General features: G+C 70.1%; 50 protein-coding genes and 8 tRNA genes (2 of these 58 running past the window's edge). 31 read left to right on the forward strand and 27 right to left on the reverse strand.

Annotated features, from left to right (window positions below; genetic code table 11):
* Positions 1-85, forward strand: partial view of a phosphoribosylaminoimidazolesuccinocarboxamide synthase gene (locus KVT45_RS09860; RefSeq protein ID WP_217546110.1) — the 3' portion only. 815 nt of this gene lie to the left of the window's left edge; the window shows 85 of its 900 coding nt (coding positions 816-900); the start codon falls outside the window, past its left edge; its stop codon occupies positions 83-85.
* A gap of 97 nt (positions 86-182) precedes the next feature.
* On the opposite strand, the gene KVT45_RS09865 is transcribed toward KVT45_RS09860, so the two are convergent.
* From KVT45_RS09865 to KVT45_RS09900, 8 genes are all read right to left on the reverse strand, one after another.
* A tRNA-Gly gene (locus KVT45_RS09865) sits at positions 183-255 on the reverse strand.
* Positions 256-277: 22 nt separating this feature from the next.
* Positions 278-892, reverse strand: a complete 615-nt coding sequence (locus KVT45_RS09870) for a response regulator transcription factor (protein ID WP_189262722.1) — start codon at positions 890-892, stop codon at positions 278-280.
* Complete coding sequence (locus KVT45_RS09875; RefSeq protein WP_217546111.1) at positions 889-2145, reverse strand: sensor histidine kinase; 1257 nt, start codon at positions 2143-2145, stop codon at positions 889-891. Before KVT45_RS09875 ends, KVT45_RS09870 begins: the two co-directional genes overlap by 4 nt.
* A 16-nt stretch (positions 2146-2161) precedes the next feature.
* A complete protein-coding gene (locus tag KVT45_RS09880; RefSeq protein ID WP_217546112.1) occupies positions 2162-2962 on the reverse strand; it encodes an ABC transporter permease in 801 nt (266 codons plus the stop codon).
* Positions 2959-3882, reverse strand: a complete 924-nt coding sequence (locus KVT45_RS09885) for an ABC transporter ATP-binding protein (protein ID WP_217546113.1) — start codon at positions 3880-3882, stop codon at positions 2959-2961. The genes KVT45_RS09880 and KVT45_RS09885 overlap by 4 nt, the downstream gene beginning before the upstream one ends.
* A 127-nt stretch (positions 3883-4009) precedes the next feature.
* Positions 4010-4085 (reverse strand) — tRNA-Gly (locus KVT45_RS09890).
* 81 nt (positions 4086-4166) lie between these two features.
* Positions 4167-4238, reverse strand: a tRNA-Gly gene (locus KVT45_RS09895).
* Positions 4239-4374: 136 nt separating this feature from the next.
* On the reverse strand, positions 4375-4692 hold the full coding sequence (locus KVT45_RS09900; protein ID WP_046733685.1) for an Lsr2 family protein: 318 nt from the start codon (positions 4690-4692) through the stop codon (positions 4375-4377).
* Between the two features lie 383 nt (positions 4693-5075).
* On the opposite strand from KVT45_RS09900, the gene purS reads away from it, so the two are divergent.
* From purS to purL, 3 genes are read left to right on the forward strand one after another with little or no spacing between them, the layout of a single operon-like run.
* Positions 5076-5339 (forward strand): phosphoribosylformylglycinamidine synthase subunit PurS, encoded by a 264-nt coding sequence (gene purS / locus KVT45_RS09905; protein WP_015659417.1) that lies wholly within the window; start codon positions 5076-5078, stop codon positions 5337-5339.
* On the forward strand, positions 5336-6016 hold the full coding sequence (gene purQ / locus KVT45_RS09910) for a phosphoribosylformylglycinamidine synthase subunit PurQ (RefSeq protein ID WP_089100646.1): 681 nt from the start codon (positions 5336-5338) through the stop codon (positions 6014-6016). Before purS ends, purQ begins: the two co-directional genes overlap by 4 nt.
* Positions 6013-8271 (forward strand): phosphoribosylformylglycinamidine synthase subunit PurL, encoded by a 2259-nt coding sequence (purL, locus tag KVT45_RS09915; RefSeq protein ID WP_217546114.1) that lies wholly within the window; start codon positions 6013-6015, stop codon positions 8269-8271. Before purQ ends, purL begins: the two co-directional genes overlap by 4 nt.
* Positions 8272-8328: 57 nt before the next feature.
* Here purL and KVT45_RS09920 read toward each other — a convergent pair whose 3' ends face one another.
* The 3 genes from KVT45_RS09920 to KVT45_RS09930 all read right to left on the reverse strand — a co-directional run bounded on the left by KVT45_RS09920 (position 8329) and on the right by KVT45_RS09930 (position 9672).
* On the reverse strand, positions 8329-8913 hold the full coding sequence (locus KVT45_RS09920) for a Uma2 family endonuclease (protein ID WP_217546115.1): 585 nt from the start codon (positions 8911-8913) through the stop codon (positions 8329-8331).
* Positions 8914-8999: 86 nt separating this feature from the next.
* Entirely contained in the window at positions 9000-9461 is a 462-nt protein-coding gene (locus KVT45_RS09925) for a Clp protease N-terminal domain-containing protein (protein WP_217546116.1), read from the reverse strand.
* A gap of 7 nt (positions 9462-9468) precedes the next feature.
* Complete coding sequence (locus tag KVT45_RS09930; protein ID WP_089100649.1) at positions 9469-9672, reverse strand: helix-turn-helix domain-containing protein; 204 nt, start codon at positions 9670-9672, stop codon at positions 9469-9471.
* Between the two features lie 75 nt (positions 9673-9747).
* Here KVT45_RS09930 and KVT45_RS09935 point away from each other — a divergent pair, with 75 nt between their 5' ends.
* The 4 genes from KVT45_RS09935 to purM all read left to right on the forward strand — a co-directional run bounded on the left by KVT45_RS09935 (position 9748) and on the right by purM (position 13898).
* Positions 9748-10545 carry a maleylpyruvate isomerase family mycothiol-dependent enzyme gene (locus KVT45_RS09935; RefSeq protein WP_217546117.1) on the forward strand — a complete coding sequence of 266 codons (798 nt, stop codon included), beginning with the start codon at positions 9748-9750 and terminating at the stop codon, positions 10543-10545.
* Positions 10546-10602: 57 nt separating this feature from the next.
* Positions 10603-11034, forward strand: coding sequence for an META domain-containing protein (locus KVT45_RS09940; protein ID WP_254646502.1), 432 nt, complete (start codon positions 10603-10605; stop codon positions 11032-11034).
* Positions 11035-11266: 232 nt separating this feature from the next.
* On the forward strand, positions 11267-12796 hold the full coding sequence (purF, locus tag KVT45_RS09945; RefSeq protein WP_089100652.1) for an amidophosphoribosyltransferase: 1530 nt from the start codon (positions 11267-11269) through the stop codon (positions 12794-12796).
* 31 nt (positions 12797-12827) lie between these two features.
* Complete coding sequence (purM, locus tag KVT45_RS09950; protein ID WP_217546119.1) at positions 12828-13898, forward strand: phosphoribosylformylglycinamidine cyclo-ligase; 1071 nt, start codon at positions 12828-12830, stop codon at positions 13896-13898.
* A 126-nt stretch (positions 13899-14024) separates the two neighbouring features.
* Here purM and KVT45_RS09955 read toward each other — a convergent pair whose 3' ends face one another.
* Together KVT45_RS09955 and KVT45_RS09960 are read right to left on the reverse strand one after the other, a co-directional pair.
* Positions 14025-14291, reverse strand: coding sequence for a DUF3073 domain-containing protein (locus KVT45_RS09955; RefSeq protein ID WP_089100654.1), 267 nt, complete (start codon positions 14289-14291; stop codon positions 14025-14027).
* Positions 14292-14591: 300 nt separating this feature from the next.
* Positions 14592-15683: a Glu/Leu/Phe/Val dehydrogenase dimerization domain-containing protein gene (locus KVT45_RS09960; protein WP_217546120.1), complete on the reverse strand. Its 1092-nt coding sequence runs from the start codon at positions 15681-15683 to the stop codon at positions 14592-14594.
* Positions 15684-15948: 265 nt separating this feature from the next.
* On the opposite strand from KVT45_RS09960, the gene KVT45_RS09965 reads away from it, so the two are divergent.
* Together KVT45_RS09965 and bldC are read left to right on the forward strand one after the other, a co-directional pair.
* The gene (locus KVT45_RS09965; RefSeq protein ID WP_217546121.1) at positions 15949-16791 is read left to right on the forward strand and encodes a hypothetical protein; all 843 of its coding nucleotides are present in this window, start codon (positions 15949-15951) and stop codon (positions 16789-16791) included.
* A 655-nt stretch (positions 16792-17446) separates the two neighbouring features.
* The gene (gene bldC / locus KVT45_RS09970; RefSeq protein WP_003949541.1) at positions 17447-17653 is read left to right on the forward strand and encodes a developmental transcriptional regulator BldC; all 207 of its coding nucleotides are present in this window, start codon (positions 17447-17449) and stop codon (positions 17651-17653) included.
* A gap of 500 nt (positions 17654-18153) precedes the next feature.
* Here the strand turns inward: bldC and KVT45_RS09975 are convergent, their stop codons facing one another.
* The 4 genes from KVT45_RS09975 to KVT45_RS09990 form a co-directional block, all read right to left on the reverse strand.
* Entirely contained in the window at positions 18154-18345 is a 192-nt protein-coding gene (locus tag KVT45_RS09975; protein ID WP_217546122.1) for a DUF6274 family protein, read from the reverse strand.
* Positions 18346-18781: 436 nt separating this feature from the next.
* Positions 18782-18856, reverse strand: a tRNA-Asp gene (locus KVT45_RS09980).
* 94 nt (positions 18857-18950) lie between these two features.
* Positions 18951-22895, reverse strand: a complete 3945-nt coding sequence (hrpA, locus tag KVT45_RS09985; protein WP_217546123.1) for an ATP-dependent RNA helicase HrpA — start codon at positions 22893-22895, stop codon at positions 18951-18953.
* 163 nt (positions 22896-23058) lie between these two features.
* Positions 23059-23352: a hypothetical protein gene (locus KVT45_RS09990; RefSeq protein WP_217546124.1), complete on the reverse strand. Its 294-nt coding sequence runs from the start codon at positions 23350-23352 to the stop codon at positions 23059-23061.
* A 211-nt stretch (positions 23353-23563) separates the two neighbouring features.
* Here KVT45_RS09990 and KVT45_RS09995 point away from each other — a divergent pair, with 211 nt between their 5' ends.
* Complete coding sequence (locus KVT45_RS09995) at positions 23564-24046, forward strand: PH domain-containing protein (protein ID WP_217546125.1); 483 nt, start codon at positions 23564-23566, stop codon at positions 24044-24046.
* A 52-nt stretch (positions 24047-24098) separates the two neighbouring features.
* Here KVT45_RS09995 and KVT45_RS10000 read toward each other — a convergent pair.
* The 5 genes from KVT45_RS10000 to KVT45_RS10020 all read right to left on the reverse strand — a co-directional run bounded on the left by KVT45_RS10000 (position 24099) and on the right by KVT45_RS10020 (position 26515).
* Positions 24099-24172 (reverse strand) — tRNA-Phe (locus tag KVT45_RS10000).
* A 24-nt stretch (positions 24173-24196) separates the two neighbouring features.
* A tRNA-Asp gene (locus tag KVT45_RS10005) sits at positions 24197-24271 on the reverse strand.
* A gap of 37 nt (positions 24272-24308) precedes the next feature.
* Positions 24309-24381 (reverse strand) — tRNA-Glu (locus KVT45_RS10010).
* Positions 24382-24462: 81 nt separating this feature from the next.
* Positions 24463-26079 carry a metallophosphoesterase gene (locus tag KVT45_RS10015; protein ID WP_217546126.1) on the reverse strand — a complete coding sequence of 539 codons (1617 nt, stop codon included), beginning with the start codon at positions 26077-26079 and terminating at the stop codon, positions 24463-24465.
* Between the two features lie 85 nt (positions 26080-26164).
* Positions 26165-26515 (reverse strand): metallopeptidase family protein, encoded by a 351-nt coding sequence (locus KVT45_RS10020; protein ID WP_217546127.1) that lies wholly within the window; start codon positions 26513-26515, stop codon positions 26165-26167.
* A gap of 257 nt (positions 26516-26772) precedes the next feature.
* On the opposite strand from KVT45_RS10020, the gene KVT45_RS10025 reads away from it, so the two are divergent.
* The gene (locus KVT45_RS10025) at positions 26773-27702 is read left to right on the forward strand and encodes a hypothetical protein (RefSeq protein WP_217546128.1); all 930 of its coding nucleotides are present in this window, start codon (positions 26773-26775) and stop codon (positions 27700-27702) included.
* Here the strand turns inward: KVT45_RS10025 and KVT45_RS10030 are convergent.
* The gene (locus tag KVT45_RS10030) at positions 27690-28277 is read right to left on the reverse strand and encodes a hypothetical protein (protein ID WP_217546129.1); all 588 of its coding nucleotides are present in this window, start codon (positions 28275-28277) and stop codon (positions 27690-27692) included. The genes KVT45_RS10025 and KVT45_RS10030 overlap by 13 nt on opposite strands.
* Positions 28278-28461: 184 nt before the next feature.
* Between KVT45_RS10030 and KVT45_RS10035 the strand changes: the two genes are divergently transcribed.
* From KVT45_RS10035 to KVT45_RS10095, 14 genes are all read left to right on the forward strand, one after another.
* The gene (locus tag KVT45_RS10035) at positions 28462-28986 is read left to right on the forward strand and encodes a hypothetical protein (protein ID WP_217546130.1); all 525 of its coding nucleotides are present in this window, start codon (positions 28462-28464) and stop codon (positions 28984-28986) included.
* A 573-nt stretch (positions 28987-29559) separates the two neighbouring features.
* Positions 29560-31752: a DEAD/DEAH box helicase gene (locus tag KVT45_RS10040; RefSeq protein ID WP_217546131.1), complete on the forward strand. Its 2193-nt coding sequence runs from the start codon at positions 29560-29562 to the stop codon at positions 31750-31752.
* A 178-nt stretch (positions 31753-31930) separates the two neighbouring features.
* On the forward strand, positions 31931-34054 hold the full coding sequence (locus KVT45_RS10045) for a VCBS repeat-containing protein (RefSeq protein WP_217546132.1): 2124 nt from the start codon (positions 31931-31933) through the stop codon (positions 34052-34054).
* An 81-nt stretch (positions 34055-34135) separates the two neighbouring features.
* Positions 34136-35665, forward strand: coding sequence for an amino acid permease (locus KVT45_RS10050; protein ID WP_217546133.1), 1530 nt, complete (start codon positions 34136-34138; stop codon positions 35663-35665).
* Between the two features lie 109 nt (positions 35666-35774).
* Positions 35775-35847 (forward strand) — tRNA-Lys (locus KVT45_RS10055).
* Between the two features lie 404 nt (positions 35848-36251).
* Positions 36252-36563, forward strand: coding sequence for a hypothetical protein (locus tag KVT45_RS10060; RefSeq protein WP_217546134.1), 312 nt, complete (start codon positions 36252-36254; stop codon positions 36561-36563).
* Between the two features lie 7 nt (positions 36564-36570).
* The gene (locus tag KVT45_RS10065; protein WP_308310691.1) at positions 36571-41061 is read left to right on the forward strand and encodes a DUF6531 domain-containing protein; all 4491 of its coding nucleotides are present in this window, start codon (positions 36571-36573) and stop codon (positions 41059-41061) included.
* Positions 41062-41089: 28 nt separating this feature from the next.
* Positions 41090-41629, forward strand: coding sequence for an SMI1/KNR4 family protein (locus KVT45_RS10070; RefSeq protein ID WP_217546136.1), 540 nt, complete (start codon positions 41090-41092; stop codon positions 41627-41629).
* Positions 41630-42333: 704 nt separating this feature from the next.
* The gene (locus KVT45_RS57645) at positions 42334-42468 is read left to right on the forward strand and encodes a hypothetical protein (RefSeq protein ID WP_302832487.1); all 135 of its coding nucleotides are present in this window, start codon (positions 42334-42336) and stop codon (positions 42466-42468) included.
* Between the two features lie 135 nt (positions 42469-42603).
* The gene (locus KVT45_RS10075) at positions 42604-43170 is read left to right on the forward strand and encodes an NADPH-dependent FMN reductase (protein ID WP_217546137.1); all 567 of its coding nucleotides are present in this window, start codon (positions 42604-42606) and stop codon (positions 43168-43170) included.
* A 115-nt stretch (positions 43171-43285) separates the two neighbouring features.
* Entirely contained in the window at positions 43286-44005 is a 720-nt protein-coding gene (locus KVT45_RS10080; RefSeq protein WP_217546138.1) for a leucine-rich repeat domain-containing protein, read from the forward strand.
* Positions 44006-44396: 391 nt separating this feature from the next.
* Positions 44397-46001 carry a histidine kinase gene (locus tag KVT45_RS10085; RefSeq protein WP_308310692.1) on the forward strand — a complete coding sequence of 535 codons (1605 nt, stop codon included), beginning with the start codon at positions 44397-44399 and terminating at the stop codon, positions 45999-46001.
* Positions 45992-46675: a response regulator transcription factor gene (locus tag KVT45_RS10090; RefSeq protein ID WP_217546139.1), complete on the forward strand. Its 684-nt coding sequence runs from the start codon at positions 45992-45994 to the stop codon at positions 46673-46675. The genes KVT45_RS10085 and KVT45_RS10090 overlap by 10 nt, the downstream gene beginning before the upstream one ends.
* A gap of 241 nt (positions 46676-46916) precedes the next feature.
* Positions 46917-47963, forward strand: coding sequence for an acetylhydrolase (locus KVT45_RS10095; RefSeq protein ID WP_308310693.1), 1047 nt, complete (start codon positions 46917-46919; stop codon positions 47961-47963).
* Positions 47964-48093: 130 nt separating this feature from the next.
* Here KVT45_RS10095 and KVT45_RS10100 read toward each other — a convergent pair whose 3' ends face one another.
* From KVT45_RS10100 to nac, 4 genes are all read right to left on the reverse strand, one after another.
* Positions 48094-49152 (reverse strand): L-idonate 5-dehydrogenase, encoded by a 1059-nt coding sequence (locus KVT45_RS10100; RefSeq protein WP_217546141.1) that lies wholly within the window; start codon positions 49150-49152, stop codon positions 48094-48096.
* 67 nt (positions 49153-49219) lie between these two features.
* On the reverse strand, positions 49220-49993 hold the full coding sequence (locus tag KVT45_RS10105) for an SDR family oxidoreductase (protein ID WP_217546142.1): 774 nt from the start codon (positions 49991-49993) through the stop codon (positions 49220-49222).
* Positions 49990-50979, reverse strand: coding sequence for a D-glycerate dehydrogenase (locus tag KVT45_RS10110; protein WP_217546143.1), 990 nt, complete (start codon positions 50977-50979; stop codon positions 49990-49992). The genes KVT45_RS10105 and KVT45_RS10110 overlap by 4 nt, the downstream gene beginning before the upstream one ends.
* A gap of 141 nt (positions 50980-51120) precedes the next feature.
* Positions 51121-52050 (reverse strand): nitrogen assimilation transcriptional regulator NAC, encoded by a 930-nt coding sequence (nac, locus tag KVT45_RS10115; protein ID WP_217546144.1) that lies wholly within the window; start codon positions 52048-52050, stop codon positions 51121-51123.
* A 369-nt stretch (positions 52051-52419) separates the two neighbouring features.
* On the opposite strand from nac, the gene KVT45_RS10120 reads away from it, so the two are divergent.
* The 5 genes from KVT45_RS10120 to KVT45_RS10140 all read left to right on the forward strand — a co-directional run.
* Positions 52420-53193, forward strand: coding sequence for a LamB/YcsF family protein (locus KVT45_RS10120; protein WP_217546207.1), 774 nt, complete (start codon positions 52420-52422; stop codon positions 53191-53193).
* Between the two features lies 1 nt (position 53194).
* The gene (locus KVT45_RS10125; RefSeq protein WP_217546145.1) at positions 53195-53908 is read left to right on the forward strand and encodes an allophanate hydrolase subunit 1; all 714 of its coding nucleotides are present in this window, start codon (positions 53195-53197) and stop codon (positions 53906-53908) included.
* Positions 53901-54887, forward strand: a complete 987-nt coding sequence (locus KVT45_RS10130) for a biotin-dependent carboxyltransferase family protein (RefSeq protein ID WP_217546146.1) — start codon at positions 53901-53903, stop codon at positions 54885-54887. Before KVT45_RS10125 ends, KVT45_RS10130 begins: the two co-directional genes overlap by 8 nt.
* A gap of 128 nt (positions 54888-55015) precedes the next feature.
* Positions 55016-56326, forward strand: coding sequence for an MFS transporter (locus KVT45_RS10135; RefSeq protein ID WP_217546147.1), 1311 nt, complete (start codon positions 55016-55018; stop codon positions 56324-56326).
* Positions 56327-56363: 37 nt separating this feature from the next.
* On the forward strand, positions 56364-56889 hold the 5' portion of the coding sequence (locus tag KVT45_RS10140) for an SDR family oxidoreductase (RefSeq protein ID WP_217546148.1). 218 nt of this gene lie beyond the right edge of the window; only the first 526 of its 744 coding nucleotides appear in the window; it begins with the start codon at positions 56364-56366; the stop codon falls past the right edge of the window.

The following is a 56889-nucleotide window of genomic DNA, read 5'->3' on the forward strand; positions in this document are numbered from 1 at the left end:
GCCGCTGCCGGAGCAGGTGGTCGAGGCGACCCGCGCGAAGTACATCGAGGCGTACGAGCGGCTGACGGGCAACACCTGGTCGTGACGGAGGAGTCCCCCGGGCCCTCGGGCCCGGGAACACCGAAGGCTCCGAGCATCGAACGCAGAAGGCCCCCGGCGGAAACCGGGGGCCTTCTCTTCTGAGCGGACGACGAGGCTCGAACTCGCGACCTCAACCTTGGCAAGGTTGCGCTCTACCAACTGAGCTACGTCCGCATGCGCCGTGGCGCGAGAGCAACTATACCCAACCTCGCTCCCGTGCGAGACGCACTGCCGCATGACGGTTCTCCGCACCGAGTTTGGTGACGGCCGAGGAGAGGTAGTTCCGCACGGTCCCCGGCGACAGCGCGGCCCGCTCGGCGATCTCCGCGACCGGCGCTCCGTCGGCCGCCAGCTCCAGCACCTCGGCCTCCCGCGCGGTCAGCGGCGAGTCCCCGGCGGAGATCGCGTCGGCGGCCAACTCCGGGTCGATGTAGCGGTTTCCGGCGTGCACGGTCCGGATGATCTCCGCGAGCCGCTGCGCACTCACCGTCTTCGGGACGAACCCCCGCACACCGGCCGCCAGCGCCCGCTTCAGATGGCCGGGCCGCCCGTGACCGGTGACGATCAGCACCTGGCAGCCGGGCAGTTCGGCGCGCAGCGATGTGGCGACCCTCACACCGTCCGCGCCGGGCATCTGGAGGTCGAGCACCGCCACATCGGGGCGATGGGCCCGCGCCATGGCGAGTGCCTCCGGGCCGGTGGCCGCCTCGGCGACGACGACCAGGTCGTCCTCCAGGCCGAGCAGCGCGGCCAGCGCGCCCCGGATCAGATGCTCGTCGTCCGCGAGCAACAGCCGCACCGGAGACGTCATGAAGTGACTCCACTCACACTCGCATCAGCCGTGCGACCGGACAGCGGCACCGACGCCACCACCCGGAACCCGTCCGCTCCCACCGGCCCGGCCGCCAGCGTCCCGTCGACCACCGCGAGTCGCTCCCGCAGCCCGGCCAGCCCGGAGCCCCCACTCCCACCACGGTCCTGGCCCGGGCCACTCCCACGCGCCTCGACCCCGTCGTTCTCCACCGTCAGCACCACACACCCCTCCCGCACCTTCAGTCCCACCGAGCACCGCCCCGCGTCGCCATGCCGCAGCACATTGGTGGTCGCCTCCCGTACCACCCACCCGAGCGCCGACTGGACCTCGGCGGGCAGCCCGGCGGTGTCGCCGGTCACCTCGCAGGAGATCCCCGCCGCCGTCAACACCCCCCGTGCCCCGGCGAGTTCGGCCCCCAGGTCGGCGTCCCGGTACCCCCGTACGACATCGCGGACCTCCCGCTGCGACTCCTGCGCGATCCGCTGCACCTCGATCATCTGTTCCACGGCCTCGGGCCGTTCGCGCCGGGCCAGCTGCACGGCCAGCTCGCTCTTGAGGGCGATGACGGCGAGGTTCCGGCCGAGCACGTCGTGCAGATCGCGCCCGAACCGCAGCCGTTCCTCCGCGACGGCGAGCCGGGTGCGGGTCTCGCGGGCCTCGTCGAGTTCGTAGACGGCGTTCAGCAGCCAGAGGGAGAAGATCGCGGTGAAGGCGAGGAACGCGCTGCCGAGGAACACCACGCACGCGGTGACCAGCGCGGTCGGCGCGGGATAGCCCAGCGGGAAGGAGACGGCCCCCGCCCCGCACGCGAAGCCCACGACGATCGACAGCACGCGCCTGCGGTCGCGCACCCCCAGCGTCATGGTCCCGGCGCCGAAGGCCAGCACCCCGGTGAAGACGGTGCCGGCGGCGGCGTCCAGGTCCGGGCCGGAGCCGTGCTTGCGCAGGACGAGCACGACGACGGCGATGGCATAGGTCGCCGTGCCGAGCGCCCAGAGCAGCCGCACCGGCTGATCGCGGCGGCCCCGCGTCCAGTCCAGCGCCCGGGAGGCGGTCACCGCGCAGAGCAGCGCGTGGCCGACGACCATCGCCATCATCCAGCCAGCGAGGTCCGCTCCCGCCTGCGCGAAGACCGGCAGCCCGATCGCCGCGACCTCGGCCACCGCGAAGAAGTGGAACGACCACCGCGTGTACGTCTCGACCTTGGCGGGCGTGGTCTTCCCCCGCCACCAGGCGCCTGCCCCGCTCATCCCGGTCCCGTTCCCCTCAGCGCCGAGGTTCCCAGCGGAACCACCGCCGTACAGCAAACACCGCGACCACGGTCCAGGCCAGCGCGGTGAGGACGCTGACCAGGGTCTGGTCCGGGCTCAGCTCGCCGGTCCAGCCGGCCCGGACCAGCCGGACGGCCGGGGAGAGCGGGAGGAGTTCGCCGACCTCGGCGACCCGGTCGGGCAGGGCGTCCGCCGGGACGGCGATGCCCGAGCCCAGCATGGAGACGAAGACCAGGGGCAGCGCGGTGACCTGGGCGCTCTCGGCGGTCCGGGTGAAGGCCGCGGTGAGCGCGGCGAGCGCGGCACTGGTCAGCAGGCCGAGGACGAGTCCGAGCAGGGTGAGGTACGGCGCCTCGGGCGCGCCCGCGTGGAGCAGCACCGTGCAGCCGGCGGTCAGTACCAGCGCCTGCGCCAGGCCGAGGCAGACGGCGGGCAGGGCGGTCCCGGCGAGGATCTCCGGGTCGGACAGCTCGCCGGTGCGCAGCCGCTTGAGGACCAGTTCCTCGCGGCGGGCCACGTAGGCACTCACCAGGGAGGTGTACACGGCGAAGAGGAAGGAGAAGCCGATCGCGGCGGTCAGCATCAGGATGCCGATGTTCAGCCCTTTGCCCTTGAGGTCGAACTGGGCGATCGCGGGCCGTACGGTGATCGGCAGGGAGAGCGGCACGAGCAGCGCGATGAGCACCGCACCGCGGTTGCGGCCGAGGAGCAGCAGTTCGGCACGGGCGAGGGCGCCCAGCCGGCGACGGACCACGGCGCCCGTCGTCCGGAGCCCCCCGAGAGCAGGCGCGTTCATGCGGCCGCCTCCTTCGCGATCCCCAGGAACGCCTCCTCCAGCGAGGCCGACCGTACCTCCAGCCGTCCCAGCTCGACCCCGGTCCGCTCGGCCCAGGTCAGCACTCCGGTGGCGGTCCGCTGCACCTCGCGCGTCCGCAGCCGTACGGCCCGGCCCTCGGCCTCGTGCCCGCACACGCCGAGTGCGGCGAGCGGCGGGAGGTCTCCGAGGAAGTACCCGGTGGGCAGTTCGAAGGAGATCCGCGCGGGCCGGCCCGCGGTCACCTCGGCCGGTGTCCCGGCGGCCGCGATGCGCCCCTCGTGCAGGATCGCGAGCCGGTCGGCGAGGTCCTCGGCCTCCTCCAGGTAGTGCGTGGTGAGCAGGACGGCGGTCCCGGCGTCGCGCAGCGCGCGCACCAACTCCCAGGTGTCCCGGCGCCCTTCGGCGTCGAGTCCGGTCGTCGGCTCGTCCAGGAAGAGCACCTCGGGCCGTCCGAGCAGCGCGAGTGCCAGGTCGAGGCGGCGCCGCTCCCCGCCGGAGAGCTGCTTGACCCGGACCTCCGCCCTGCCGCCGAGCCCGACCAGGCCGAGCGCCTCGGCCGCGGGCCGGGCTCCGGTCGTACAGCCGGCCCACATCCGTACCGTCTCGCCGACGGTCAGTTCGGAGGGGAAGCCGCCCTCCTGGAGCATCACGCCGGTGCGCGGGCGTACGGCGGCCCGTTCCCGGTGCGGATCGTGGCCCAGCACCCGCACCCGGCCCCCGTCCGGCGGCGCGAGTCCTTCCAGCAGTTCGACCGTCGATGTCTTTCCGGCGCCGTTGGTGCCGAGCAGCGCGAAGATCTCCCCGCGGGCCACGGAGAAGGTGATTCCGCGGACCGCCTGGAACCCGCCCCCGTAGACACGCCGGAGATCTGTGACCTCAATCACGTGTTCGTAGTCCATGGCCCCAGCGTCTCCGCTGCCGGTGCCCGGGAGCAGTGCGTGGTGTCATCACTCGCCATGACAAATGTCAGTGCGGGTGGGCACATGAAAAAACCCCAGTCATATGACTGGGGTTTCCTCCATGAGCTGGAGCGGACGACGAGGCTCGAACTCGCGACCTCAACCTTGGCAAGGTTGCGCTCTACCAACTGAGCTACGTCCGCACTGCTCCCGACCGGCTCCCACCGATCGGTGCGAGCACCAGCCTACCTGATCCACAAGCATGCTCAGGACCGGCGGTGCAGAGCGGGTGACAGGAATTGCACACTGCGCCTTCCCCCTGGAAGGGGGATGTTCTGCTACTGAACTACACCCGCATGTACTCCGTGGGCTCCGGCTTTCCGGCCGTGTCCCTCGGCGTGCTCCAGACATTAGCTGATCAGCAGGGGGGTAGCGCAAGTCGGCTGCCCCCAGGGGCGGCTGACGCACCCTGAGGGCAGCCGCGCCGCCCACTCACTGGGCGGCGCTGAACGCCTCGTACACCTTCTTCGGGATGCGGCCGCGGGCCGGGACATCCATCTTGTTCGCCTGCGCCCAGGCGCGGACGGCCGCCGGGTCGGGGGCGACCTCCGTCTGCTTGTACGCCTTGCCCGACTTCGACCGCTTGCGGCCGGCCACCACGTACGGCTCCAGGGCCGTGCGCAGTTTCTTGGCGTTCGCTTGATTCAGATCGATCTCGTACGACTTGCCGTCGAGTCCGAAGGCGATCGTTTCCGCCGCTTCCGAGCCGTCGATGTCGTCAAAGAGAGTGACCACGACCTTCTGCGCCACGAATATTCGGTCCCTTCGTGTGGCACGTCTATACAGCTCATCGTCAGCACATCGGTGATGACCGCGATGGCGGGAGATGACGTGCCGAGTATCGGCTATTGCCAATTCATTTGTACAGTGCCTGGCAATACAAAGTGAAGCCCGACTAAATCCGTCCGGCGTGTCCCGGCGCAATAGATGTCACGGGCGAACCCGGGGAACTTTCCCAGAACTTTTCGTGTGGATCCGCCACCGTCACCCGATCGTGATGCGGCTCACGTAGTTTCCTACAACTCTACCCGCGTAGAAATTTTGTGCGGGTAGTCTGAAGACACCGGTCGGGGACACCGACGGGTATCACGGGTATCTGCTCAGCAGTCAGCACCACAACACCGGGAGTGCCAGTGGCACGCGTCGTAGTCGACGTCATGCTCAAGCCGGAGATCCTCGACCCCCAGGGCCAGGCGGTCCAGCGTGCGCTGCCGCGCCTGGGTTTCGAGGGCATCTCCGATGTACGTCAGGGAAAGCGATTCGAACTGGAAGTTGACGGCCCGGTCGACGAGGCCGCGCTCGCCCGCATCCATGATCTTGCGGAATCCTTCCTCGCCAACACCGTGATCGAGGACTTCACCGTCAAGGTGGAGGAAGTCGCGGAGGCGGCGAAGTGACCGCTCGTATTGGCGTCGTCACTTTCCCGGGAAGCCTCGACGACCGTGACACCCAGCGCGCGATCCGTCTCGCGGGTGCGGAACCGGTCGCCCTCTGGCACAAGGACAAGGACCTCCACCAGGTCGACGCGGTGGTTCTTCCCGGTGGTTTCTCCTACGGCGACTATCTGCGGGCCGGCGCCATCTCCCGCTTCTCGCCGGTGATGGAGACCGTCATCGAGCAGGCGAAGGCCGGCCTGCCGGTCCTCGGTATCTGCAACGGCTTCCAGGTCCTCACCGAGGCGCACCTGCTCCCCGGCGCGATGCTCGGAAACAACCACCTCCACTTCATCTGCCGCGACCAGAAGCTGCGGGTGGAGAACGCGGACACCGCCTGGACGGCCGACTACCGCGCGGGCCAGGAGATCCACATCCCGCTGAAGAACATGGACGGCCGGTACGTCGCCGACGAGTACACGCTCGACAAGCTGGAGGCGGAGGGCCGGGTCGTCTTCCGTTACGTCGACTTCAACCCGAACGGTTCGCTCCGCGACATCGCCGGCATCACCAACGAGGCCGGGAACGTCGTCGGCCTCATGCCGCACCCCGAGCACGCCGTCGAGCCGCTGATCGGCACGGGTCGTACCGACGGCCTCCCCTTCTTCACCTCGATCCTCAAGAAGCTGGTGGGCGCATGAGCCGGACGCCTCTGGACACGGTCGAGCACGCGGCCGCGACTCCCGACGTCGAGCTGCCCTGGGCCGAACTCGGCCTGAAGAAGGACGAGTACGAGCGGGTGGTGGAGATCCTCGGCCGCCGCCCGACCGGTGCCGAGCTCGCCATGTACTCGGTCATGTGGTCCGAGCACTGCTCGTACAAGTCCTCCAAGGTCCACCTCCGCCAGTTCGGCGAGAAGGCGCCGCAGAGCGACGCGCTGCTGGTGGGCATCGGCGAGAACGCGGGCGTGGTCGACGTCGGCCAGGGTTACGCGGTCACCTTCAAGGTCGAGTCGCACAACCACCCGTCGTACGTCGAGCCCTACCAGGGCGCCGCGACCGGTGTCGGCGGCATCGTCCGCGACATCATCGCGATGGGCGCGCGGCCGGTGGCCGTGGTCGACCCGCTGCGCTTCGGCGCCGCCGACCACCCCGACACCAAGCGCGTCCTGCCGGGCGTCGTCGCCGGCATCGGCGGCTACGGCAACTGCCTGGGCCTGCCCAACATCGGCGGCGAGGTCGTCTTCGACGCCTGCTACCAGGGCAACCCGCTGGTCAACGCCGGTGCCATCGGCGTGATGCGGCACGAGGACATCCACCTCGCCAAGGCCTCCGGCGCGGGCAACCAGGTCATCCTGTACGGCGCCCGGACCGGCGGCGACGGCATCGGCGGCGCCTCGATCCTGGCCTCCGAGACCTTCGACGACGCCAAGCCGTCCAAGCGCCCCGCCGTCCAGGTCGGTGACCCCTTCCAGGAGAAGCTCCTCATCGAGTGCACCCTGGAGGCCTTCCGGGAGAAGCTCGTCGTCGGCATCCAGGACCTCGGCGCGGCCGGCCTGTCCTGCGCCACCTCCGAGCTGGCCTCGAACGGCTCCGGCGGCATGACGGTCGTACTGGACGACGTCCCGCTGCGCGACTCCACGCTCTCGCCCGAGGAGATCCTCATGAGCGAGTCGCAGGAGCGCATGTGCGCGGTCGTGGAGCCGGCGAAGGTCGAGCGCTTCCTGGAGATCTGCGAGAAGTGGGACGTCATCGCCACCGTCATCGGTGAGGTGACCGACGGCGACCGGCTTGAGATCTTCTGGCACGGCGAGAAGATCGTCGACGTCGACCCGCGCACGGTCGCCCACGACGGCCCGGTCTACGAGCGCCCGTACGCCCGCCCGTCCTGGCAGGACGAACTCCAGGCGGACGACGCGAACAAGCTCGCGCGCCCGGCGACGAGCGAGGAGCTGAAGGACCAGGTCCTGAAGCTGGTGGGCTCCCCCAACCAGGCCTCCAAGAAGTGGATCACCTCCCAGTACGACCACTTCGTGCAGGGCAACACGGTCCTCGCCCAGCCCGAGGACTCCGGCATGATCCGCGTCGACGAGGCGACCGGCCTCGGCGTCGCCATCGCCACGGACGGCAACGGCCGCTACGCCAAGCTCGACCCCTACACGGGCGCCCAGCTGGCCCTGGCCGAGGCCTACCGCAACGTGGCGACGACCGGCGCCAAGCCTCTTGCGGTCTCCGACTGCCTGAACTTCGGCTCGCCCGAGGACCCGGCGGTCATGTGGCAGTTCGCGGAGGCCGTGCGCGGTCTCGCCGACGGCTGCCTCCAGCTGGGCACCCCGGTGACCGGCGGCAACGTCTCGCTCTACAACCAGACCGGCGAGGCGGCCATCCACCCGACCCCGGTGGTCGCGGTCCTCGGCGTGATCGACGACGTGGCCCGCCGCACGCCGGTCGCCTTCCAGGAGGAGGGCCAGCTGCTCTACCTCCTCGGCGACACCCGTGAGGAGTTCGGCGGCTCGGCCTGGTCCCAGGTCGTCCACGACCACCTCGGTGGCCTGCCGCCGAAGGTCGACCTGGAGCGGGAGCGGCTGCTCGCCGAGATCCTGATCTCCGCCTCCCGCGACGGCATGATCGACTCGGCGCACGACCTGTCCGACGGCGGTCTGATCCAGGCCGTGGTCGAGTCCGCGCTGCTCGGCGGCAAGGGCGCGCGGCTGGTCGTTCCGGACGGGCTCGACGCGTTCACGTTCCTTCTCTCCGAGTCGGCCGGGCGCGCGATCGTCGCCGTGCCGCGCTCGGAGGAGGTCCGCTTCAACGACATGTGCGGCGCGCGCGGCCTTCCGGTCACCCGCATCGGTGTCGTCGACGGGGACTCGGTGGAGATCCAGGGCGAGTTCGAACTTCCCCTGACCGAGCTGCGCGAGGCGCACGAGGGGACGATCGAGGCGCTGCTGGCGTAGCCGGCCGCACGACGACGAAGGCCCCGCCCGGATGTTTCCGGGCGGGGCCTTCTCGGCTCATCGGACGTAGTTCTTGAGGATCTCCGTGTCGAGTTCGATGCCGATCGGATCGGGGAGGACCACCTTCTCGCCGAACTTCGCGGTGTGGACGGCGCGGTAGCCACCGATCTGCCGGTCCGGGCCGCTGTGCACCGTGATGGTGCAGGAGTCGCGGTCGATCAGGAGGTACAGGGGGATCCCGGCCTGGCCGTACGCGGTCGGCTTCTCGTGCCGGTCCCGCCGGTCCGTGTCCGAGTCGTACGAGGTGACCTCGACGACCATGAGCGCGCCGTCCGGGTCGGCCCACTCGCCGTGTCCCGCGAAGTGGGCCTCTGGCGCGATCACCGCATCCGGTTTCGCCCTGCCCTCTCGATACGCATCGACCCTGAGCCCCTGGGCCTGGTACAGGTCCAGGTCGGGCCTACTCTGCATACAGCGCCGGGCCAGCCAGGACACCATGGTGCTGTGGTCCCCGTCCGTCACCTTCTTGACCCCGATCCGTCCGTTGATGAACTCCAACGTGACGGTCTCGGGAGCCGCGGAGGCGATTGTTTCGAACTCCTCCACCGACATCTGAGACGTGCGCTCGGCCATAACCGTCATGTTGCACCCCCTTCCAGGCGAAGACCAGTGTTGCCAGGCTCCGGCGGTGCGGGGCGAGTTCCGCTGCGGATCACACCCACGGGTGATCATCCCGGCTGCGTCAGGCGTGCCCGGACAGCGGTGCGGTCGACGCCGAGCTCGGCCAGGAGTTCCGCCACGGGATCCGGCTGCTCGCAGTCGAGCAGGGCCAGCAGCAGGTGTTCCGGTGTGATGCGGCGGCTGTGGGCCTTCTTCGTCTCGGCCAGGGCGCGGGGGAGGACGGCGCGGGCGCCGGAGGTGAAGGGGGTGCGCTTGCGCGAGGCGGGAATCGGTGCCCGCTCGATCCCCTGGACGTCGATGCCGACCACGGCCAGCGCGGACCGGTCGAGGGCGTCGAGGGCGGAGCGCGCGGTCTCCAGATCGGTGCCGAAGGCCCGGACCGCGCCGGGATCGTGCAGCACTCCCAGGAGGAGATGCTCGGTACCGATGCGGCGGTCGCCGCGCAGCGTGGTTTCGTCGAGCGCCGATGCGACGGTCGCCCGGGCCTCTGCTGCGAACTGCTCGAACATGGTCGTCTCACTTCCCGTACTTGGCGTGGACGGACTGCCGGGAGACGCCGAGGGCGTCCCCGATCTGCTCCCAGGACCATCCCTGTTCCCTGGCGCGCGCGACCGCCGCCGCCTCGACCTGCTCGGCCAGTCGGTGCAGGGCACCCACGGCCCGCAGTCCCACCGCGGGGTCGTGCGACCTGAGGCGTTCTGAGAGATCTCCTGCGTTCATGCTTGTCAGTCTGGATTGACACCCTCCCGCTTGTCAACCCAGACTGACAGAGAGGGGTCGCATAGGCTCACCGCCATGCCTCAGGCCAAGAAGCGCGCCCGCAGTTACGACCCGGCCAGGACCCGTGCCGCGGTTCTCGCCCAGTTCGGCAATGTGAGAGCGGCCGTCGAGGGCCTCACCCCCGAGCAGCTCGCGCTCCCCACCCGGCTGGAGGGGTGGACCGTACGGGACCTCGTCGCCCACATCGGCATGGCGGTCACCGCCGTCCACCGGGCTCTGGACCAGCCCGAGCCGGCGAAGGCCGACGCGGTCCTCCTCGACTGGCCGTTCGGAACCTCCGGCAACGCCGCCGCCATCGCCGACTTCACCCGGCGCCTCGCCGCCGACCACCCCGACCTCGGCCCCTACCTCGCCGACGCCGACGCCGGCCTGCGCGCCCTGCTCGACGCACACCCCGGCACCCGGCTGCTCGCCACCAGCGCCGGCGCGCTCTCCCTCGACGACTACCTCGTCACCCGGGCCGTCGAACTGGTCGTCCACACCGACGACCTCAACGCGGCCGTCGCCGGGCTGGAGGTGCCGTACGACCGGCAGGCCCTGGCCGCCTGCACCCGGCTGCTCGCCGACGCGCTCGCCGTCAAGGCGCCCGGCGGCTCCACCGAGGTGCGGGTGCCGCCGTACGCCGTGGTGCAGTGCGTCGAAGGGCCCCGGCACACCCGGGGCACCCCGCCGAACGTCGTGGAGACCGACCCGCTGACCTGGATCCGGCTGGCCGCCGGACGGCTGGCGTGGCAGCAGGCCGTGGCGGACGCCAGGGTCAGCGCCAGCGGGGAGCGGGCGGATCTCGGGGCGTACCTGCCCGTCATGGGGTGAGGGAACCGATCGACCGGTGCGCGCCGTCGAAACGGCATGTACGGGTTGAAACAGCGCATGCGCCGTATGACCCTGACGACGGCGGCGGCCGCCCTGCTCGTCCCGCTCGCGGTGGCCTGTGGCAGTGAGAGAGGTGTCTCCGTGGCGAGTCAACCGCCCGTGACCGGGATCGACTGGACCGTCGACAGCGTGACCGTCGACGGCACCACCCACCGCGCCCCGGCGCGCGCCCATGTGAAGATCGAGGACGGCCGGGCGGCCGGCAGCTTCGGGTGCAACCAGTTCAGCGCCACGGCACAGATCACGGACGACCAGATCCGGCTGAGCCACGCCCGCACCACCCGGATGGCCTGCGACAACGCCCGGATGACCTTCGAGCGTGCGCTCGCCCGCACGCTCACCGCCGGGCCACTGACCATGAAGGGCGAGGACGGGAAACTCACCCTCACCGCGGACGGCGGCGACCGCGTCCAGCTGTCCAGGACATGACACGCGGCGTGGGTGCGGCCCCCCGAATGATGTGCGACACCTCACTCAGGGATACGGTGCCAGGGGGTTGCGCCGGCACCGGTCCGCACGAACCGACGCCGCCTGGAGAAACCTCTCACCGCGCTGACCTGCGAAAATGGAGAAAGCCACAACCGCGTCCGCGGGCGTAGATCCATTACGGCTGTGTATCCCCAATTCGGACCAGTGGTCGATCTCGCCTACACTCGGTGCCGTGCCACGTGGTGACGGTCTCCTCAATCACGATCTGCTCCCCGGTGAGAAGGGCCCCCAGGACGCTTGCGGCGTCTTCGGTGTCTGGGCTCCGGGCGAAGAGGTCGCCAAGCTCACGTACTTCGGGCTCTACGCCCTCCAGCATCGGGGCCAGGAATCCGCGGGTATCGCGGTCAGCAACGGCTCCCAGATCCTCGTCTTCAAGGACATGGGCCTGGTCTCCCAGGTCTTCGACGAGACCTCGCTCGGTTCGCTCCAGGGTCATATCGCGGTCGGTCACGCCCGCTACTCGACCACCGGTGCCTCCGTGTGGGAGAACGCTCAGCCGACGTTCCGTGCCACCGCGCACGGCTCGATCGCGCTCGGCCACAACGGCAACCTCGTCAACACGGCGCAGCTCGCCGAGATGGTCGCCGAACTTCCGAAGGACCCGGGCGGCCGGTCCACCCGGGTCGCGGCCACCAACGACACCGACCTGCTCACCGCGCTCCTCGCGGCCCAGGTCGACGAGGACGGCAAGCCGCTGACCATCGAGGAGGCCGCGCACGCGGTCCTCCCGAAGGTCCGGGGCGCCTTCTCCCTCGTCTTCATGGACGAGCACACCCTCTACGCCGCCCGCGACCCGCAGGGCATCCGCCCGCTGGTCCTGGGCCGCCTGGAGCGCGGCTGGGTGATCGCCTCGGAGTCCGCCGCGCTCGACATCTGCGGCGCCAGCTTCGTCCGCGAGATCGAGCCGGGCGAGTTCGTCGCCATCGACGAGAACGGCCTGCGCACCTCGCGATTCGCTGACGCGAAGCCCAAGGGCTGTGTCTTCGAGTACGTGTACCTGGCCCGCCCCGACACCGACATCGCCGGGCGGAACGTCTACCTCTCCCGCGTGGAGATGGGCCGGAGGCTCGCCAAGGAAGCCCCGGTCGACGCCGACCTGGTGATAGCGACCCCGGAGTCCGGCACCCCGGCCGCCGTCGGCTACGCGGAGGCCTCCGGCATCCCCTTCGGTAACGGTCTGGTCAAGAACGCCTATGTCGGCCGGACCTTCATCCAGCCCTCGCAGACCATCCGCCAGCTCGGCATCCGCCTGAAGCTGAACCCGCTGAAGGAAGTCATCAAGGGCAAGCGGCTGGTCGTCGTCGACGACTCGATCGTGCGCGGCAACACCCAGCGCGCGCTCGTGCGGATGCTCCGGGAGGCGGGCGCCGCCGAGGTCCACATCCGGATCTCGTCCCCGCCCGTGAAGTGGCCGTGCTTCTTCGGCATCGACTTCGCCACCCGCGCCGAGCTCATCGCCAACGGCATGACCATCGAGGAGATCGGCACCTCGCTCGGCGCCGACTCGCTGGCGTACATCTCCATCGACGGCATGATCGAGGCGACCACCATCGCCAAGCCGAACCTCTGCCGTGCCTGCTTCGACGGCGAGTACCCGATGGAGCTCCCGGACCCCGAGCTGCTCGGCAAGCAGCTCCTGGAGACCGAGCTGGCGGCCGGTCCGGCAGCCACGGCCGCGGCCGACGCGATCCGTCGCCCGTAAGCCCCGTCATCAACCCGAAAGATCCCAGGCAATGTCTGAGAGCCCTGTTTCCGGTGCTTCCTACGCGGCTGCCGGTGTCGACATCGAGGCGGGCGACCGCGCCGTAGAGCTGATGAAGGAGTGGGTGAAGAAGACGCAGCGCCCCGAGGTCCTCGGCGGCCTCGGCGGCTTCGCCGGCCTCTTCGACGCCTCCGCCCTCAAGAACTACGAGCGTCCGCTGCTGGCCTCCGCCACGGACGGCGTGGGCACCAAGGTCGACATCGCCCGGCAGCTGGGTGTGTACGACACCATCGGCCACGACCTGGTCGCCATGGTCATGGACGACATCGTGGTGTGCGGTGCCGAACCGCTGTTCATGACCGACTACATCTGCGTCGGCAAGGTCCACCCCGAGCGGGTCGCCGCCATCGTCAAGGGCATCGCCGAGGGCTGTGTGCTGGCCGGCTGCGCCCTGGTGGGCGGCGAGACGGCCGAGCACCCGGGCCTGCTGGGTGCGGACGACTTCGACGTGGCCGGCGCCGGTACGGGCGTCGTGGAGGCCGCCCGGCTGCTCGGCGCGGATCGTATCCGTACGGGTGACGCGGTGATCGCCATGGCGTCCTCCGGGCTTCACTCGAACGGGTACTCCCTGGTCAGGCATGTCCTGCTGAACCAGGCGGGCCTCGCGCTCGACGCCCGCATCGAGGAGCTCGGCCGCACCCTCGGCGAGGAACTCCTGGAGCCGACCAAGATCTACTCGCTGGACTGCCTGGCCCTGATGCGTACGGCGGAGGTCCACGCCTTCAGCCACATCACCGGCGGCGGACTCGCCGCGAACCTGGCCCGGGTGATCCCGGACCACCTGCACGCCATCGTCGACCGCGCCACCTGGACCCCGGGTCCGATCTTCGACCTGGTCGGCCGCACCGGCAGCGTCGAGCGGCTCGAACTGGAGAAGACGCTCAACATGGGCGTCGGCATGATCGCGATCGTCCCGCAGGAATCGGTGGACGTGGCGCTGACCGCACTGGCCGACCGCGGGGTCGAGGCCTGGGTGGCCGGCGAGATCACCGAGCGCGGCGAGCACACCACCGGAGCCGAACTGGTGGGGGACTACGCCTGACGGGCAGCCTCACGGACAGCCCTATGGACAGCCTTGTGGCAGCACGAAACCCGGTCCGGCGTAGGACCCCGGACCGGGTGAAGTGCAGCTGCTGCGAGAACTGCTGAGACCACTGGGAGTGGTACGTCAAGCACCGCGACGATGTTGGGACGTCGGACCGGACTGGTCGTCCTCGTCCTCGTCGTCATCGTCGTCGTTATAGAGATCCGCGTACTGGGCGTACGGGTCGTCTTCGTCCTCGTCGTCGTCCTCGAACGGCTCGCCGTTCGGCGGCTGGCTCGAAGTCGATGCGCCCAGCTCGCTGGCCAGACGTGACAGGTCAGTCCCACCGCTGTTGTACTTCAGCTGGCGGGCGACCTTCGTCTGCTTGGCCTTGGCCCGGCCGCGCCCCATGGCTCGACCCCCTCGGTGACGGGGCTCGACGGCCCCAGAGTCTGACACGCGTTCATGATCCGGAACGGACTCTCCTCGGAGAGACCGGTCCGTAGGGCTTCCACGGTACCTGAGCCCGCGCCCATACGGTACGTCGCCCGCACCACGCGCCTGACTCCATGACCCGCGAGGCGCCCCGTCCCCGCTGGTCAACCACGATTTTAACCACTTCCTGGCGGACGACCCGCCGACGAACGTGAGAGTTCTCTCCAACTGTCCGCCGGCAGGTACCGGAAATCCGTCCGGAAACCCGGCGTCGGGTCAGCGTCCACCCGCCGTTGCCGCTTCGTGCATCCGCTGTTCGGCGATCCGGTCGGCCGCCGCGGCCGGCGGAATCCCGTCGTCCTTCGCACGTGCGAATATGGCCAGCGTGGTGTCGAAGATCTTCGCCGCCTTGGCCTTGCACCGGTCGAAGTCGAACCCGTGCAGCTCGTCGGCGACCTGGATGACCCCGCCGGCGTTCACCACGTAGTCCGGCGCGTAGAGGATCCCGCGGTCGGCGAGGTCCTTCTCGACGCCCGGGTGGGCGAGCTGGTTGTTGGCCGCGCCGCACACCACCTGTGCGGTCAGCACCGGCACGGACGCGTCGCTCAGGGCGCCGCCGAGCGCGCAGGGGGCGTAGATGTCGAGGCCCTCGACGCGGATCAGCGCGTCGGTGTCGGCGGCCACTCGTACGGAGGGGTGCTTGTCGGCGATGCGCCGGACGGCTTCCTGCCGTACGTCGGTGATCACGACCTCGGCGCCCTCGTCCAGGAGGTGCTCCACCAGGTGGTGGCCGACCTTGCCGACGCCCGCGATGCCGACGCTGCGGCCGCGCAGCGAGGGGTCGCCCCACAGGTGCTGGGCGCTGGCCCGCATGCCCTGGTAGACGCCGTAGGCGGTGAGCACGGAGGAGTCGCCGGCGCCGCCGTTCTCGGGGGAGCGGCCGGTGGTCCAGCGGCACTCGCGGGCCACCACGTCCATGTCGGCGACATACGTGCCGACGTCGCAGGCGGTGACGTACCGGCCGCCGAGCGAGGCCACGAACCGCCCGTAGGCGAGCAGCAGCTCCTCGGTCTTGTCGCGGTCCGGGTCCCCGATGATCACGGCCTTGCCGCCGCCGTGGTCGAGCCCGGCCATGGCGTTCTTGTACGACATCCCGCGCGCGAGGTTGAGGGCGTCGGCGACGGCCTCCTCGTCGTTGGCGTACGGGTAGAAGCGGGTGCCGCCGAGGGCGGGGCCCAGCGCGGTGGAGTGGATGGCGATGACGGCCTTGAGGCCGCTCTTGCGGTCCTGACAGAGCACGACCTGCTCGTGACCGCCCTGGTCCGAGTGGAACAGGGTGTGCAGGACGCCGGTGGAAACGTCGGTCACTGTGGTGACTCCCGGTTGTGTCGCGTGTGTCGCGGCGGGTGGAAGCTGGGGCTCCCGTAAGGGTGGCGGGGGCCTGGCATGAGCGTAGAGCCATTGCCCGCACACCATCCGCGCAGTGTTCAGGATCACTCTCTCGTGCCGTGTGCGCACGTATGAGCGTGGGACGATTTGCTGTGGTTTCCGCGGCCGGCCCCGGCCGGCTCTGTCATGGCTCCGCCGTGGGTTCCGCTGGTTTCGAGCCCGGTCCGATGGGGAGGGAGCAGGCGTGCCCAAGGTGTCCTCGGTGGTCGTCCCCTATGCGACGTACCTGCGCGTGTACGAGCCGCTGGCCGCCTTCCCGGACCGGGAGCGCGACCACTGGACGCGCTACGCCCGCCGCCCGGAGCGCCCCTCGTACCAGGACGAACTCCGCCGTTCCCTGGCCGACTTGCTGCCCACCCCGCCGGTCGCGGTGCCGGTGCAGGAGAGCGGCGACGCCTTCGTCCTGGAGGTCGACGGCGTCGTCTGCGTCTGCCCGTGGCGGACCCGGCTGCGCGGCTGGCAGGCCCTGCAGGAGCTCTCCGACGAACTGCCGAAGCCGGTCCTGGACGCGATGCTCCCGCCGGTCGTGCGCCGGCAGGCCACGATGGACTACGAGCGCTGGCTGGTCCGCAACCCCGACTCCCGGCCCTGGATCCGCACCGCGACCTGGCAGGTGCCGCTGAACTGGTTCGTGCTGGTCTCCGACGAGGAGCGCCGGTACGAGAAGGGCACCGGCGAGATCCCGCCGATGCTGCGCTACCGCACGCCGATGGTGCAGGCCCGGCGCCGGGTGGCCCGGGCGCTGCGCACGCTCAAGGACACCGTGGAGGAAGGGCCGCTGATCGACGGCCTGGTGGACGTCGGCCGCTGGCTGGAGGAGTTCCACCCGCGCTCGCTGGTCGAGCTGGACTACGGCGGTCTGGTGCACGCCCTGCCGGCCGGGGATCTCGAGGACGACCATTCCGCGGCCGACGTGGCGGCCGGCATCGAGGCGCTGCGCCAGGGCGACGGGGCCGCGGCCGGGGAGGCCTACGGGCGGCTGGTGGAGCGGTGGCGGACGGTACGGGACCGCCGGTCGGCGAACTGAGTGCCGGTCTGAGTGCGGGTCTGAGTGCGGGTCTGCGTGCAGGTCTGAGCACTGATGCCCACTGATCCGTACTGAGTGACGGGGTGTCTGATGCTGTTTACAGCCGGATGACACCTGCGTGACGTGTGTGCGGTGAGTGATGTACGTCACGGCCCAGAAGGCATGAAACAACGTACGTTGACGGCACTTCAGTGAACGCACTGGACGTTGGATCTCGATCCGGGCTTTTGCGTCAAGGGTGACGGATAGCACTTACACGGCTCTTGCGCCTCTTGCCACTCCTCGTGCCAAAATAGGACAAGGAGTCCGGGGAGGGCTCCATCCGTCCAAGTGTGGTGCACTGTGGGCGGATTCTCAGCATTACGTGCTTTGGGGGGTCTGGTGACTCCTGATCGTCCTGTGACTGATCGTCACAGAGGCGTGACTGTCCGCTATGGCATGGTCCATCGGCTTCCGCGGCTGATGCCTACCTGGGAGGGCAATTCCATCGGTTTGGCCGACGCGGCTGGACAGATGGTGTAGTTGTAGTGCCGAGGACAAGCCGTTCGTCCTATAACCGACTCGACTCGCGTCCGCCATTTCGGGCAACGCGGGTCAAGGTGCAGAATTTAGAGGAAAGAACCGAGAAGGTTCGGTTCTCCCGAGGAGGCCGCTCATGACCGCTCGCACCCCTGATGCCGAGCCGCTGCTGACCCCGGCTGAGGTCGCCACGATGTTCCGCGTCGACCCCAAGACGGTCACGCGGTGGGCGAAGGCCGGCAAGCTCACGTCGATCCGCACGCTCGGCGGACACCGCCGCTACCGCGAGGCTGAGGTACGCGCCCTGCTGGCGGGCATCCCCCAGCAGCGCAGCGAAGCCTGATCCAACTGAATAGCGGGCAAACCGACCGGTCCCCCAACTGGCCGAGACGCCCGAAACCCTAGCTCCAAGCGACGCGGGACCTGCCCCAACAGGGCCCACGCCCAGGCCGACAAGAACTTCTCAGGCAAGCGACACAGGGTGCGTCGTAGATCGCGCTGGACTCCGCCGGGTCCAGCGCGATCTTTTTTGTGCGTCCATGGGGTCCTGTGGGGCCTTGGCCCACCGTAACCAGCGGCTCTGTGAGCGGCCTTGTCGGAGTCTGGGCGGCGCTGTCGGATCTGCTGTGCAGGCACCCGGGGGGCGTCACGGGCGGGTCCGCAGGGTGGTGCAATTGCACATATTAAATTGACCAGTTGTAGGAAGGGGGTAAGTGCAGTCGTTTCGGAAACTCATGCAGTGACACCCGTCACATACCGCACGGGTTGTTTGTACTGTCCCGGGTGCGATAGAGGAGCCGCGCGCTCCATCGGCCCTTGGGGGAACGGCCGTTGGGCGTACCGTCACGCGCCGACGGGACCCTGGTCCTCCATGGCGTCCTCGGGGACCTCCGCGGTGTGCGGAGCGGAGTCCATGGCCAGCCGCAGCAGCCGGTGGCAGACCGGACAGTGACGGGTCAGATGCCGGTACGACGAGGCGGCCGCCAGGTGGGCCCTCAGCAGCGCCCGCGTCTCGTGCCGCACCGAAGCCGCCATACGCCACCTCCAGAAGGGGGCCGAGGGGAAGCGAGCCCTGTCTTCTGGGTACCGAGCGAATGTGACGCCGTCAATGGCACGGACTCTTTCCCGGCCGCCGTCTTCTGGCCGCCCTCGCCTTCCTTCCGCCACGACGGTGCTCAGCCGCCACGGTGGTCGTCGGCGGTGCCGAACCGGCCGCGACCGAGGAGAGGGGCGCCGAGCACGGGAAAGGCCCGCGTCCCTTGACGGGGTGCGGGCCTCAACGCCTGAGGCCCGCATCCCTTGGGGGATACGGGCCTCGGCGACTGGGCGGTCCTGACGGGATTTGCTGAATCCGATCGCGGTTGCGCCGCGGGCGCGGCCTCCACCTTGGCAGGGTGGCGAGGGGGATCGGCGCAGGGCGGCAACGCCTGAGGCCCACCTCCCTCAACGGAAAGCGGGCCTCGGTTTCGTGCGGTCCTGACGGGATTTGAACCCGCGGCCTCCACCTTGACAGGGTGGCGAGCACTCCAAACTGCTCCACAGGACCAGGTTTCGCGGCACTTTGTCTTGCGTTGTGCTGCGAGAAGGACTGTACAGGAGGGGGCGGGCCCTGGTCGAACTCACTTGGCGTGCCCGGTCGGTTACGGAGCCGCTGTGTCGATCGCCTTCACGATCCGCTTGTCGGAGATCGGGTACGCGGTCCCCAGCGCATGCGCGAAGTAGCTGACCCGCAGCTCCTCCAGCATCCAGCGGATGTCCAGGACCTGCTGCGGCACCGGCCGGCCCTTCGGGAGCTGCTCCAGGAGCCAGGCGTACTCGTCCTGCATCTCGTGGACCTTCTCCATGCGGGTGGTGTCCCGCTGGACGTTCGTCGGCATCTGCTGGAGGCGGCGGTCGGCGGCGACCAGGTAGCGCATGAGGTCGGGCAGCCGGCGTATACCGGCCCACGTCACGAAGCCCGGCTTCACGAGCGCGTCCAACTGCTTGCGGACGTCGGTCAGGTTCGCCAGCAGCGCGGGGCTCCGTACGCCCTTCAGACGGCGCTCACAGGCCTGCCAGGCGGCAAGCACCTGCTGCACCTGCCCGACCGTCCGGACCGTCGTGTCGACGATCTCGGCACGCACCTTGTCGTACAGCTTCCGGTACGACTCCTCGTCCCAGACCGGCCCCCCGAAGTCGGCGATCAGCTTGTCCGCCGCCGCCATCGCGCAGTCGTCGAACAGGGCCTGGATCGTGCCGTGCGGGTTCGCCGACAGCGCGAGCTTCTGGGCGTTCGTCAGCTTCTCCGACGCGAACTTCGCCGGGTTCACCGGGATGTTGCGGAGGATGAGCCGCCGCGTGCCCTTCCACATCGCCTCGGTCTGCTCCTCCTCGGTGTCGAAGAGGCGGACCGAGACGGTGTCGCCGTCGTCGACCAGGGCCGGGTAGGCCTTCACCGGCTGGCCCGCCCGGCGCGTCTCGAAGACGCGGGTGAGGGTGCCGATCGTCCAGTCCGTGAGGCCCTTGCGTTCCAGGGACTCGCCGCCCTGGCGCTCCGCGGTGGCCGCGGCGGCCTGGGAGAGGGCCTGGCGCGCCTTCGGCTTCAGCCGGAGCTTCAGCGCCTCCAGGTCCTTGTCCTCGGCCAGCTTCCGGCGCCGTTCGTCGACGATCCGGAAGGTGATCTTCAGGTGGTCGGGGACCCTCGCCCAGTCGAAGTCCTCGGCCTCGAAGGGCACGCCGACCATGCGCTTGAGCTCACGCGCCATGGTCACCGGGAGGGGTTCCTGAAGGGGGACCGCGGTGTCCAGGAAGCGCTTCGCGAAGTTCGGCGCCGGCACGTAGTTGCGGCGGATGGGCTTCGGGAGGGTACGGATCAGCTCCGTGACCACCTCTTCCCGCAGGCCCGGGATCTGCCAGTCGAAGCCCTCGTCCTTGACCTGGTTGAGGACCTGGAGCGGGATGTGGACGGTCACGCCGTCGGCGTCCGCGCCCGGCTCGAACTGGTAGGTGACACGGAACTTCAGCTGCCCCTGCCGCCAGGAGTCCGGGTAGTCGGCCTTGGTGACCGCCTCCGCCGACTCCCGGATCAGCATCTCCCGCTCGAAGTCGAGGAACTCCGGCTGCTCGTGCCGCTTGTGCTTCCACCAGGAGTCGAAGTGGGCGCCGGAGACGACGTGTTCGGGCACCCGCTGGTCGTAGAAGTCGAAGAGCGTGTCGTCGTCGACGACGATGTCCCGGCGCCGCGCCCGGTGCTCCAGCTCCTCGACCTCGCTGAGGAGCCTGCGGTTGTCGGCGAAGAACTTGTGGTGGGTCCGCCAGTCGCCCTCGACCAGTGCGTTGCGAATGAAAAGCTCGCGGCTGGTCTCCGGATCGATCCGGCCGTAGTTCACCTTCCGGTCGGCGACGATCGGCACGCCGTACAGCGTGACCTTCTCGAAGGCCATGACGGCCGCCTGGTCCTTCTCCCAGTGCGGTTCGCTGTACGTCCGCTTGAGGAGGTGCTCGGCGAGCGGCTCGACCCACTCCGGCTCGATCTTCGCGTTGACCCGGGCCCAGAGCCGCGAGGTCTCCACCAGCTCCGCCGACATAACGAACCGGGGAGTCTTTTTGAACAGCGCGGAGCCCGGGAAGAGCGCGAACTTGGCGCTCCGTGCGCCCAGGTACTCGTTCTTCGCGCCGTCCTTCACGTCCTTCATGCCGATGTGGGACAGCAGGCCGGCGAGGAGCGAGACGTGCACGCGGTCGCCGGGGGCGTCGTCCTCGCTGAGGTGGATGCCCATCTGCTTGGCGACCGTGCGCAGCTGCATGTAGATGTCCTGCCACTCACGGATGCGCAGGAAGTTCAGGAACTCCTGCTTGCACATCCGCCGGAAGGAACTGGAGCCGCGCTCCTTCTGCTGCTCCCTGACGTACTTCCACAGGTTGAGGAAGGCGAGGAAGTCGCTGGTCTCGTCGCGGAAGCGGGCGTGCTGCTGGTCGGCCTGGGTCTGCTTCTCGGCCGGGCGTTCGCGCGGGTCCTGGATGGAGAGCGCGGCGGCGATGACCATGACCTCGCGGACACAGCCGTTCTTGTCGGCCTCCAGGACCATGCGGGCCAGACGCGGGTCGACGGGCAGCTGGGCGAGCTTGCGGCCGGTGTCGGTGAGCCGCTTGCGCGGGTCCTTCTCGGCCGGGTCGATCGCGCCCAGCTCCTGGAGCAGCTGCACGCCGTCCCGGATGTTGCGGTGGTCCGGCGGGTCGATGAAGGGGAACCTCTCGATGTCGCCGAGGCCGGCCGCGGTCATCTGGAGAATGACGGAGGCGAGGTTGGTCCGGAGGATCTCGGGGTCCGTGAACTCCGGGCGGGAGACGAAGTCGTCCTCGTCGTACAGCCGGATGCAGATGCCGTCGGACGTACGGCCGCAGCGGCCCTTGCGCTGGTTGGCGCTGGCCTGCGAGATCGCCTCGATGGGCAGCCGCTGCACCTTGGTGCGGTGGCTGTAGCGGGAGATACGCGCGAAGCCGGGGTCGATGACGTACTTGATGCCGGGAACGGTCAGCGACGTCTCGGCGACGTTGGTCGCCAGAACGATCCTGCGGCCGGTGTGCTGCTGGAAGACCCGGTGCTGCTCGGCGTGCGAGAGCCGGGCATAGAGGGGCAGGACCTCCGTGAAGCGGTACTTCCGCTTCTCCAGCGCGTCTGCCGTGTCCCGGATCTCCCGCTCGCCCGAGAGGAAGACGAGGATGTCCCCCTGCCCCTCGGCCTGGAGCTCCTCGACCGCGTCGCAGATGGCGGTGATCTGGTCCCGGTCGGCGTCTTCGGCGTCCTCTTCGAGAAGCGGCCGGTAGCGCACCTCCACGGGGTACGTCCGGCCGCTCACCTCCACGATCGGGGCGTCGCCGAAGTGCCGGGAGAACCGCTCGGGGTCGATGGTGGCCGAGGTGATGACGACCTTGAGATCGGGTCGCCGGGGCAGCAGCTGGGCCAGATATCCGAGCAGGAAGTCGATGTTGAGGGACCGCTCGTGGGCCTCGTCGATGATGATCGTGTCGTAGGCGCGCAGCTCGCGGTCGGTCTGGATCTCGGCGAGCAGGATGCCGTCCGTCATCAGCTTGATGAAGGTGGCGTCGGGGTTCACCTGGTCGGTGAAGCGGACCTTCCAGCCGACGGACTCCCCGAGCGGCGTCCGCAGCTCCTCCGCCACCCGCTCGGCGACGGTACGGGCGGCGATCCGGCGGGGCTGGGTGTGCCCGATCATGCCGCGCACACCCCGCCCGAGCTCCAGACAGATCTTGGGGATCTGGGTGGTCTTCCCGGAGCCGGTCTCACCGGCCACGATCACGACCTGGTGATCGCGTATCGCCTCCGCGATCGCGTCCTTCTTCTGACTGACGGGCAGCTGCTCGGGGTACGACACGGCGGGCACGACGGCGCGCCGGCCGGCCATCCGTTCCTCGGCCCTGGCCACCTCGGCCTCGATCTCGGCGAGGACGGCGGCCCGGGCCTCCGGTTTACGGATCTTGCGCGCACCTTCCAGCCTGCGCCCGAGCCGGTGCGCGTCGCGCAGTGAGAGCTCGGTCAGGCGAGGGGCGAGGGGGCCGAGGGCGGGGGCAGGGTGCGTAGACATACGCGGTCCAGGATCTCACCTTGGGGAAATTCATGGCGAACGCTTTTGCCTCCGGCGGTTCGGCCGGGGGCTGGGGGCGGACGCAGTACTTCGGGTGCGGGTGCGTGGGGGGCTGGCCGCGCAGTTCCCCGCGCCCCTTCAGGGGCGCTTCCCGGCCGTGTCCCTACGGGGTTCGCTGGGTGGGAGTGGTGGGGGTTTGGGCGGGGGGTGCGGCGGAGGCTGCTGCCATGGACTTCGCCGTGTTGGACACGGCCTTGATCCCCAGGTACGCCGTGGTCATGCTGCTCACCGCTGTGAAGGCGGCGGTGAGGACGCCGATGATCACGGACTCGTTGCCGTTGAGCCGCCAGACGCCGAAGACCGCGACCGAGGCGATCGCGAGGTTGCTGACGACGACGGCGAGGAGGCCGTATCGCGCACGGTCCTTCTCCAGCTGTATGTCCTGATCCCGGTTCATCTTCCCCACCCTGGTGACGTGTCGACCCGCCAGAACCTAGCGTCGGCGGGCCGCACGGCCAAGGAGATACGGGAGTGTCCGCGGACCGCCCGCCTGTTGTTTCCCCTCCGGTCAGCCGGCCGGGAAGACGTCGTAGTCGCCCAGCAGGTCTGCGTACACGTGTTCTTGCCCAAAACGGAGCCGCTTGGCCGGCCACTGTCAGACTGCACGGATGAACGAGACGGTCTTTCGGTATACGCGCAGGCAGCGCTTGGCGATGTGGGCGTTCGCGTTGGGGATGGCGGTCTGGGCCGGGGCGGTGAGCGTGCGTGCCGCCAGGTACCTGGCCGACGGCCAGACCGGTTCTGCCGTGGGACTGTGGCTCGTGTTGGGGCTGATACCGACCGTGCTGTTCGTGCCACTGGCGGGGATGCCGACGGGCTGGACACGCATCGACGCGGAGGGCTTGCGCACCCGCGGGATGACCGGGCGCCGACGCGTGGCCTGGAGAGACATCGAGAGTATCCACGCGCTCTCGGGGCGTGGGCGCAACGGGAGCATCACCCAGATCGGAGTCACCCGGACCGACGGCACGTCGTTCCTGCTGCCCATCCCCTTCTCCTCGGGGACGATCGCCGGGGATCCCGATTTCTACGAAAAGCTGGAGCTGATGTGCCGGGAATGGAAGAAGCACGGCGGGGTGGGTGAGGTATGAGGGGCGAGGTATGAGAACAGCCCCTCCGGAATCCCGGAGGGGCTGTCTGTTGTGGCTGGGGCCGGGGTCGAACCGGCGACCTATCGCTTTTCAGGCGATCGCTCGTACCAACTGAGCTACCCAGCCACGAGGTTTCACGTGAAACCTCAGCGGTCCTGACGGGATTTGAACCCGCGGCCTCCACCTTGACAGGGTGGCGAGCACTCCAAACTGCTCCACAGGACCAAGCTGTGTGTGCAACAGTGTCGCACACGATCTTGCGTGCCCCCAACGGGATTCGAACCCGTGCTACCGCCTTGAAAGGGCGGCGTCCTAGGCCGCTAGACGATGAGGGCTATCGGCCCGCCTGGGCGCTTCGTCAGCGCGTCGGGGACGTGAGAAGCATATGGGATCGCGGGGAGTATCGCCAAAACGGTTTACGACCCCGAGGGCGACGGGGTTCCGGGTGTGCCCCCTGAGGGTGATGGGCTGTCTGCGGGGGAGGCGGTGGCGCCTGGTTGCCCGCGGCGGAGCCGCTGATCGAATACGTCCGCCGGGAGGTGGCGGCTGACCTCGGCCGTCGTCTCGCCCAGACCGCCCAGTCTGATCTCGTCCCAGGCCTGGAGCCGGCGGCTGTCCCGGTCGAAGTAGAGGATCGAGGCCTCGATCGGGTCCGGGTACTTGCCCTCGACCGCCCGGAGCCCGCTGCCGCCTGTGGAACCCTCCACGCGCAGCCGGGTGCCGTGCGAGAGGATCTCCGTCTGCTCGTGGTGGAGATGGCCGGCCAGGACCAGGGGCACCTCGCCGTCCGTCATCCGGGCCGCCGTCGGCTCGTGGACGATCGCGACATCCACCGGGGTGTCGGCCGCCCGCTGCTCCCGCAGAGCCGTGGCCAGGCGGTCCCCGGCCAGCTCCTCGGCCGCGTCGCCGCCGGGGGCGGTCGAGCGGTCGGGGGTGAACTGGGGGTCGCCGATCCCGGCGAAGCGCAGCCCGGCGATCGTCTCGGCGCGGCCGTCGTCCAGGACGTGCACGTTCTTCATGCGGGAGAGGTAGCGCTGGGTGGTGAGGGAGTCGTGGTTGCCCCGGACCCAGACGTACGGCACGCCCAGGTCGGCGATGGGGTCCAGGAAGCCGTTCTCGGCCGCCGTGCCGTGGTCCATGGTGTCGCCGGAGTCGACGATCACGTTCACCTTGTACTGCTCCACCAGCGAGGCGATGATCTTCCAGCTCGCCGGGTTCAGGTGGATGTCGGAGACGTGCAGGACGCGCAGGGTGGCCGGGTCCGGGGAGTAGGCGGGGAGCGTGGACGTGACGTCGTACAGCTTCGTCACGTTCGTCACCAGACGGGCCAGTTCCTTCTGGTAGACATCGAATTCGGTGACGATGCTGCGCGCGTTGCCGACCAGCGCCGGGGCGGAGGAGAGCAGGCCTGAGAACCTCGGTTCCAGGACCGACTCGGGATTCCAGGTGGCGTACGCGGTCGCGCCGGAGGAGGCGAGCAGGGCGAGGGCGAGGCCGCCGGCGGCCAGGGCGCGGCGCGGGCGTCGGTAGACCGCCAGGCCCAGGGCGGTGGCGCCGGTGACGACGGCCACGCAGGAGCGTACGGCCAGGTCGAGGGTGCCGTGCTCGACGTCGTGGGCGACCTCGTCCTGGAGTCCGGAGAGGCGCTCGGGGTGGTCGACCAGCGCCTGGGAGCGGACCGGGTCGAGCTGGTCGACGTTGACGTCGAGGCGGACTGGGCCGGTGTGGGTGTCCAGGTAGAGGGCGCCCAGCGGGGAGACGTTGATCTTCGTGCCGCCGGTGAGGGACGGGCGCAGCGTCATCGTCGTGTCCATCGGGCCCACCTGGGCGCGGACGTTCCCGACGATCAGCAGGCCGAGCCAGGCGCCGACGAGCACGACGGCGGCGAGACCGAGGGCGCGGCTCCAGGCGGGCGGCCGGTGCGCCTCGGGGGCGAGCTCCAGGACGGGCAGGCGGGGTCGGGTCCGGGGCCGGACCCGGGCATGGGTTCGGGCTTGGGAGTGGGCTCGGGTTCGGGTGCGGACGCGGGCCATTGGTGCCGTATGCCCAGGATTGCGGGCTCATATGCGGCGGTTCGCGATGTGTGAGGGGTTCGGGGGCCGGGGGCCGGGGGCCGGCTCAGCCCCAGCCCAGTTCGTGGAGCCGGGTGTCCCCGATGCCGAAATGGTGCGCCACCTCGTGGACGACGGTCACGGCGACTTCGTGGACCACTTCCTCCGGCGTCTCGCAGTGACGCAGGGTCGGTCCCATGTAGATCGTGATCCGGTCGGGGAGGACCCCGGCGTACCACTCCCCGCGCTCGGTGAGCGGCGTCCCCTCGTACAGGCCCAGTAGATCCGGGTCGTCGGCGGGCGGCTCGTCCTCCACGAACACGGCCACGTTGTCCATGACCCGCGTCAGCTCCGGCGGGATCCGGTCCAGGGCCTCGCTCACCAGTTCTTCGAACCCGTCGCGTGTCATCTCCAGCACAGGGCCATTGTCGGGGACGAACGCGTGGAGCGGAGGCATCCGGCCCCGGCCGCGAGCTCCCGTCGTTCCCGTCCGACCCCGTTCCACCCCTATTGCACGCCTGTGACAGCGCACGCACAGCTCTGTCATTCCCCGCGGGAAGACTTCTGTCATCGCGAAGGGGCGGCACGGGCCGAGGTGACCGGATCAGCTCCGGAGGGCAGGCAACTCCCGCGATGACCACTTGTCGCAGTGTCATTCATCCTGGGGGGAACCCGATGTCCGCACGTTACCGTCGTCGCACCGCAGCCGGTGTCGCCACCGGTGTCGCCGCGCTGCTGGCCGTGGCCGGCGTGTCCGCCACCGCGACGGCCGCTTCCGCCACCAAGGCGGTGAGCGTGCCCCGGGGGCTGACCATCAGCGACGGCACGCGGCACGTTCTCGTCGGCGGCAGGTCGATCGACTTCGGTACCGTCGTGCGCGACCTGGCCTGGAACCCGAGCGGCAGCAAGGCCGCGTTCGTCGACGGCCACGGCAACCTCGTCGTCTCCGACCCCGACGGCAGCCACCGGGTCACCGTCGCCGCCAACCCGGGCAACCAGACCTGGTCCCACCCGACCTGGCAGGTCGCCGCGGCCGACAGGACGAACGGCATCCCCGCGAAGAACAACATCATCTTCGCCGCCAAGATCCACGGCAGCACCGTGCTGGAGCGCGTCAAGGCCACCAGCAACCACGGCAAGCCGGCCAAGATCAGCCTGTACAGCGACGACCCGGAGGCGGGCGCGCTCCCGCAGACGAACAACGCCTGGCCGAACGCCGGCGGGGCCTACGGCACGGCCGTCTACGACAACACCCACACCGGTGAGGTCTACATCCGCGACGACTACCTGCGTCAGCAGGGCGGTGCGCTGGCCAAGGGGTCCGAGCCCGCGCTCTCCCCCGACGCGGAGGAGGTCGTCTTCGTCCGCTCGGTCGGCGGCCACGACCACCTCTTCGTCGACGACCTGACCGCCGGCACCAACGCCGTCAAGGACATCACCCCGCACGCCACCACCGACTACACCGAGCCCACCTGGTCGCCCAACGGCAAGACCATCGCCTTCCGGACCCCGGCCGGTACCTACACCGTCACCAAGACCGCCCACGGGTTCGGCACGCCGGTCAAGGTCTCCGCGCACAAGGGGCTGCCCGCCTATCGCGGCTGACCGCCGCCCGACCGGCCGTCGGAGCGGGCGAGTTCGGCCCGTAGCGCCGCCAGGTGCTGGTCGGCCGTGTCGTGCGGCAGGAACTCGACCACGTCGAGGAAACGGAACAGGACCTGGGACTTGGTGACGGCGAACTCGTAGTCGGCGAACCCCACCACGGCACCCAGCTGCCCTCGCACAGCACCCCGGACGACATGCGCGGTCATGTCGTCCGGGGTTTCCGCGCTCGTGCCCCGCCGGGCGTTGGGGCGGGCCAGATACGGGCAGACCATCGAGGCGTAGAGCATGCACGCGCGGTGCCCGGGAGCCTCCAGGGTCGGCGCCAGGTTGCGGTACGGCCGCCCGGCGGTCAGCGCGTCGCGGATCGCGGAACTCTCCGCGGCGCCGACCACCCGCCACACCGGGCCCTTCGGTATCAGGGTGTTGCAGACGGAACACAGTCTGTTGCGGGCGCACTCCGCGCTGCGCCCGTAGTCGGTGAGTGCGAACTGGGGGGCGTCGTCCTCCCACGGCGTGATGGCGGGCACGGGGTAGCCGCGGCTGTCGCGAGGTCTGGCCTCGATGCTCGCCGGCATGGGAACGGAGTCGAATCGCACACCCCATGGTGAACCACCCGCCCGCGCCCCCGCGACGGTTGGGGGCGGAGGTCCGGCGTTTGTCGTACGGATCGCCGGTACCTCCGGTCCGGGGGCGTGTCCTCTTGTGGGCGGCGGGAGTTGGGCAGGTTGACTTCTTTCTCCGCCCCCGGAGGTGGCCGCCGTGCGCCCTTTGTACGTACCCGTCCGTCTGGCCGTCACGGTGATGGCGGTCGCGGCCGCCGCCGGCTGTGTGAACGTGGGCGACGACGCGGGGAAGGCCAAGCCGTCGCACTCCGCGGGGCACCGGGGCGGTGACGTGGCCGAGGGAAGCTCCGGGGTGTCCGGCGACGGCGGTGCGGGGTACGGCGGTGCGGTGGCCGACGGGAGGCGCGGGCACGGGGAGAAGGCGAAGCCGGGAGAGTCCGCGTCGGCGTCCGCGAAACCGACGAAGGGGGCCAGCGCGGCCTCCGCGGTGCCGACGAAGCCGGGGAAGACCGTGGCGCCGGGGGTGCCGGCCGGGCCGACGGGGGCTCCGACGACGCCCGCGCCGCCGGCGGCCTCGCCCACCCCGCCGCCGGCTTCACCCACCCCGCCGCCCCCGGCGACGGATCCTCCGTCGGCCGAGCCGTCCTCGTCGGCGCACGAGGACACGGGGACCCAGCTGGTCCAACGCGAGCCGGCACCGGAGGCGGGGACGCCGGCGTAGGGGGTTGCGGTCGTCTTGGCGCCGCCGGGATACGCCGAGGGGGCTGAGCGCCGTCGCGGCGGGAAGAACTCGCGGGCGTCGGATGAATCCCGGGTGGCGGCAGAGGGCGGTCTTGGGTGGCGGCAGGGGGTTGCGGTCGTCTCGGCGCCGCCGGGATGCGCCGAGGGGGCTGAGTGCCGTCGCGGCGGGAAGAACTCGCGGGCGTCGGGTGAATCGCGGGTGGTGAGAGAAGGCTCTCTCGGGTGGTGGAAGAAGATGGGTGGGGCGAGTGTTGGGGAGTCTGTAAGGCTGCGCGTCCGGTCCGGTGAGCTGTGTGTCGACGGGTTGGCGTGAGCGTCTCTGGGGTTGTGGTGAACCCGCTGTGAGCTGCGAGGTTGTAGCTCGGTTTGCCTTCGGGGGTGTTGGGTGCGTATGGTGGTAGATCGTTTGATCCCATTTGCCCGGCGCCACTGCAGAGCGCGCCGTGTGGCGCGTACTCTCCCTTGCCGTGGCGGACCGCATTGAGGCGGTCGTGAGCGAATCACGGAGTTGACGGGCGCGTGCCGAAGAGACTCCGGAAGGTTTCGCATTCGCATGTCCGTGTCCAGTAATGATCAGATCGTCGTGCCCGAGAACATCCAGGACGACGAACTGGTGACCCAGGTCTCCGAGGAGACCGCTGACACCACCGACACCACCCCCCAGACCACCTTCGCCGACCTCGGTCTCCCCGAGGGCGTCGTGCGCAAGCTCGCGCAGAACGGCGTGACGACCCCCTTCCCGATCCAGGCCGCGACCATCCCGGACGCCCTGCTCGGCAAGGACATCCTCGGCCGCGGCCGCACCGGCTCCGGCAAGACCCTCTCCTTCGGTCTGCCCGCCCTGGCCACCCTGGCCGGCGGCCGCACCGAGAAGAAGCGGCCGCGTGCCGTCATCCTCACCCCGACCCGCGAGCTGGCGATGCAGGTCGCCGACGCGCTCCAGCCCTACGGCGACGTCCTCGGCCTGAAGATGAAGGTCGTCTGCGGCGGTACGTCCATGGGCAACCAGATCTACGCCCTGGAGCGCGGCGTCGACATCCTCGTCGCCACCCCGGGCCGCCTGCGCGACATCATCAACCGCGGCGCCTGCTCCCTCGAGGACGTGCAGATCACCGTCCTCGACGAGGCCGACCAGATGTCCGACCTGGGCTTCCTGCCCGAGGTCACCGAGCTGCTCGACCAGGTCCCGGCCGGCGGCCAGCGCATGCTCTTCTCCGCCACCATGGAGAACGAGATCCAGACCCTCGTCGAGCGCTACCTGAACAACCCCGTCTCCCACGAGGTGGACGCGGCCCAGGGCGCGGTCACGACGATGTCCCACCACATCCTCATCGTGAAGCCCAAGGACAAGGCACCGGTCACCGCCGCGATCGCCTCCCGCAAGGGCCGCACGATCATCTTCGTCCGCACCCAGCTGGGCGCCGACCGTGTCGCCGAGCAGCTGCGCGACTCCGGCGTGAAGGCCGACGCGCTGCACGGCGGCATGACCCAGGGCGCCCGGACCCGCACCCTCGCCGACTTCAAGGACGGGTACGTCAACGTCCTGGTCGCGACGGACGTCGCCGCCCGCGGTATCCACGTCGACGGCATCGACCTGGTGCTGAACGTCGACCCCGCCGGCGACCACAAGGACTACCTGCACCGCGCCGGCCGTACCGCTCGCGCGGGCCGTACCGGCACGGTCGTCTCGCTCTCCCTCCCGCACCAGCGCCGGCAGATCTTCCGGCTGATGGAGGACGCGGGCGTCGACGCCGGCCGTCACATCATCAACTCCGGCACGGCCTTCGAGCCGGAGGTCGCCGACATCACCGGCGCCCGTTCCATGACCGAGGTGCAGGCCGAGTCCGCGGGCAACGCGGCGCAGCAGGCCGAGCGCGAGGTCACCCAGCTCACCAAGGAGCTGGAGCGGGCCCAGCGCCGGGCCGCCGAGCTGCGCGAGGAGGCCGACCGCCTGGTCGCCCGGGTCGCCCGCGAGCGCGGCGAGGACCCGGAGGCGGCGGTGGCCGAGGCCGCCGCCGTGGCCGAGGCCGAGGCCGTGGTGGCGGAGCAGCCGGCCGCCGAGGCGCCGGCCCGTCAGGAGTCCTCCTCGTACGAGCGTCCGCGTCAGCAGCGTGACGAGCGGGGCAACTACGAGCGCCGGGACCGTCGTGACGAGCGTCCGTCGGGCGGCTTCCGTCGCGACGACCGCCGTGACGACCGCGGTGCCCGTTCCTTCGACCGTCGTGACGAGCGTCCGTCGGGTGGCTTCCGCCGCGACGACCGCCGGGACGGCGGCGACCGTGGCGGTTTCCGCCGCGACGACCGTCCGTCCGGTGGCTTCCGCCGGGACGACCGCCGTGACGACCGCGGTGCCCGTTCCTTCGACCGTCGTGACGAGCGTCCGTCCGGTGGCTTCCGCCGCGACGACCGCCGGGACGAGCGTCGTGACGACCGCGGCGGTTTCCGCCGGGACGAGCGCCAGCCGTTCGACCGGGACCGTGACGACCGTGGCGGCCGTTCCTTCGACCGTCGTGACGAGCGTCCGTCCGGCGGCTTCCGCCGCGACGACCGTCCGTCCGGCCACCGTGGCAGCGACCGCCCGTTCAACCGCGACCGCCGCGACGACCGCCCGGGCTTCCGCAGCGGTGGCCACAGCGGCCACGACCGCCCGCTCGGCCGTCGTGACGACCACCGCGGCTCGTCCTCCGGCTCCACCGGCTCCTTCGGCCGCCGCGACGACAAGCCGCGCTGGAAGCGCAACGGCTGACACCGAGTGAGGTGACGAAGGGCCCGTACGACGACCTGTCGTACGGGCCCTTCCGCGTTCCGGACCGGGACGGTACCGACAGACCCCGCCAACTACCCCCTGTTCACGGTCAATTCACTGTTGATGCCTGTGTGCTGGTTGTTAACATCCTTTGACTTTTGACTTCCTGGGGGGTTCCTTGAGCCGGCATGCCCGGATCGCACTCACTCTCGTCGGACTGGCCGCCCTCGGCGCCGGTTCGCTGACCACCGCGGGCACGGCCGCCGCGGACACCACCCCGACGCCGATCACGACGGACGGGGTCTGGGGTATCGACTACGCGGGCGGCTTCCTGGCCACCGCGGAGTACGCGCCGAATGGCGACCAGTGGGTGATCGGCCGGCAGATCTCGGCCGACGGTTCCACGGTGCTGGAGAGGACGACCCGGGGATTCGCCGGCACGGACGCGGTCGGCGGCCATCTCCAGCGGGTGCCCTGCGACCAGGGCGCGCCGGGCTGTGTGCCGCTGCGCACCTTCGGCAACACCTACGTCGGCGACTTCATGGACGACGGCACCGGCAAGCAGACGGCCCAGATCTACCTGACCGACGACACCATGGACGGCGGGCCCGATCCGGTCGTCACCGGCGGCCGTTTCGTCGACGCCACCGGCCGCTTCTACGTCTACCAGGCGTCCTCCACCGGCAAGCAGTACGTCGACGCGGTGCCCGCGTACCAGACCCAGAACGTCCGGCTGACCCGGTCCATCACCGCCGCCTCCGTGTGGGGTTCGACGCTGTGGACGCCGGGCACCGGCAACGGCGTCGTCACCGGATACGACCTGAAGGCGAAGAAGACGGTCGCGACCGTCTCCACCGGCGCGCCCTGCACGGTCAAGGAGCTCGAGGTCGTCGGCCGCTGGATCTACTGGAACTGCGGCCCGACGGGCGCCGCGGGCGTGTACGACCGTACGGCGAAGAAGAACATCAAGGTGCCCTCCGGCCCGGCGCTGGTCGGCGACGGCTACCTCGTCCAGCACGACCGGACCGCCGGCAAGCTCATGCTGACGGACTTCCACACCGGGACGGCGGCCGCGGCCCGTGCGATCGCCGACCTGCCCGCCGGGCAGACCGCCGACCAGCGGCGGCTGACCTGGTCCGTGGACAAGTTCGGCGGCGACATCGCGTACGTCGGCCCGGACAACGTCATCCGGATCGTGCCGAGCGGGGTGCCGACCCAGTCCCTGACGGGGATCGAGTCGGAGGTGGCCGACTGGGACGAGGACGCCCGGGAAGGCGCCACCGGCAACACCACCTGGGGCAGCGTCTGGCAGCTCAGCAAGCCCGCCAAGTGGACCTTCACCGTGAAGGACACCCACGGGCACGCCGACCGCACCATCAAGGGCAGCGGCACGTCGGTCGACATCGACTGGGACGGGACGAACGACACGGGCGGCTATCCGCTCAACGGTCCGAAGACCTGGACGCTGACCGCCACCGCCGTCGAGGGCTCGGGGACGTACACGACGAGCGGGAAGTTCGGCTACACCGGCGGCACGCAGGGCTTCCACGACCAGAGCGGGTACAGCTACGGCGACCTGGCCACCCTCAGCTCGTCCGGCGGCCTCACGCTGCACTCCACCACGGGCAACGGCAAGTTCAGCGGCACGTGGGCGGCCTTCGGCTGGCCGGCGGGCACGGTCGCCGTTCCCTTCGGGGACATGACCGGCGACCGGTGCGCCGAGATGCTGGTGCGGATGCCGAACGGGGAGCTGCGCCGGTACACCGGCAAGTGCGGCGGCTCGTACCGGCCGTCCGACAAGCACATCTCCCTCGGCACCGGCTGGAACGCGTACAACGTCCTCACCGCCCCGGGCGACCTCACCGGCGACGGCCGGACCGACCTGCTGGCCCGCAAGGCCGCCACCGGGGACGTCTACCTGTTCGCCGACGACGGCAGCGGCAAGCTGAAGGCCGGAGTCAAGATCCGCTCGTGGTCGACGTACACGAAGATCGTCGGCGCCGGTGACCTGAACGGCGACGGCTTCGGGGACGTCCTTGCGGTCGACAAGGCCGGGACGCTGTGGCGCTACGACGGCACCGGGGCGGGCCAGGTGAAGGAGCGGGTGAAGGTCGCCGCGCACTGGAACGCCTCGTACAACGCCGTCGTGGGCGTCGGCGACATCACCGGGGACGGCAGGAACGACCTGGTCATGCGGGACACCGCGGGCAACCTGTACCGGCAGACGGGCACGGGCAGGGGCACGTTCGCGGCGCGCGTGAAGATCGCGACGGGCTGGCAGGGCTACAAGGCGCTCTTCTAGGCCTGTTTCAGGCCCGTTCCAGCATGTTTTCGGCCATGCTGTGACGCATGTCACGCCCTCGGCGAGGGAATCGCTGAGGGCATGACAGATGACGCGACAGTCAAGTCGCCCTCCGGCGCGCTCTCCGACGAGGAGCGGCTGGCCCAGCTCGGCTACACGCAGGTCCTGGCCCGCCGTATGTCGGCCTTCTCGAACTACGCGGTCTCCTTCACGATCATCTCGGTCCTCTCCGGCTGTCTGACCCTCTACCTCTTCGGCATGATCACCGGCGGCCCGGCCGTGATCACCTGGGGCTGGGTGGCCGTAGGCCTGATGACCCTCTTCGTAGGCCTCTCGATGGCCGAGATCTGTTCGGCCTACCCGACCTCCGCCGGCCTCTACTTCTGGGCCCACCGGCTGGCTCCGCCCCGCAGCGCGGCCGCCTGGGCGTGGTTCACGGGCTGGTTCAACGTGCTCGGCCAGGTGGCGGTGACGGCGGGCATCGACTTCGGCGCCGCGTCCTTCCTGGGCGCCTACCTGAACCTCCAGTTCGACTTCACCGTCACCCCCGGCCGCACGATCCTCCTCTTCGCGGGGATCCTGGTGCTCCACGGCCTGCTGAACACCTTCGGCGTCCGGATCGTCGCTCTGCTCAACAGCGTGAGCGTGTGGTGGCACGTGCTGGGCGTCGCGGTCATCGTCGGCGCGCTGACCTTCGTCCCCGACCACCACCAGTCGGCGTCCTTCGTCTTCACCAAGTTCGTGAACGAGACGGGCTGGGGCAGCGGCCCGTACGTCGTCCTCATCGGCCTCCTGATGGCCCAGTACACCTTCACGGGCTACGACGCCTCGGCGCACATGACGGAGGAGACGCACGACGCGTCCACGGCGGGCCCGAAGGGCATCGTCCGCTCGATCTGGACCTCCTGGATAGCCGGCTTCGTCCTCCTCCTCGGCTTCACCTTCGCCATCCAGTCGTATGGTGGCGAGCTGAAGTCGCCGACGGGCGTGCCCCCGGCCCAGATCCTCCTGGACGCGCTCGGCGCGACCACCGGCAAACTCCTCCTCCTCGTCGTGATCGGCGCCCAGCTCTTCTGCGGGATGGCGTCGGTGACGGCCAACAGCCGCATGATCTACGCCTTCTCACGCGACGGCGCGCTGCCCTTCTCCCGCCTCTGGCACACCGTCAGCCCACGCACCCGCACCCCCGTGGCGGCGGTCTGGCTGGCGGCCTTCGGCGCCCTCGCCCTGGGCCTCCCGTACCTGATCAACTACGCGGCCTACGCCGCCGTGACGTCGATCGCGGTGATCGGCCTGTACGTGGCGTACGTGATCCCGACGCTGCTGCGGGTGCGGAAGGGGGCGGCGTTCGAGCGGGGCCCCTGGCACCTGGGCCGCTGGTCGCTCGTCATCGGCGTGATCTCGGTGACCTGGGTGGCGGTCATCACCGTCCTCTTCATGCTCCCGCAGGTCTCCCCGGTCACCTGGCAGTCCTTCAACTACGCCCCGGTCGCCGTGCTGGCCGTCCTCGGCTTCGCCGCGATCTGGTGGCAGGCCTCGGCCCGCCACTGGTTCCTCAAGCCGGCCGCGGCGACCCACCAGGAGGACACCGCCAAACTGGCCGATCTCTGACCCACCGGCCCCCTGACGCACCACTTCTGCCACGCGACGCGGCCACGCCCCCGATACCGGATCGGCGAGACGCCTCCGTCCGGCTATGCTCGGGGAGGCAACATCGCCTGGGCCGTTAGCTCAATTGGCAGAGCAGTGGACTTTTAATCCATTGGTTGTGGGTTCGAGTCCCACACGGCCTACCGGTGATGGTCCGGGGGTATGCCCTCTGACCTGCTGTGCAGCGTCTGGGTCGGCTTTGGCCGCCTCAGACGCTGCTTCGTTTTCAGGCTCGTGCGTGAGCGGATGCGCCCCGGAGCCGGTGGCCGGCATGCCCGTCAGCCGCGAGCGCGGACTCGCGCACGAGCGTAGCGACCGCGCGCACTTCGCAGTCTCCGGCGACTCTGCCGTTCGGTCAGCTGGGCCGGGCGTACCGATGCGGCCGCCGGCGGATCGCTTCACTGAAGTTGACGGCCTGAGCGTCCGACCAGACATGCGATGACGATCTTTACTCCCCCTTGGGGTGTGTCATACCAGTCGAACAACTTCTCTTACTAGCGTCGGGGGCTTGGCATGTCCACAGAATGAAGTGCGGGGGGCGCGTGACATGTCGGACCTGAAAAAGGAGGCCGTGTCGCTGCACACGGCGGCCTCGGGTCTGCGCGCACTGGGGCACCACACCGCGAAGCCGTTGCACGAGTTCAAAGCGGCCGCACACGACCTGTCCGCCCTCGGCGCTCTCGGTTCCCTGCTCGGCGCAAAGGGTCAGGTCCAGGAAGGCATGACGACCCTGGCGAAGCTGACCGCGCAGCTGGATGAGGAGTGGCAGGCGGAGGCGAAGCTCATGGGCGAGGTCTCCGACGCCTTCGACCTGCTGGATGTGCTGCTGGCGGCCTCGGCTCGGGCGAAGAAGGGCTGATCGAGGCGTGGTCGACCTCAACCCGCTGCACTACGTCAACAAGTTCAACCACATGTTCGGCGACAGTGTCGCCAGTGGCCTTGAGTTTCTGGGTATCTCGGACCCGGCAGTGGACCCGGACGGGGTCCGCGAGATCGCCAGGAAGTGGCGCCACCTGGCCAAGGGCCTGGAGGACGCGGCCACTGCCGCGGACAAGGCGTTGGCCGGGGTGGAGTGGGAGGGCCAGGCCGCCAAGGCGTTCAACAAGCGGGCGAAGGCTGCCCGCAAACAGGCCAGGGAGATGGCGCACGCGCTGCGCGAGGGCGCCAAGGCGCTGGACGACTTCGCCGACCAGGCCCACGAGTTGCTCTCCCAGATCGGCGTCATGCTGGCGGAGATCGCAGAGTTCGAGATCGCCGGTCTGGCTCTGGACGTCCTGACCGCGGGTGCCTCGTCGGTGGCGTCCACGCTGATGGCCGGCGAGCGGGCCTTGAAGGTGGTCGCCCTCGTCGGCCGGATCGAGGAGGAGGGCACCGCCCTGGGCGCCACGGTCCGCGGGGTGTTGGAGGTAATCCGCGGGGTCGAGCGGGCGCTGAAGGCACTCAAGGAGATCCGCGGGGTCGCCAGGGTGGGCAAACTGGCCGCGGACGGAGCGAAGTTCTCCGCCTTCGAGACGCTGTTGCAGGACCCCGGCGCCTTCAAGGATCCCGGCAAACTGGCCGGCATCCTCGCCGAGGGTGCGGTGATGGGAATCGGGATGGGTGCCCTGGGCAGGGCACTCGGCAAGGGCCTGAAGGCGCTCAAACCCGGCGAACTCGCCCGGCTGGCCCAGGCGATGAAGCTCGGCGAGAATGGTCTGACCCGGTTCAAGCTGCGGCCGGGTGAGGCCGAAAGGCTCGAAGCCGGCATCCAGGCGGCGGAGAAGGAGTGCAAGCTCGACCCGATCGATGTGGCCACCGGCGACATGCTGCTGCCGCAGAGCGACGTCGAGCTTCCCGGCGTGCTCCCGCTGGTGCTGCGGCGCACCCACATCTCCTCCTACCGGTGGGGCGGCTGGTTCGGCCCGTCGTGGATCTCCACCCTCGACCAGCGGCTGCAGGCGGACGACGCGTCCGTCACGTACGCCGCACCGGACGGCTCCCGGCTCGTCTACCCGCTACCGGACCCCGAGACGGACGAGCCCGTGTATCCCGAGGCCGGGCCCAGGCTGCCGCTGTCCTGGGACACCGAGGTCGACGGCGCCCTGCGCCTGCTCGACCCCGGCACCGGCATCTCCTGCGTCTTCCACACGCCGCAGCCCGCCGACGACGGCAACGCGATAGACCTGCCCCTGCAGCACATCGTGGACCGCAACGGGCAACGGATCACGGTCCGGTACGCCGACAACGGCACACCGGCGGAGATCCTCCACTCCGGCGGCTACCGCATCGCCGTCGACCGGCACCGCGACCAGCCTCGCATCGCGGCCCTGCGCCTCCTGGACCCCGAGAACACGGCCGGTCCCGGAACCACACTGCTGACCTACGGATACAGCGAGGACGGGCGCCTCACCGAGGTCACCAACTCCTCCGGCCTGCCGTTGCGCTTCACCTACGACGCCGACGGCAGGATCACCTCCTGGACCGACCGCAACAACACGTCGTACGCCTACACGTACGACGAGCGCGGCCGGGTCATCCGCACCGAGGGCACCGGCGGCTACCTGTCCGGCGCTCTCACCTACGACGACACCACGCGGACCGCGACCACCACCGACGCCCTGGGCCACGTCACCCGCTACGAGCACAACGAGGCTTTCCGCCTTATCCGCACCACCGACCCGCTCGGGCAGGTCACCAGCCAGGAATGGGACGCGAAGCACCGCCTGACAGCCGTAACCGATCCCCTCGGAAACACCACCCGGTACACCTACGACGACAACGGACGCCTCAGCGGCGTCGCCCGCTCCGACGGCAGCGGGACCCGCGTCGAGTACAACGCCCTCCATCTGCCCGTCACCGTGACGGAGCCCGACGGCGCGGTCTGGCGCCATGAATACGACGAGCGCGGCAACCGCACCGCGGTCATCGACCCCGGCGGGCAGGCGACCCGATACACGGTCGGCCGCAATGGCGCGATCGCGGACGTCACGAACCCCGTAGGCGAGCGGCTGGAGATCGTCTCCAACGCAGCCGGCCTGCCGCTGACCGTCACCGGCGTGTCCGGGCCGCTGAGGCGGCACGAGTACGACGCGTTCGGACGGCCGGTGCTGGTCATCGGTCCGGCTGGAGAAACGACACGCCTGACGTGGTCCGTGGAGGGCCGGCTCACCTCGCGGACCGGCCCGGACGGCTCGACGGAGACGTGGGCGTTCGACGGTGAGGGCAACTGCGTCCGCCACACCGATCCGCTCGGTGCGGCGGTTGTCTCGGAGTACGGCGCGTTCGACCTGCTGACGGCCCACGTGGGCGCCGATGGAGTGCGTCACACGTTCTCCTACGACACCGCGCGGCGCCTCACGACGGTCACCAACCCGCACGGGCTCACCTGGTCCTACCGGTACGACGCCGTCGGACAGCTCGTCGAGGAGGCCGACTTCGACGGGCGCACGACGGCCTACACGTACGACGCGGCAGGACGCCTCGACAGGCGGACCAACTCCGCCGGTCAGACCGTCACCTACCGCTACGACTCCACGGGCCGGCTCGTCGAGAAGGCGGTCGACGGCCGCTCCACCCGCTTCGAGAACGACCCGTGCGGACGCCTTCTGCGCGCCGTCGGCCCCGAGGCGGAACTGGAGTACCGGTACGACGCGGTGGGACGCGTTGTGGCGGAGTCCGTCGACGGCCGGGACCTCGCCTCCGCCTGCGACGCCGCGGGGCGCCGCACCCGGCGCACCACCCCGTCCGGCGCGACGACGACGTACTCGTACGACTCCTTTGGCAACTACGAAGCCCTCACCATGTCGGGCCGGACCCTCTTTTTCCGGCATGACGCGACGGGCCGCGAGATCCAGCGCAGCCTGGGCGACCGCTTCACCCTCGCCTTCGCCTGGAACGACCAGGGCCGGTTCGCCGGTCAGACGCTCACGGTCCCCGGCATCGACAGGCCGCGGATCCACCGGACCTACGCCTACCGCGGCGACGGACACCTGACCTCCATCACCGACCAGCAGACCGGTAGCCGCACCTTCACCCTCGACCGGGCCGGACGTGTCACGGCCGTCCAGGCGACGGACTGGACGGAGACCTACGCCTACGACGAGACGGGCAATCAGACCCATGCGTCCTGGCCGGACCGGCATCACGGCGCCGAGACCCGTGGCCCGAGAAGCTACTCCGGCACCCGCCTGACCCATGCCGGCGGCACCCGCTACGAGTACGACGCGGCGGGCCGCACCGTCCTGCGGCAGAAGACACGCCTGTCCCGCAAGCCCGACACCTGGCGCTACGCCTGGGACGCCGAGGACCGGCTCACGTCGGCCGTCACACCCGACGGCACTGTCTGGCGCTATGTGTACGACCCGCTAGGCCGCCGCATCGCCAAGCAGCGCCTCGTCGTCGACGGATCCGTGGCCGAGGAGACCCGCTTCACCTGGGACGGCAGTACCCTCACGGAACAGACCACCCACGTTGCCGGGACGACCGAACTCGTCACCCTCACCTGGGACCACGACGGTCTGGCTCCGCTCGCGCAGACGGAGACCAGATCGCTCGCCTCAGCCCCGCAGGAGGCCGTCGACCAGCGCTTCTTCGCCATCGTCACCGACCAGATCGGCACCCCCACCGAACTGGTCGATGAGAACGGCGACATCGCCTGGCGCACCCGGGCCACCCTGTGGGGCACGACCACATGGAACCGGGACGCCAGCGCCTACACGCCCCTGCGTTTCCCGGGCCAGTACTTCGATCCCGAAACCGGCCTGCACCACAACTACTTCCGCCACTACGACCCCGAAACAGCCCGCTACCTCACCCAGGACCCGCTCGGCCTCGACCCGGCGCCGAACCCCGTCGCCTACGTCGACAACCCGCACACCCTGTGCGACCCCATGGGGCTCACTCCGTGCGACGAGGCCGACGTCACCTGGGGTGGTCGGGTCCGCTACGGCGCGCCGGGACCCGGCGGCCGTGCCTCCGGCATGGAAGCCACCATCGAACCGGACATGACCGGAGGAAAGACCAACCCCCAGGTCAACGTGCCCGGTTACCAGAAGTACAAGAACCTCAACAAGACCCACCTGCTCGGCGCCCAGATAGGCGGATCCAACAAGGATCCGCGTAATTTCGTCACCATGCACCGCTTCGCCAACTCACCGGTCATGCGAAAGGTCGAGGACCAGATCAGGGCGGCGGTGGACGGAGGCGAGACCATCGAGTACTCGGTCACACCCGTCTACCGGACCAACGACCCGAGCGATGTCGTACCCGTGGGACTCACCCTGAAAGCCACAGGCAGCAACGGCTTCACCTTCACCCCCTACGAAAGCGGCAGCGCGACGAACGCCGTCACTATCCTGAACGTACCCAAACCCAGGTAGCACGCGCGCAGTAAGGAAGCCGACCGCCATGCATCCCGCCGTGGAACGCCTCTTCGAGCTCATCCCCCCGGCTGCCCCGCACCGCTCACGCGACTGGGCGGCCGTCGAGCGGCAACTGGGCACGCCTTTGCCGGACGACTACAAGGAGCTGGTCGAAACCTACGGCGGTGGCGTCTTCGACGAGACCATCTGGCTTCTGGACCCGGAATGCCCCGACGAGAACTACAACCTCATCGACCAGGCCACGGAGCGCGCGGAGATCCTCGCGGACCTCTGGCAGACCGAAGCCCGACCGGCGGAACTCCAGGACCCCGACGCGCAGGTGCTGCCATGGGCCTACGCCGAGGGAAGCGGCATGTACCTGTACTGGCTGAGGCGGCCGGAGCAGAAGCCGGACGAGTGGACGGTCATCCTCAACGAAGGCCGAGGCCCGGAATGGGAACACCACGCCACCCAGTGCGCCTCCTTCGTGCTCGCTGTCCTGACCGGCGAGGCCGAGACCGAGTATTTCCCCGACCTGCCGACGGACAGCCACGGCTTTGATTCCAACGACGAGATTCTTGACTAGCCGGGTATGAGCCACGCACCGGCTTCCCGGTCCAAGCGGTCACGGAGGGGACAACGGCGGCGTCAGGCAAAGGGGCAGAGAAACGACAGGTCACCAGCCTGCGATGCGTGAGCGATGCGTGAGCGGACGAGACGGCACGTGCTCGCATGGGACAGGCCGGCGACCGTTCCGCCCGGGTTCTGACGTACTTGTTCCGGACACCAAGGCAGCGTCCGGAATTACCCGGCAAGATCCAGCCGGGACTTTTAATCCATCGGTTGTGGGTTCGAGTCCCACACGGCCTACGGGTTGCAGGCGGGGGGTACACCCTCCGACCTGCTGTGCAGCGCCTGAGCCGACTTCGGTCGGGTCGGGCGCTGCTTCGTTTTCGGGGACCTGGCGTGAGCGATACGGCGACGTGGCGCAGGTCCCGCAGGGTGATGGGCGACTCTCGGGGCGGAGCCAGGAGCCGTCCTCCTCGGTGCAGGTATGGGCTGGCCAAAGATTCGTTCAGCGAGGGGCTTTCGGTTCACGGTCGTGGATGCAACCTGTCGCGGGACGCTCGGCTCGGCTGCAGGCTCGGGTGGCGGCCTCACCCGGTCCACAGCTGGTGCGGTCCCGACGGGACAAGGCCGGGACAGTGCTCTTCCTCGTGCTGATGGTCGACTCGCTCCTTCGCGATCGCCGCGGTCGTCGCCCCGCTGCTGTTCTCGCTGCTGTTCGCTGTGTCGAGCGCGGCTCTGTGGGTCACCCTGGCGGCGGTGCTCGCTCTGGTGACGGTTCCCGGCATGCTGGCCCTTGCTCCGCGCCTGCCGAAGTCCGCGCTGGTGACAGACGGAGCCGAGCGGAGCACCACCTGACGGAGCATCTGGTCCTGTGGCGGGCGTTCGGCACCGGGGCAGGTTCCGGCGCAAGTTCAGAGTGGCTTCGCCGGTGAGGCGGCAGCGATCCGTCGGACACCTCCGATGGGAATGCCAGGGAGGTAGGTTGAGCAGATGTCCGCTGTGCCCGTGATTCTGTTGCTGTCGGGGAGCCTGCGCGCCGGTTCCACCAATGACGCCGTGCTGCGCACCGCGCAGGTCGTGGCGCCGTCCGTGCAGGTGCGTGCCGTCATGTACGACGGTCTGGCGGAGCTTCCGCACTTCAACCCGGATGACGACACCGACCCGTTGCCGCCCCCTGTGGCGCGGCTGCGGGCGGCGATCGAGGGGGCGCACGCAATCCTGATCTGCACCCCGGAGTACGCCGGAACCCTGCCGGGTTCGTTCAAGAACCTGCTGGACTGGACGGTCGGTGGCACCGAGATCTGCGACAAGCCGGTGGCCTGGGTCAACGCGGCGGCACCGGCCCGCGGCCAGGGCGCGGAGGCCACGCTACGAGTGGTTCTGGGCTACACCGGCGCCGACATCGTGGAGTCGGCCTGCGTGAAGGCCCCGGTGGACCGGCGGACGGTCGGCGCGGACGGCCTCATCGACGACGCGGAGGTCCGCCGTCAACTCGGCGACGTGTTGGGCCTGTTGGCGGCGGCCGGCGAACAGGCCGCAGTGGCAGACCTGGCGTGACTCCTGGTCTTGGTCGTGTGGCTTCCGGCTCGTCCTCGTCAGGTGTGTGTTCGCACCTGCTGCGATTCTTCGCCTGAACCATCGGTCCGCCGGCAAATCGAGGAAGGACCACGCCGTGCCGCACACGCTGAACCTGTGGCGTCAACAGCTTGGAAAAGTACCCGCGTCGGTCTGGCAGGACCCCGACCTCCAGGTGCTGATCCTCGCGGACAACGGGCTCACCGACCTCCCGCCCGAGATCGGACGAATGCACCGGCTGGCCACCCTGGACCTCGGCCACAACCACCTCACCTCGGTGCCCGCCGAACTGGGTGATCTGGCCGACCTCACAGGTTTCCTCTACCTGCACGACAACAAGCTGTCGGAGATCCCGGACGCATTGGGAAGCCTGACTCGGCTGCGCTACCTCAATATCGGCGAGAACGCCCTCACCGCCCTGCCCGAGGCCATCGGCCGCATGGCCGCCCTGATCGAACTCCGGGCACAGCACAACCAACTCACCTCGCTGCCTGACAGCGTCGGAGACCTACGCAACCTGCGCGAACTCTGGCTGCGGGGCAACGCGGTCGAAAGCCTGCCGCCATCCATGGCCGACCTCCGCGAACTGCGCCATCTCGACCTGCGGGAGAACACCCTCACCGAACTCCCGGAGGTGCTGGCCGGCCTGTCCCGACTGCGCCAACTCGACGTACGCAGCAACCACCTCACGCGGCTGCCGGACTGGGTCGTCGACATGCCCGCGCTGGAGAAGCTGGACTTGCGGTGGAACGACTGCGAGCCGACTCCGTCGCTGCTGACCGAACTGGAGCGGCGGGGGTGCGTCGTCCTCTTGTAGAGCGAAAGCCACTGCTCAGCGGCCCGTCATGCCTACCGAGGAGCCCCAGCTCAGACCTCGTCTGGACTGGGGCTCGCGGTGTTTTCGTGGGCTTGGAGACCGCTTGCCGGCCGTAGCAGCCCTCCACGGGGGTGGCCGTAGACCGCGTCGAAGACTTCTCGGTGGATCTGTCGTTCGACAGCGTGCGTTACCTGTGCAGCCGGGACTTCCTCCGCTTCGACGAGGGGTGGGTGTTTGCCTACCTCAGAAGTAGGTTTCGGCCCATGGCGCTTGCCGGTCCCCTCGCAGCAGCATGATCTCCAGGTCACAGCGCGTGGCCTGGAAGACGGGACGGGGGGCGGATATGTGGCCGTTTCCGGTGGGCGGGGCGCCCTGGCCGGGGGGCGTGCTCGTGGCACTGACCGCGGTCTGCGCCGTGCTGGCCTTCAGGGCGGAACAGGCGCGGGACCGGCCGGTGCATACCGGGCGACCGGCTGGGCGGATCGGCTGGCCGGTCGTGGCGGGACTGGTGGGTACGGCCGCGTACGGCAGTGTGCCGGCTCTGCTGCTCGCCCTGCACAACACTGCCGGAACGGGGGGCTACATCGTCACCGTGCCGGATCTCCAACCTGACGGGCTGCTCGCGGCGGCGCTGCTGACGGCCGGTCTGCTGGCCACCACGCTGCTCCCCTCGGCGCGCGTGCCCGGGCGGTGGGTACTGCCCCTGGTCGCAGCGGTGACCGGCGAACTGCTGGAATGGACGTACTGGCTCACGCATGCGCTCACGCGTTCCGCTGTTTCCTACGGCCTGACACCCCTGAATGTCCTGGTGGGCTGTGTGAGCATCCCGGTGCTCGCCGCCCTCGCCGGTGCTGCTCTGCGCCGGCCGGCGAACGGCAGGCCCGGGCGCCTGGCCGGAGCCGATGCGCTCAGGTCCGCGCGCTGGGCCCTGCTGCTGCCCGCCGTGGTGGTGATGACCGGCGACCTGCTCGGCCTCGATCTGTGGCGGTCCGCGTCGCCGGGCACCGGGATCGGGCCGGCCGTGACGAGTTACCTGGTCGGGCTGGCGCTGCTGGCGGCCGTCGTGGCCGGGCTGGTGCGATGGCCGAGGGCGGCGGCGGACCTGGCGGCCCTGGGGCTGGTGGGGATCGGGGCGTACGACGTCGCCCAGAGCGGGTTCGGGCAACACCTGGTGGAGGTGCGGAAGTTCGGCTCGCCGGGCTTGCCGGCGCCGTCCCTCGACTTCGAGATGGTGGCTCACCATGCGTCGGTCCTCGGCGGAATCCAGGGGGCAGTACTGCTGGCCCTCGGGCTGTGGCTGCTGCCGAGGACCGTGCTGGCGGACGCCGGTCGGCTGCTCGGCCGCGGGCCGGACCCGGCGCTGACCCGGCGGGTTCGGGAGCTGACCGAGACGCGGGCCGATGCGGTCAGTTCCGCGGCCGCGGAGCTGCGCAGGATCGAGCGGGACCTGCACGACGGCGCACAGGGCCGGCTGGTCACCATCGGGATGAACCTCCGGGTCGCGGAGGAGATGATCCACAGCGATCCGCACGAGGCCGCCGCACTCGTCGTGGAGGCCCGCGTCGCCTCGGCGGCGGCACTGGAGGAACTGCGCGGCCTGATCAGAGGGATGCACCCGCCGATGCTGGCCGACCGGGGGCTGGGGGAGGCGGTCCGGGCGCTCGCACTGGACCTGCCCCTGCCGTGCGGGACCGAGATCGATCTGTCCGAACGGCTCGCCGCCCCGCTGGAGTCGGCCTGCTACTTCGCCGTCGCCGAGGTGGTCACCAACGCCGTCCGGCACGCCTCGGCGCACGGCCTCCAGATCCGCATGACCCGGACGGACGGGCTGCTGCGCATCGAGGTGGTCGACGACGGAGTGGGCGGCGCGGATCCCGCCCGGGGCACCGGGCTGGCCGGGGTGGAGCGACGGCTGGCGGCCTTCGACGGCATCCTGGCGGTCAGCAGCCCGCCCGGCGGGCCGACGATCGTGGTCATGGAGGTGCCGTGCGCGTAGTCGTCGCGGAAGACCTCTTCCTGCTCCGGGAGGGGCTGGTCAGGCTCCTCAAAGCACGTGGGTTCGAGATCGTGGCGGCCACCGACAGCGCGCCGGGCCTGCTCGACGCGCTGCTCGGGTTCCGGCCGGACCTCGCGATCGTGGACATCAGGCTGCCGCCCACCCACACCGACGACGGACTCCGCGCGGCGCTGACCGCCCGGGACCGGATACCCGGGCTGCCGATCCTGCTGCTCTCGCAGTACGTCGAGCAGATCTACGCCCAGGAGCTGCTCGCCGACCGGGCCGGAGGGGTCGGCTACCTGCTCAAGCACCGGGTGTTCAGCGACGACCAGTTCGTCGACGTGATCCGTACGGTCGCCGCGGGCGGCACGGTCATGGACCCCGAAGTGGTCACCAAGCTGCTCGGCCGCCGCAGCCGCGGCGCACGCGGGCCCCTCTCCAGGCTTACCGAGCGGGAACGCCAGGTGCTGGAGCTCATGGCTGAAGGGCGCTCCAACAGCGCCATCGCGAACCGGCTCTTCATCAGCGAGAAGGCCGTGTCCAAGCACAGCACCAGCATCTTCACCAAGCTGGAGCTCGCCCCCTCCGACGACGACAACCGCCGTGTGCTGGCCGTGCTCACCTACCTCATGTCCGCGCCAGGCGAAGGCCGCATTCCACCGAGTCACTGAACTGATCAGGACCGAAACGCTGCCGGGCCGGGCCGGGCCGACGGCTCAAGCGCCGGACGCAGCTCAGTGCTGCCCGGAAACCCAGGGAGGGTCCGTGACAACCCCGTTCATGAACCAAGACGGAATGACACGCCGTCGCATACTCGGAGCCGCGGTGGCAGCCGGGGTCACCGTGCCGACCGTCGCAGGCCGGGCGAGGGCGGCTTCGACCGCTCCGGGCCCGGTGCAGCTCACTCTGCCCGTGCCCACCGGACCGTACCCGGTGGGCACGGTGCCCCTGCACCTCGTCGACACCTCACGTCCGGATCCTGTGGCAGGCCCCGGGCATCACCGGGAGTTGATGGCCGCCGTCTGGTATCCCGCCCGGGGCGTCAGACGGTATCCACCGGCCCGCTGGACATCCCCCGCCGTGGCGCGGGCGCTCCTCACGTCGTTGGGCTTTCCGGCCGATGTCGCGGTGGCGCCGCTCACGGCCGGTCACGAGGGCGCACCGGTGCTGCGAGCGGGCGGACGACTGCCCGTCGTCGTGTTCTCGCACGGAGCGCACGATCACCGTGCGGACACCACCATCGTGGTGCAGGAGCTTGCCAGCCACGGGTATGCGGTGGTCACGGTGGATCACACGTACGACGCGTTCAGCGAGTTCCCCGACGGCCGGCTCACGGTCCCGCTCGACGAACCCGCCTTGGGAGCGCGGGACTTCGCCACGGACATCCGGTCCGTGCTCGACCGCGTCGAGGACCTCGCCGCCGGGCGCAACCCCGACGCCGAACACCGGCCGCTGCCGGCCGGCCTTCTCGGCGCCCTCGATCCGCAGCGCATCGGCATGTTCGGCTGGTCGAAAGGCGCGACGGCGACCGCCCTCGTCATGAGCGAGGACCGGCGCGTCCGGGCCGGGTTGAGCTTCGACGGGCCGATGGAGCCGACGGTCACCACCGACCTGGACCGGCCGTTCATGCTGATGACCGCCGCGTACCCCCGGGCCACGCAGCCGAGCGTCGCCGAGTTCTGGTCGCACCTGCGGGGCTGGCGGCTCGATGTCCAGGCGGAGGGCGCGGTTCACTCGTCGTACTGCGACGCGCAGTTCCTGATCCCACAGCTGGCACAGGCCGTCGGGATGAGCGACGAGGAGTTGCGGGACTGGATCGGCACCCTCGATCCGGCCCGGGCGGTTCGGATCCAGCAGGCGTACCCGCTCGCCTTCTTCGACCTGCACCTGCGCCACCACCGAGGGCACCTGCTCGACGGCCCGTGCCCGGCCTTCCCGGAGGTGAAGTTCATCCCATGAAGCGATGGGCCGCGTCACTCAGACGATGATTCTGCTGCCGACGCCCGCCCCGGCGTAAGCGCCTCGAACGCGACACCGGTAACGGCGCGATGGTGGCGCCGTGTCAGGGCCGTGCGTGAGCGGTTGTGGCTCACGGGGTGGACGTCGTCGTCGCCTCCGGGTGCGTGTGCCGGGTCAGATCCAGTAGGACCTTGGAGGCGATCGTGCGGTCGTGGGCGAGGTCGAAGGCCGCGCGGGCTTCGGACAGCGGGAAGGTGTGCGTCACGACGGCGTCGACGGGCAGGCCGTCGGCCAACAGGCGGATCGCGTCGTCGAATTCGGTGTCGAAGCGGAAGGCGCCGCGCAACTCCAGCTCCCGGGTGACGGTGATGTTCCCGAGCAACGGCACCTCGCCGGGAGGCAGGAGTCCGAGGAGGACGACCGTGCCGCCCCGGCGGGTCCGCTCCACGCAGGTCCGCAGCCCCGCGGGCGCTCCGGAGGCTTCCACCGCGACATCGAAGGGCCGGCCCTGAGCATCGTCGTCGGCACCGACCCGGACGGTGGCGGTGGCACCGCAGGCTCGCGCGATCCGCAGAGGTGCTTCCATCAGGTCGCTCACCACGACCTCGGCGGCACCCTCATGGCGCAGGACCGCGGTGACGAGGCAGCCGATCGGGCCGGCGCCGGTCACCAGGACGCGCCTGCCCCGTACGGCACCGGCTCGCCGCACCGCGTGCAGGGCCACGGACAGCGGCTCGGCCAGCACCGCGCGCCGCAGATCGAGGTCCGGCGGCAGCGCTCGGAGCTGGGCGGCCGGGACGGTGACGTACTGGGCGAAGCCGCCCTGGACATGAGGTGTGCGGGCGGCGCTGCCCAGATAGCGGGTGGCGGCGCACACGTTGCGCCGCCCCGCGTCGCACTCGGCGCAGTGGTCGCACGGGGTGGCCGGATGGACCGCGACCGGGGTACCGGCGGCCGGACCGGCGGCGCCCGGGCCGAGGGCGGCCACGTGGCCCACGATCTCGTGGCCCAGCACCATCGGCTCCCGCACGGTGAAGTCACCGACGCGGCCGTGGCGGTAGTAGTGCAGGTCGGATCCGCAGATGCCGCCGAAGGCGACGGAGACGGCCGCCTCGCCGGGGGCGGGCGCGGACGGTGTGAACTCCTCCACACGGAGGTCTTGCGCCGCGTGGATGACGCAGGCGTGCATGGGGGCTCCCTTCCGGTAACAGAGGAACAGAGGGCTTCCTTCGGGAAGAGCGGGTTTCCTGCCGGGCTCAGAGGACGGAGAGCATGCCGCCGTCGACGTACAGGATCTGTCCGTTGACGAAGTCGGAGGCCGGGGACGCCAGGAAGACGAGGGCGCCGATGAGGTCCTCGACCCTGCCCCAGCGGCCGGCAGGGGTGCGCCGCCGCACCCAGGCGCTGAACTCCTCGTCGGCGACCAGGGCCGAGGTCAGCTCCGTGTCGAAGTAGCCGGGGCCGATGCCGTTGACCTGGATACCCAGGGGGCCGAGGTCCGCGCACATGCCCCTGGTGAGCATTTTCAGGCCGCCCTTGGTGGCCGCGTACGGCGCGATGCCGGGCCGGGCCACCTCGCTCTGCAGCGAGCAGATGTTCACGATCTTGCCGTGGCCGCGTACGGCCATGCGCCGGGCGACCTCCCGGCCGACGAGGAAGGCGCTGGTGAGGTTGGTGTCGAGCAGCCGGTGCCAGTCGTCGTCGGAGAACTCCAGCAGCGGCCTGCGGTGCTGTGCCCCGGTGTTGTTGACGAGGATGGAGAGCGCGCCCGCGGTCTCCTCGGCGCGGGCGACGCCCGCGGCGACCGCCGCCGGATCGGTGACGTCGAAGGCGACGGCGTGGACCCGGTCGCTGTACCCGGCGGCGAGTTCGGAGCGTGTCCTCTCCAGCGCGTCGGGGTCCCGGCCGTTGAGGACGACCGTGCAGCCGGCGTCCAGCAGCCCTGCCGCCAGTGCCTTGCCGATACCGCGGCTGGAGCCGGTGACCAGGGCGGTCCTGCCCGTGATGTCGAAGGACGGGTGGCTGCTCATGCGGGCACACCCCCGGGAACCGCGGCCGTGCCGGGCAGCGGGGTGCGGGCGGGGCGCCCCGCGAGGACGTCGAGGATGTTGTCGACGGCCAGGTCCACCATCGCGGCACGGGTGGCGTCGGTGGCCGACCCGATGTGCGGGAGGGTGATCACGTTCGGCTCGCCGGCGAGCGGGGAGAGGTCCGCGCCCATCGGCTCCCGCTCGAACACGTCGAGACCGGCCGAGTGCAGGGCGCCTCGCCGGATCGCTTCGAGAAGGGCCGTCTCGTCGATCACGCCGCCGCGTGAGGTGCTGACGAGGGTGGCCGTCGGCTTCATGGCGGCGAGTTCACGGTGGGAGATCAGGTGCCGCGTCTCGGCGGTGAGCGGTACGTGCAGCGACACGATGTCCGCCTCGGCCAGCAGGGTCTCCAGGCCGACCGACGCCGAGACGGGATCGTCGGCCGCGTACGGGTCGTGGTGGATCACGCGCATGCCGAAGCCCTGGGCCCGGCGGGCCACCGCCCGCCCGATCTGCCCGTAGCCGACGAGGCCGAGGGTGGCTCCGTGGACGTCCAGACCCAGATGGTCGTGCATCCGGAACAGGTCCCAGTCGCCCCGCGCCAGACTCGCGGCGGCTGCGCCGATGCGGCGGCGGGCCGCGAGAATCAGGGCGAAGGTGAGGTCTGCCGTGGTCTCCGCCAGGACACCGGGCGTGTGGGTGACGACGATGCCGCGCTCGGCGGCGGCGGCTCGGTCCACGTTGTCGAAGCCCATGCTCGCGAGCGCGATCACCCGCAGGGACGGGCCGGCGGCGGCCATCAGCGCGGCGTCCACCGGGTCGTTGCCCAGGGCGAGGATGCCGGTGCTGCCAGGGGCGAGGGCGGCGAGATCGCCGTGGCCGGGCTTGCCGGCGCCCGGCCAGGACAGCACCTCCGCCTCGGCGGCCAGCCGCCGCAACCCGGAACCCGGCAGGTCCGCCCGGGTGCTGAGCAAGCGAATCGTCATCTGTTTCTCCAGTAACCGGACCGGTGTCATTTACATGATGTGCGACGCCAGTGCCGAAAAGAGTTCTGTCGGCCGTGGCGGAAGTTCCGCCTGACGCTAGCCACAGCCCGTACCGGTGACAAATAGCGATTCGGTGTGACGCTATTGCTCGTTCTTATCGCCGACCGGATCGCTGTGAAAGTCCCGTACCAGTTCGAGAAAAACGTCGTGCACGGCGAGCGCCGGTTCGGACAGCGGCTGGTTGTCGGAAGTGACCATGGACAGCTTCACCTGGATGACCGGGTCCACGATGCGGCGCACGCTCAAGGAGCGCACATCGAGGATCGCGCGCGCGGCTGAGCCGGGGAGGACGGTGGCGCCCAGCCGGTCCTCCACGGCGTTGACCAGGGTGAGGGCGGACTCGACCTCCCCGACCACGTTCGGTTCCAGCGCGAGCTGCTGGAAGGCGGCGTCCACCACCTGCCGGACCGTGTGGATCCGGCTGGGCAGCAGCAGCGGCACCCGCTCCAGTTCCCGCAGGCTCACCTCGTTCCCGCGCGGATCCCGGGTCCCGTCCCCGGCGCTGATCAGGAACAGGTCCTCGGTGCGCAGATGCTCGAACTGCACGCCGCGCAGCGGTCCCGCCCCGTAGATGAACGCCATGTCCATCCGGCCGGTCATGATGGCCTCGCTGATCACCCCGCCGAAGTTCTCGTTGACGTGCAGCAGGATCTCGGGGTACCGCTCGCGCACCCTCTTCAGCAGCGGAAGGGCGAGCGCCGCGCCCAGGCTGTAGGGGGCCAGGCCGACCGAGACGCCGCCGGCGGGCGCGCGTCCCGACACCCGGACCGCGGCGTGGGCGAGGTCGACCTGCCGCAGGATCAGCTGGGCGTGGCGGTACAGGGTCCGGCCGGCCTCGGTCGGTGCGACGCCGCGTTTGCTGCGGATCACCAGCTGCTGCCCGAACTGCGCCTCAAGGGCGGACAGCTGCTGGCTCAGCGCCGGCTGGGCGATGTGCAGGATGTCGGCCGCGCGCGTGATGCTCCCCGCGTCAATGATCTTGATGAACGAGTAGAGACGCCTGGTGTCCACGGGGGAGCCTTCCGTCGAGCCGGGTCACATCGTAGGAAGCCTGCGGGGGTCGAGCCCATACCCAGGACGGTCCCGGGCGTGAGCCGTGTCATACGAATCCGCGATAACGCCAAACCGAACAGGTATTGGCGGCCGGGTGAGGGCTGGATTAAGTTGACCGGAACATCACCCGAGGAATTGACCGGAACATCGCCCGAGGAACTGCTCGAAGGTGAGCACCCGACCAGTGGCCCCGCATCTCTTCCGCTGTTTCTCTTCGTAGGTCACGCGCCCCTTCCCGGTGAATATCGAATCCGAATGTCGAATCCACCGAACCGAATGTGTGACCGTGCCGTAAATCGATTTCCCCCGGAGGACGCCTTGACCCGTATGGTTGATCTCGTCGCCGATCTCGGCGAGGGTTTCGGGGCCTACACGATGGGCGATGACGAAGCCCTTCTGGAACTCCTCACATCCGCCAATGTCGCCTGCGGCTTCCACGCCGGCGACCCGCGCATCATGGACGCCACGGTCCGCGCCTGTGTGGCGAACGGCGTGGCCGTCGGTGCCCACCCGAGCTTTCCGGACCTGGTCGGCTTCGGCCGGCGCGCCATGGACCTGACCGCGGAGGAAGTACGCACCGACGTGCTGTACCAGGTCGGCGCCCTCCAGGCGTTCGCCCGCGCCCATGGCACCCGGGTGCGGCACGTCGCACCGCACGGACGACTCGGCAACCTGGTGGCCGTCCGCGCCGACTACGCCACGGCGGTCGTGGATGCCGTGGCCGTCCTGGACGACTCCCTGATCGTGCTCGCCCAGGACGGCGAACTCGCCGACGCCGCCCGGGCCCGCGGCCTGCGGGTCGCCGTCGTCGGCATCGCGGACCGGGCCTACCGGGACGACGGCACTCTCGTGCCCCGCTCCGAAGCCGGTGCGGTGATCCACGACGCGGACGAGATCGCCCGCCGCACCCTGCGCATGGTCACCGAGGGCGTCATCGCCAGCGTCGGCGGCAAGGACATACCGGTCGCCTGCGACACGGTGCTGCTGCACGGCGACACCCCCGGCGCCCTCGCGCTGGCCGCACGGATCCGGTCCGAACTCCTCGCCGCCGACGTGCGGATCACCGGCCTCGACGAGGTGCTGAACGGCAAGGGCGACTGACATGAACGCCAACGTCGTGATCTCGGACTGCGGTGACTCCGCGCTGACCGCCAAGGCGGTCGGCCTGGGCCCGGAGGAGAGCTGGCGGCTGGTCCACGCCCTGGCGGACGCGCTCGATTCCATCCGGCTGCACGGCGTCCAGGACGTCGTACCCACCTACGACACCCTGCTCGTGGAGTTCGACTGCGCCCGCACGGACCACGACACCGTGCGCGGCATCCTCTGGCACGAGGCCGCCCGGTTCGCCGCCACGGCCCCCCGCACCCGGGCTCCCCGGCGCTTCGTCGTGCCCGTCGTCTACGGCGGCGAGTACGGCCCCGACCTGCCCCGGGTCGCCGCACAGCTCGGCCTGACCGAGAGCGAGGTCATCGACCTGCACACCGGCTCCGACCTCACCGTCCGCTGTCTCGGCGCCCCCGCCGGCGCACCGATGACGGACGGCCCGCCCTTCCCCGCCCCCGTGCCGCGCCTGGCGTCACCCCGCGTCCGGGTCGAGCCCGGCAGCGTCGCCGTCGCCGGCCGCCAGGCCGTGATCTGCCCCATGCCCTCGCCCGGCGGCTGGCCGCTCCTCGGCCGCACCCCGGTCCGCGTCCTCGACCTGCACGGCGACCCGCTCACCGCCTACCTCCCCGGCGACACCTTCCGGTTCGTCCCCATCACCCCCGACGAGTGGGACGACCATGCCGGCACCCCCCTGGCGGCCTGCCATGGCTGAGACCCTCACCGTCCACACCCCCGGCCTCACCACCGTGCAGGACCTCGGCCGCGTCGGACGCTCCCGCTACGGACTGCCCGCCAACGGGGCCTGCGACCAGCACTCGGCGCGCCTCGCCAACGTGCTGTGCGGCAACGACGAACGGGCCCCGCTGCTGGAGCTCACCGCGCTGGACTTCGCGGGCACCCCCTCCGGCGACATCCTCGTCGCGGTGACCGGAGCACCCGCCGACGTCACCGTGGGCGGTGTACCGGCACCGCAGTGGCAGCCCGTTCCGGTACGGGCGGGCGAGACGATCCGGGTGGGCAACATCCGTGAGGGGCTGCGCGTCTACCTCGCCGTCCTCGGTTCCTTCGACGCCGAGTATCTCCAGGGCAGTTGCGCCCCGGACACCGTCCTCGGCTTCGGGACCACGCTGACCGCCGGAACCGAGCTGGTCCTGCACACGACCTGCCCGCCCCTCGTCCACCCGTTCTCCGGCATCCCGCTGTTCCGGCTGCGCCCACCCGTTCCGCGGGTCTGCGCACCCTGGACGATCGACGTCACCGACGGCCCCGACCGGGCCGACTTCGGCGACTCCGCGGCCCGCCTGTACACGGCGCCGTTCACCGTCACCCCGCGCAGCAACCACATCGGCCTGCGTCTGGAGGGGCGCGTGCCCCGCCGTGTCACCCACGGCGAGATCCTCTCCCGCGGCGTACCCGTCGGAGCCGTCGAGGTGCCGGCCGGGGACGAACTCCTCGTGCTGCACCGCGGGCGCGGCGTCACGGCCGGCTATCCCGTCCTCGCCGTCGTCACCGCCACCGGCCTCAACGCGCTCGGGCAGGTGAGACCCGGGCAGACCGTCCGCTTCCGCCACCGCACCCTCGACCAGGCGGTCAACGCCCACCGGGCGCAGCGCAACGCCGTCGAGGCCCTCAAAGAGCGCGTCCGCACCGCGTTCGACATCCTGCACATCCCCGTCCCCGCCGGCAGCTGACGCCCTCCCGGTCAGCCGCCCCCGTCCCCGCCCGCAGCCGACCCCGTCCCGGTCAGCCGCCCCTCGACCACCCGCACCTGGCCGAAGCACCTCCCTCGTCCCCGCCTGCTCCGAGACAGGAGAAGTCCATGAGCACCGTGGCCGCTCAGCCGGTACCCAACACCGTCGATCGCAGAACCGCCCGCAGGATCACGCTCGCCGGATGCGTCGGCATCTTCGCCGAGCTCTACGACAACGGCATCTTCGGCTTCATGGCCGGCACGCTCGCCACCGTCTTCTTCCCCGGCTCCCACAACGCCGTCCAGCTCGTGTTCCTCGGCTACGCCGTCTCCTTCTTCTTCCGCCCCCTCGGCGGCGTCATCTGCGGCCACCTCGGCGACCGCATCGGCCGTCAGCGCATGCTCGTCTTCGTCATCCTGCTGATCAGCGCCGCCACCGCCGCCATCGGCGTGCTGCCGTCCTACGCGGCCATCGGCGTCGCCGCTCCGGCGCTGCTGATCCTGCTGCGCGTCGCCCAGGGCTTCTCCGTCGGCGGCGAGGCGTCCGGCGCGATGAGCTTCCTCGCCGAGCACGCCCCGGAGGGCAAGCGCGGCCAGTACACCAGCTACGCGCAGATCGCGTCGTTCCTCTCCCTGCTCACCGGCACCCTGGTGGCCGCGGCCATGACAGGCGGACTCGGCGCCGACCGCATGGAGGCGTGGGGCTGGCGCATCCCGTTCCTGCTCGCCGTGCCGCTCGGCCTCACCGGCCTCTACATCCGCAGGCGGATCAGCGACACGCCCAACTTCACGCGTCTGCGCGAGGAGAACGGCCTGTCCCGCAACCCCCTGAAGGAGGCGTTCTCCTCCGCGGAACACCGCCGGGCCATGCTGCTCGCCCTGTGCATCCCGCTGATGAACGGCTCCGGCTACTACGTCCTGTTCACCTACATGCCCACCTTCATGAGCACCGAGCTGAACTTCAGCAAGGTCCAGGGCCTTCTCGTGACCGCCTCCAGCCTGGTGGCGATCTGTCTGGCCATCCCGTACATGGGCCGCCTGTCGGACCGGATCGGCCGCAAGAAGGTCATAGCCGGCTCCGCGATCACCATGGCCGTCGTCGGAATCCCCTGCTACCTGCTGATCGGTACCGGCAACCTGGCCCTGGCCGTCCTCGGCGCCTGCGTCATGGCCGTCGTCTTCGCGGGCCACACCGGCGTGATCCACGTCCTTCTCGTCGAACTCTTCCCCACCCGGGTGCGCTACTCCGCCTACGGCCTGGGCTACAACGTCTCCTCGGCCCTCTTCGGCGGCACCGCCCCGCTCCTGATGACGTGGCTCATCGCCCGCACCGGCAACGTCAACATGCCGGCCTTCTACGCGGTCCTCACCGCCCTCGGCACCCTCGCCGCGGTCTCGGTGGTCAAGGACCGGGCGCACCTCCCGCTGCGCGACGCCTGACCGACCCCCCTCACTCCCACCCGCAAGGAGCATCAGCATGCCCATCTCCGACTACCGGACCGCCCTCGTCACAGGTGCGTCCACCGGAATCGGAGCCGTCGTGGTCGAGCGCCTCGCCAAGCGGGGCCTCGAAGTCCACGCCGTGGCCCGTAACGCCGAGCGCCTCCAGGCACTCGCGGACGCCACCGGGGCCGTCCCGCACTCCGTCGACATCACCGACACCGAGGCCCTGACCAGGACCCTCGACGGACTGGAGATCGACGTCCTGGTCAACAACGCGGGCGTCTCCCGCACCGGCAACATCCTCAGCGCCGACGAGTTCGCCGTCGACGAGCAGATCGCGGTGAACATCAGGGCCGTGCTGCACCTCGTCCGGCTGCTGATGCCCGGCATGGTCGAGCGGGACCTCGGGCACATCGTCAACATCAGTTCCATCGCCGGGGTCTACAACTTCGGCGGCAACACCGTCTACCACGCCACCAAGGCCGCCGTGCACACCCTCTCCCGTCAGTTGCGCGTCGACGGCTACGGCCGCCGCGTCCGGGTCACCGAGATCTGCCCGG

The sequence above is a fragment of the Streptomyces sp. GbtcB6 genome (assembly GCF_019091475.1).
Classification (GTDB): domain Bacteria; phylum Actinomycetota; class Actinomycetes; order Streptomycetales; family Streptomycetaceae; genus Streptomyces; species Streptomyces hyaluromycini.

What these genes read in the sequence shown, in the direction of transcription:
- KVT45_RS10025 (WP_217546128.1), top strand. Translation starts at nt 26,773, where the DNA reads ATGTCCGCACGTTACCGTCGTCGCACCGCAGCCGGTGTCGCCACCGGT.
- KVT45_RS09990 (WP_217546124.1), bottom strand. Translation starts at nt 23,352, where the DNA reads ATGAACCGGGATCAGGACATACAGCTGGAGAAGGACCGTGCGCGATAC.
- KVT45_RS10050 (WP_217546133.1), top strand. Translation starts at nt 34,136, where the DNA reads ATGACAGATGACGCGACAGTCAAGTCGCCCTCCGGCGCGCTCTCCGAC.
- KVT45_RS09875 (WP_217546111.1), bottom strand. Translation starts at nt 2,145, where the DNA reads ATGAGCGGGGCAGGCGCCTGGTGGCGGGGGAAGACCACGCCCGCCAAG.
- KVT45_RS10125 (WP_217546145.1), top strand. Translation starts at nt 53,195, where the DNA reads ATGAACGCCAACGTCGTGATCTCGGACTGCGGTGACTCCGCGCTGACC.
- KVT45_RS09935 (WP_217546117.1), top strand. Translation starts at nt 9,748, where the DNA reads ATGCCTCAGGCCAAGAAGCGCGCCCGCAGTTACGACCCGGCCAGGACC.
- KVT45_RS09975 (WP_217546122.1), bottom strand. Translation starts at nt 18,345, where the DNA reads ATGGCGGCTTCGGTGCGGCACGAGACGCGGGCGCTGCTGAGGGCCCAC.
- KVT45_RS10075 (WP_217546137.1), top strand. Translation starts at nt 42,604, where the DNA reads ATGTCCGCTGTGCCCGTGATTCTGTTGCTGTCGGGGAGCCTGCGCGCC.
- KVT45_RS10060 (WP_217546134.1), top strand. Translation starts at nt 36,252, where the DNA reads ATGTCGGACCTGAAAAAGGAGGCCGTGTCGCTGCACACGGCGGCCTCG.
- KVT45_RS09930 (WP_089100649.1), bottom strand. Translation starts at nt 9,672, where the DNA reads ATGAACGCAGGAGATCTCTCAGAACGCCTCAGGTCGCACGACCCCGCG.
- KVT45_RS10120 (WP_217546207.1), top strand. Translation starts at nt 52,420, where the DNA reads ATGGTTGATCTCGTCGCCGATCTCGGCGAGGGTTTCGGGGCCTACACG.
- KVT45_RS09940 (WP_254646502.1), top strand. Translation starts at nt 10,603, where the DNA reads ATGCGCCGTATGACCCTGACGACGGCGGCGGCCGCCCTGCTCGTCCCG.
- KVT45_RS10105 (WP_217546142.1), bottom strand. Translation starts at nt 49,993, where the DNA reads ATGAGCAGCCACCCGTCCTTCGACATCACGGGCAGGACCGCCCTGGTC.
- KVT45_RS09995 (WP_217546125.1), top strand. Translation starts at nt 23,564, where the DNA reads ATGAACGAGACGGTCTTTCGGTATACGCGCAGGCAGCGCTTGGCGATG.
- KVT45_RS10135 (WP_217546147.1), top strand. Translation starts at nt 55,016, where the DNA reads ATGAGCACCGTGGCCGCTCAGCCGGTACCCAACACCGTCGATCGCAGA.
- KVT45_RS10015 (WP_217546126.1), bottom strand. Translation starts at nt 26,079, where the DNA reads ATGGCCCGCGTCCGCACCCGAACCCGAGCCCACTCCCAAGCCCGAACC.
- KVT45_RS10040 (WP_217546131.1), top strand. Translation starts at nt 29,560, where the DNA reads ATGTCCGTGTCCAGTAATGATCAGATCGTCGTGCCCGAGAACATCCAG.
- purM (WP_217546119.1), top strand. Translation starts at nt 12,828, where the DNA reads ATGTCTGAGAGCCCTGTTTCCGGTGCTTCCTACGCGGCTGCCGGTGTC.
- bldC (WP_003949541.1), top strand. Translation starts at nt 17,447, where the DNA reads ATGACCGCTCGCACCCCTGATGCCGAGCCGCTGCTGACCCCGGCTGAG.
- KVT45_RS09870 (WP_189262722.1), bottom strand. Translation starts at nt 892, where the DNA reads ATGACGTCTCCGGTGCGGCTGTTGCTCGCGGACGACGAGCATCTGATC.
- purL (WP_217546114.1), top strand. Translation starts at nt 6,013, where the DNA reads ATGAGCCGGACGCCTCTGGACACGGTCGAGCACGCGGCCGCGACTCCC.
- KVT45_RS09925 (WP_217546116.1), bottom strand. Translation starts at nt 9,461, where the DNA reads ATGTTCGAGCAGTTCGCAGCAGAGGCCCGGGCGACCGTCGCATCGGCG.
- hrpA (WP_217546123.1), bottom strand. Translation starts at nt 22,895, where the DNA reads ATGTCTACGCACCCTGCCCCCGCCCTCGGCCCCCTCGCCCCTCGCCTG.
- KVT45_RS10110 (WP_217546143.1), bottom strand. Translation starts at nt 50,979, where the DNA reads ATGACGATTCGCTTGCTCAGCACCCGGGCGGACCTGCCGGGTTCCGGG.
- KVT45_RS09955 (WP_089100654.1), bottom strand. Translation starts at nt 14,291, where the DNA reads ATGGGGCGCGGCCGGGCCAAGGCCAAGCAGACGAAGGTCGCCCGCCAG.
- KVT45_RS09885 (WP_217546113.1), bottom strand. Translation starts at nt 3,882, where the DNA reads ATGGACTACGAACACGTGATTGAGGTCACAGATCTCCGGCGTGTCTAC.
- KVT45_RS09880 (WP_217546112.1), bottom strand. Translation starts at nt 2,962, where the DNA reads ATGAACGCGCCTGCTCTCGGGGGGCTCCGGACGACGGGCGCCGTGGTC.
- KVT45_RS10070 (WP_217546136.1), top strand. Translation starts at nt 41,090, where the DNA reads ATGCATCCCGCCGTGGAACGCCTCTTCGAGCTCATCCCCCCGGCTGCC.
- KVT45_RS10130 (WP_217546146.1), top strand. Translation starts at nt 53,901, where the DNA reads ATGGCTGAGACCCTCACCGTCCACACCCCCGGCCTCACCACCGTGCAG.
- KVT45_RS10030 (WP_217546129.1), bottom strand. Translation starts at nt 28,277, where the DNA reads ATGCCGGCGAGCATCGAGGCCAGACCTCGCGACAGCCGCGGCTACCCC.
- KVT45_RS09920 (WP_217546115.1), bottom strand. Translation starts at nt 8,913, where the DNA reads ATGACGGTTATGGCCGAGCGCACGTCTCAGATGTCGGTGGAGGAGTTC.
- KVT45_RS10100 (WP_217546141.1), bottom strand. Translation starts at nt 49,152, where the DNA reads ATGCACGCCTGCGTCATCCACGCGGCGCAAGACCTCCGTGTGGAGGAG.